The organism is Delftia sp. JD2 (assembly GCF_001682645.1).
Classification (GTDB): Bacteria; Pseudomonadota; Gammaproteobacteria; order Burkholderiales; family Burkholderiaceae_C; genus Comamonas; species Comamonas acidovorans.
The window spans coordinates 1-56189 of sequence record NZ_LFJT01000016.1 but is presented as its reverse complement, the minus strand read 5'-3'; the positions used below and the strand labels follow the sequence as shown (position 1 = coordinate 56189).

The 56189-nt window shown below is 67.2% G+C and carries 51 protein-coding genes and 2 pseudogenes (1 of these 53 running past the window's edge); 21 read left to right on the top strand and 32 right to left on the bottom strand.

Features of this window, described 5'->3' with window-relative positions:
- From pabB to ACM14_RS11090, 3 genes are all read left to right on the top strand, one after another.
- On the top strand, nucleotides 1-251 hold the end of the coding sequence (pabB, locus tag ACM14_RS11100) for an aminodeoxychorismate synthase component I (protein ID WP_065346167.1). The gene continues 919 nt to the left of window position 1, outside the view; only the last 251 of its 1170 coding nucleotides appear in the window; the start codon falls outside the window, past its left edge; its stop codon occupies nucleotides 249-251.
- Between the two features lie 14 nt (nucleotides 252-265).
- Nucleotides 266-901 carry an aminotransferase class IV gene (locus tag ACM14_RS11095; protein WP_034390773.1) on the top strand — a complete coding sequence of 212 codons (636 nt, stop codon included), beginning with the start codon at nucleotides 266-268 and terminating at the stop codon, nucleotides 899-901.
- A 138-nt stretch (nucleotides 902-1039) separates the two neighbouring features.
- Nucleotides 1040-2023 carry a tripartite tricarboxylate transporter substrate binding protein gene (locus ACM14_RS11090; RefSeq protein WP_013803913.1) on the top strand — a complete coding sequence of 328 codons (984 nt, stop codon included), beginning with the start codon at nucleotides 1040-1042 and terminating at the stop codon, nucleotides 2021-2023.
- A gap of 49 nt (nucleotides 2024-2072) precedes the next feature.
- Here the strand turns inward: ACM14_RS11090 and ACM14_RS11085 are convergent, their stop codons facing one another.
- The 10 genes from ACM14_RS11085 to ACM14_RS11040 all read right to left on the bottom strand — a co-directional run bounded on the left by ACM14_RS11085 (nucleotide 2073) and on the right by ACM14_RS11040 (nucleotide 9121).
- A complete protein-coding gene (locus tag ACM14_RS11085) occupies nucleotides 2073-2711 on the bottom strand; it encodes a tRNA-uridine aminocarboxypropyltransferase (protein WP_065346166.1) in 639 nt (212 codons plus the stop codon).
- A 15-nt stretch (nucleotides 2712-2726) separates the two neighbouring features.
- Nucleotides 2727-3086: a 5-carboxymethyl-2-hydroxymuconate Delta-isomerase gene (locus tag ACM14_RS11080; protein ID WP_012203756.1), complete on the bottom strand. Its 360-nt coding sequence runs from the start codon at nucleotides 3084-3086 to the stop codon at nucleotides 2727-2729.
- Nucleotides 3087-3117: 31 nt separating this feature from the next.
- Complete coding sequence (gene bioF, locus ACM14_RS11075) at nucleotides 3118-4335, bottom strand: 8-amino-7-oxononanoate synthase (protein ID WP_016449050.1); 1218 nt, start codon at nucleotides 4333-4335, stop codon at nucleotides 3118-3120.
- The gene (gene bioD, locus ACM14_RS11070; RefSeq protein ID WP_043790591.1) at nucleotides 4332-5033 is read right to left on the bottom strand and encodes a dethiobiotin synthase; all 702 of its coding nucleotides are present in this window, start codon (nucleotides 5031-5033) and stop codon (nucleotides 4332-4334) included. The genes bioF and bioD overlap by 4 nt, the downstream gene beginning before the upstream one ends.
- Entirely contained in the window at nucleotides 5030-6352 is a 1323-nt protein-coding gene (bioA, locus tag ACM14_RS11065) for an adenosylmethionine--8-amino-7-oxononanoate transaminase (protein WP_065346165.1), read from the bottom strand. The genes bioD and bioA overlap by 4 nt, the downstream gene beginning before the upstream one ends.
- Nucleotides 6353-6379: 27 nt before the next feature.
- The gene (panD, locus tag ACM14_RS11060; protein WP_012203760.1) at nucleotides 6380-6760 is read right to left on the bottom strand and encodes an aspartate 1-decarboxylase; all 381 of its coding nucleotides are present in this window, start codon (nucleotides 6758-6760) and stop codon (nucleotides 6380-6382) included.
- Between the two features lie 143 nt (nucleotides 6761-6903).
- Nucleotides 6904-7269 carry a 6-carboxytetrahydropterin synthase gene (locus ACM14_RS11055; RefSeq protein ID WP_012203761.1) on the bottom strand — a complete coding sequence of 122 codons (366 nt, stop codon included), beginning with the start codon at nucleotides 7267-7269 and terminating at the stop codon, nucleotides 6904-6906.
- An 8-nt stretch (nucleotides 7270-7277) separates the two neighbouring features.
- On the bottom strand, nucleotides 7278-7916 hold the full coding sequence (gene queE / locus ACM14_RS11050; RefSeq protein WP_065346164.1) for a 7-carboxy-7-deazaguanine synthase: 639 nt from the start codon (nucleotides 7914-7916) through the stop codon (nucleotides 7278-7280).
- Nucleotides 7917-7975: 59 nt separating this feature from the next.
- Complete coding sequence (locus tag ACM14_RS11045; protein WP_034390789.1) at nucleotides 7976-8869, bottom strand: ScpA family protein; 894 nt, start codon at nucleotides 8867-8869, stop codon at nucleotides 7976-7978.
- Nucleotides 8870-8917: 48 nt separating this feature from the next.
- On the bottom strand, nucleotides 8918-9121 hold the full coding sequence (locus ACM14_RS11040; protein ID WP_012203764.1) for a DUF3460 family protein: 204 nt from the start codon (nucleotides 9119-9121) through the stop codon (nucleotides 8918-8920).
- A gap of 46 nt (nucleotides 9122-9167) precedes the next feature.
- Here ACM14_RS11040 and ACM14_RS11035 point away from each other — a divergent pair, with 46 nt between their 5' ends.
- The 6 genes and pseudogenes from ACM14_RS11035 to ACM14_RS11025 all read left to right on the top strand — a co-directional run.
- Nucleotides 9168-9665, top strand: coding sequence for an outer membrane protein assembly factor BamE (locus ACM14_RS11035; RefSeq protein ID WP_065346163.1), 498 nt, complete (start codon nucleotides 9168-9170; stop codon nucleotides 9663-9665).
- Nucleotides 9666-9839: 174 nt separating this feature from the next.
- The gene (locus ACM14_RS11030) at nucleotides 9840-10490 is read left to right on the top strand and encodes a YitT family protein (RefSeq protein ID WP_063327090.1); all 651 of its coding nucleotides are present in this window, start codon (nucleotides 9840-9842) and stop codon (nucleotides 10488-10490) included.
- Between the two features lie 154 nt (nucleotides 10491-10644).
- A pseudogene (locus tag ACM14_RS32405) lies at nucleotides 10645-10787 on the top strand (IS5/IS1182 family transposase); the annotation flags it as partial.
- Nucleotides 10788-11425: 638 nt separating this feature from the next.
- Entirely contained in the window at nucleotides 11426-12907 is a 1482-nt protein-coding gene (locus ACM14_RS30580; RefSeq protein ID WP_139093409.1) for a D-glucuronyl C5-epimerase family protein, read from the top strand.
- 80 nt (nucleotides 12908-12987) lie between these two features.
- Nucleotides 12988-13968, top strand: coding sequence for an acyltransferase (locus tag ACM14_RS30575; RefSeq protein WP_084027350.1), 981 nt, complete (start codon nucleotides 12988-12990; stop codon nucleotides 13966-13968).
- A gap of 61 nt (nucleotides 13969-14029) precedes the next feature.
- Nucleotides 14030-14290 (top strand): annotated as a pseudogene (locus ACM14_RS11025) (YitT family protein); the annotation flags it as partial.
- A gap of 2 nt (nucleotides 14291-14292) precedes the next feature.
- Here ACM14_RS11025 and ACM14_RS11020 read toward each other — a convergent pair.
- From ACM14_RS11020 to ACM14_RS11005, 4 genes are all read right to left on the bottom strand, one after another.
- A complete protein-coding gene (locus tag ACM14_RS11020; protein ID WP_013803903.1) occupies nucleotides 14293-14577 on the bottom strand; it encodes a hypothetical protein in 285 nt (94 codons plus the stop codon).
- Between the two features lie 12 nt (nucleotides 14578-14589).
- Nucleotides 14590-16656: a methionine--tRNA ligase gene (gene metG, locus ACM14_RS11015; RefSeq protein ID WP_043781042.1), complete on the bottom strand. Its 2067-nt coding sequence runs from the start codon at nucleotides 16654-16656 to the stop codon at nucleotides 14590-14592.
- A 140-nt stretch (nucleotides 16657-16796) separates the two neighbouring features.
- The gene (locus ACM14_RS11010; RefSeq protein WP_013803901.1) at nucleotides 16797-18035 is read right to left on the bottom strand and encodes a patatin-like phospholipase family protein; all 1239 of its coding nucleotides are present in this window, start codon (nucleotides 18033-18035) and stop codon (nucleotides 16797-16799) included.
- A gap of 56 nt (nucleotides 18036-18091) precedes the next feature.
- On the bottom strand, nucleotides 18092-18652 hold the full coding sequence (locus tag ACM14_RS11005) for a restriction endonuclease (protein ID WP_034398227.1): 561 nt from the start codon (nucleotides 18650-18652) through the stop codon (nucleotides 18092-18094).
- 138 nt (nucleotides 18653-18790) lie between these two features.
- Between ACM14_RS11005 and apbC the strand changes: the two genes are divergently transcribed.
- Both apbC and ACM14_RS10995 read left to right on the top strand, forming a co-directional pair.
- Entirely contained in the window at nucleotides 18791-19882 is a 1092-nt protein-coding gene (gene apbC, locus ACM14_RS11000; protein WP_012203771.1) for an iron-sulfur cluster carrier protein ApbC, read from the top strand.
- Between the two features lie 19 nt (nucleotides 19883-19901).
- Entirely contained in the window at nucleotides 19902-20870 is a 969-nt protein-coding gene (locus tag ACM14_RS10995) for a LysR family transcriptional regulator (protein ID WP_065346162.1), read from the top strand.
- Here ACM14_RS10995 and ACM14_RS10990 read toward each other — a convergent pair.
- The 5 genes from ACM14_RS10990 to ACM14_RS10970 form a co-directional block, all read right to left on the bottom strand.
- The gene (locus ACM14_RS10990; protein WP_065346161.1) at nucleotides 20867-23209 is read right to left on the bottom strand and encodes a molybdopterin cofactor-binding domain-containing protein; all 2343 of its coding nucleotides are present in this window, start codon (nucleotides 23207-23209) and stop codon (nucleotides 20867-20869) included. The genes ACM14_RS10995 and ACM14_RS10990 overlap by 4 nt on opposite strands.
- Before the next feature lie 107 nt (nucleotides 23210-23316).
- Nucleotides 23317-24018 carry an N-carbamoylsarcosine amidohydrolase gene (locus ACM14_RS10985; protein ID WP_065346160.1) on the bottom strand — a complete coding sequence of 234 codons (702 nt, stop codon included), beginning with the start codon at nucleotides 24016-24018 and terminating at the stop codon, nucleotides 23317-23319.
- Nucleotides 24015-25100, bottom strand: coding sequence for a 2,5-dihydroxypyridine 5,6-dioxygenase (locus ACM14_RS10980; protein ID WP_065346159.1), 1086 nt, complete (start codon nucleotides 25098-25100; stop codon nucleotides 24015-24017). The genes ACM14_RS10985 and ACM14_RS10980 overlap by 4 nt, the downstream gene beginning before the upstream one ends.
- 50 nt (nucleotides 25101-25150) lie before the next feature.
- Entirely contained in the window at nucleotides 25151-26002 is an 852-nt protein-coding gene (locus ACM14_RS10975; RefSeq protein WP_065346158.1) for an alpha/beta fold hydrolase, read from the bottom strand.
- 11 nt (nucleotides 26003-26013) lie between these two features.
- Entirely contained in the window at nucleotides 26014-26802 is a 789-nt protein-coding gene (locus ACM14_RS10970; RefSeq protein WP_012203777.1) for an Asp/Glu racemase, read from the bottom strand.
- Nucleotides 26803-27125: 323 nt separating this feature from the next.
- Between ACM14_RS10970 and ACM14_RS10965 the strand changes: the two genes are divergently transcribed.
- From ACM14_RS10965 to ACM14_RS10950, 4 genes are all read left to right on the top strand, one after another.
- On the top strand, nucleotides 27126-28283 hold the full coding sequence (locus ACM14_RS10965; protein WP_012203778.1) for an FAD-dependent monooxygenase: 1158 nt from the start codon (nucleotides 27126-27128) through the stop codon (nucleotides 28281-28283).
- A gap of 102 nt (nucleotides 28284-28385) precedes the next feature.
- Nucleotides 28386-28943 (top strand): (2Fe-2S)-binding protein, encoded by a 558-nt coding sequence (locus ACM14_RS10960; RefSeq protein ID WP_065346157.1) that lies wholly within the window; start codon nucleotides 28386-28388, stop codon nucleotides 28941-28943.
- Entirely contained in the window at nucleotides 28940-31927 is a 2988-nt protein-coding gene (locus ACM14_RS10955) for a cytochrome c (RefSeq protein WP_065346156.1), read from the top strand. Before ACM14_RS10960 ends, ACM14_RS10955 begins: the two co-directional genes overlap by 4 nt.
- A 353-nt stretch (nucleotides 31928-32280) precedes the next feature.
- Entirely contained in the window at nucleotides 32281-33597 is a 1317-nt protein-coding gene (locus ACM14_RS10950) for an MFS transporter (RefSeq protein ID WP_013803891.1), read from the top strand.
- A gap of 92 nt (nucleotides 33598-33689) precedes the next feature.
- On the opposite strand, the gene ACM14_RS10945 is transcribed toward ACM14_RS10950, so the two are convergent.
- Nucleotides 33690-34133: a MarR family winged helix-turn-helix transcriptional regulator gene (locus ACM14_RS10945; RefSeq protein ID WP_174549389.1), complete on the bottom strand. Its 444-nt coding sequence runs from the start codon at nucleotides 34131-34133 to the stop codon at nucleotides 33690-33692.
- Between the two features lie 299 nt (nucleotides 34134-34432).
- On the opposite strand from ACM14_RS10945, the gene ACM14_RS10940 reads away from it, so the two are divergent.
- From ACM14_RS10940 to ACM14_RS10930, 3 genes are read left to right on the top strand one after another with little or no spacing between them, the layout of a single operon-like run.
- Complete coding sequence (locus ACM14_RS10940) at nucleotides 34433-36625, top strand: formate dehydrogenase subunit gamma (RefSeq protein ID WP_065346155.1); 2193 nt, start codon at nucleotides 34433-34435, stop codon at nucleotides 36623-36625.
- 12 nt (nucleotides 36626-36637) lie between these two features.
- A complete protein-coding gene (gene fdhF, locus ACM14_RS10935; RefSeq protein ID WP_065346154.1) occupies nucleotides 36638-39583 on the top strand; it encodes a formate dehydrogenase subunit alpha in 2946 nt (981 codons plus the stop codon).
- Nucleotides 39583-39825: a formate dehydrogenase subunit delta gene (locus ACM14_RS10930; protein WP_013803888.1), complete on the top strand. Its 243-nt coding sequence runs from the start codon at nucleotides 39583-39585 to the stop codon at nucleotides 39823-39825. Before fdhF ends, ACM14_RS10930 begins: the two co-directional genes overlap by 1 nt.
- Here the strand turns inward: ACM14_RS10930 and ACM14_RS10925 are convergent.
- The gene (locus tag ACM14_RS10925) at nucleotides 39822-40706 is read right to left on the bottom strand and encodes a LysR family transcriptional regulator (protein WP_065346153.1); all 885 of its coding nucleotides are present in this window, start codon (nucleotides 40704-40706) and stop codon (nucleotides 39822-39824) included. The genes ACM14_RS10930 and ACM14_RS10925 overlap by 4 nt on opposite strands.
- A 72-nt stretch (nucleotides 40707-40778) precedes the next feature.
- Here ACM14_RS10925 and ACM14_RS10920 point away from each other — a divergent pair, with 72 nt between their 5' ends.
- Nucleotides 40779-41735, top strand: coding sequence for a DMT family transporter (locus ACM14_RS10920; protein WP_043781052.1), 957 nt, complete (start codon nucleotides 40779-40781; stop codon nucleotides 41733-41735).
- 16 nt (nucleotides 41736-41751) lie between these two features.
- Here ACM14_RS10920 and ACM14_RS10915 read toward each other — a convergent pair whose 3' ends face one another.
- The 11 genes from ACM14_RS10915 to ACM14_RS10865 all read right to left on the bottom strand — a co-directional run bounded on the left by ACM14_RS10915 (nucleotide 41752) and on the right by ACM14_RS10865 (nucleotide 54609).
- Nucleotides 41752-42747, bottom strand: coding sequence for a tripartite tricarboxylate transporter substrate binding protein (locus ACM14_RS10915; RefSeq protein WP_065346152.1), 996 nt, complete (start codon nucleotides 42745-42747; stop codon nucleotides 41752-41754).
- 111 nt (nucleotides 42748-42858) lie between these two features.
- Nucleotides 42859-43773 (bottom strand): dioxygenase, encoded by a 915-nt coding sequence (locus ACM14_RS10910; protein WP_065346151.1) that lies wholly within the window; start codon nucleotides 43771-43773, stop codon nucleotides 42859-42861.
- A gap of 47 nt (nucleotides 43774-43820) precedes the next feature.
- Nucleotides 43821-44813, bottom strand: coding sequence for a tripartite tricarboxylate transporter substrate binding protein (locus ACM14_RS10905; protein WP_012203793.1), 993 nt, complete (start codon nucleotides 44811-44813; stop codon nucleotides 43821-43823).
- A gap of 42 nt (nucleotides 44814-44855) precedes the next feature.
- On the bottom strand, nucleotides 44856-45134 hold the full coding sequence (catC, locus tag ACM14_RS10900) for a muconolactone Delta-isomerase (RefSeq protein ID WP_012203794.1): 279 nt from the start codon (nucleotides 45132-45134) through the stop codon (nucleotides 44856-44858).
- 28 nt (nucleotides 45135-45162) lie between these two features.
- Complete coding sequence (locus ACM14_RS10895) at nucleotides 45163-46350, bottom strand: muconate cycloisomerase family protein (protein WP_065346150.1); 1188 nt, start codon at nucleotides 46348-46350, stop codon at nucleotides 45163-45165.
- A 184-nt stretch (nucleotides 46351-46534) separates the two neighbouring features.
- Complete coding sequence (locus ACM14_RS10890) at nucleotides 46535-48916, bottom strand: TonB-dependent siderophore receptor (RefSeq protein WP_065346149.1); 2382 nt, start codon at nucleotides 48914-48916, stop codon at nucleotides 46535-46537.
- 88 nt (nucleotides 48917-49004) lie between these two features.
- Nucleotides 49005-50081 carry a FecR domain-containing protein gene (locus tag ACM14_RS10885; protein WP_065346148.1) on the bottom strand — a complete coding sequence of 359 codons (1077 nt, stop codon included), beginning with the start codon at nucleotides 50079-50081 and terminating at the stop codon, nucleotides 49005-49007.
- Nucleotides 50078-50638 carry an RNA polymerase sigma factor gene (locus ACM14_RS10880; protein WP_013803880.1) on the bottom strand — a complete coding sequence of 187 codons (561 nt, stop codon included), beginning with the start codon at nucleotides 50636-50638 and terminating at the stop codon, nucleotides 50078-50080. The genes ACM14_RS10885 and ACM14_RS10880 overlap by 4 nt, the downstream gene beginning before the upstream one ends.
- Nucleotides 50639-50764: 126 nt before the next feature.
- On the bottom strand, nucleotides 50765-53293 hold the full coding sequence (locus tag ACM14_RS10875) for an ATP-binding protein (protein WP_065346147.1): 2529 nt from the start codon (nucleotides 53291-53293) through the stop codon (nucleotides 50765-50767).
- 24 nt (nucleotides 53294-53317) lie between these two features.
- Nucleotides 53318-54238: an ABC transporter substrate-binding protein gene (locus ACM14_RS10870; protein ID WP_084027349.1), complete on the bottom strand. Its 921-nt coding sequence runs from the start codon at nucleotides 54236-54238 to the stop codon at nucleotides 53318-53320.
- Nucleotides 54238-54609 carry a response regulator transcription factor gene (locus tag ACM14_RS10865; protein WP_012203798.1) on the bottom strand — a complete coding sequence of 124 codons (372 nt, stop codon included), beginning with the start codon at nucleotides 54607-54609 and terminating at the stop codon, nucleotides 54238-54240. The genes ACM14_RS10870 and ACM14_RS10865 overlap by 1 nt, the downstream gene beginning before the upstream one ends.
- Before the next feature lie 113 nt (nucleotides 54610-54722).
- On the opposite strand from ACM14_RS10865, the gene ACM14_RS10860 reads away from it, so the two are divergent.
- Nucleotides 54723-55361, top strand: coding sequence for a response regulator (locus tag ACM14_RS10860; RefSeq protein WP_013803877.1), 639 nt, complete (start codon nucleotides 54723-54725; stop codon nucleotides 55359-55361).
- On the top strand, nucleotides 55358-56161 hold the full coding sequence (locus ACM14_RS10855) for a response regulator (protein WP_065346146.1): 804 nt from the start codon (nucleotides 55358-55360) through the stop codon (nucleotides 56159-56161). Before ACM14_RS10860 ends, ACM14_RS10855 begins: the two co-directional genes overlap by 4 nt.
- Nucleotides 56162-56189: the final 28 nt, after the last annotated feature.

The window sequence follows — 56189 nt, the reverse complement described above, 5'->3', positions numbered from 1 at the left end:
GCCAGGCCATGCGGCTCATCCACGAACTGGAGTCGGGTCCGCGCGGCGTCTACTGCGGCGCCGTGGGCGTGGTGCGGCCCGGCATCGCCGCGGGGCGCGTGCACGCCACCTTCAATGTGCCCATACGCACGGTGGTGGCGCGTGGCACGGAACTGCGCTGCGGCATCGGCAGCGGCATCACCTCGGGCGCCGAGGCGCCTGCCGAATGGCAGGAATGGCGCCACAAGAGGGCTTTTCTGGACAAGGTGTGAAAGGGCGTGCAGCCATGGCGGATACGGACTTCGATTTCGACATTCTGGAAACCCTGGCCCTGCGGGATGGCGGTTTCATCCACCTGCAGCGCCATGTGACGCGCATGCAGGATGCGGCGCGGCATTTCGGCCGTCCCTGCACGGATGCCGTGCTGGAGCAGGCATTGCAGCAGCTGCGCCAGGCGCACGCCAGCGGCCACTGGCGCGTGCGCCTGGCGCTGGATGCCACGGGGCGGATACAGACCCAGGCGGCGCCGCTGCCGCCTTCCGCCACGCCTGTTCGGCTGGCGCTGGCCGACCGGCCCATCGCCAATGCGGTGGCGCATGGCGACTGGGTGCGCTTCAAGACCTCGCGCCGCGCGCACTACGACAGCCTGCAGCCCACCGATGCCTCGGTGTTCGACACCGTGCTCCACAACGAGGACGGCGAGATCACCGAGGGCACGCGCGGCAACATCGCCGTGCTGCTGGCGGGCCGCTGGGTGACCCCGCCGCTGTCCAGCGGCCTGCTGCCCGGCGTGGGCCGCGCGGTGGCGCTGGACGAGGGCCGCGTGGTGGAGCACCCGGTGCGGCTGGACGATCTGCCGCGCGTGCAGGGCTGGGCCTTCGTCAACAGCCTGCGCGGCTGGCTGCCGGCGGTTCTGCGCTGAATAGCAGGCTAGGGCCACGGGCGGAACTCATGGTTTTCAGGGATGGATTCCACAAGGCAATGTTAGACAATCGGTGAATATTGTTGAGCAATATCATTTTGATTGTTGGCTGATACCTGTCTCCCTTGAGATCGATCCATGCATGAATTCCGTATTTCCCGCCGCGCGCTGATCAGCGCCGCGGCTGTCCTGGCTGCGGGCCCGCTGTGCGCCCAGACCACCTATCCCAACAAGCCCATTCGCGTCGTCGTCGGCTACGCGGCAGGCGGCTCGGTCGACCTGGTGGGGCGCGTGGTGGGTGACATCCTGGCCAAGCACCTCAATGCGACCGTCGTGGTCGACAACGTGCCCGGTGCCGCCGGCGTGGTGGCCGCGCAGCGCGTGGTCGGTGCCAAGGCCGACGGCTATACCCTGCTCGCAGGCTCCAGCAACGAATTGGCGGGCACGAAGTTCGTCAACGCCGCGCAGAAGTACGATCCGGCCACGGACCTGACCGGCATCGCGCTGACCGGCGTGCTGCCCAACCTGTGGGTGGCCGGCACCAAGATGCCGGCAAGGACCATCGACGAGTTCATCGCCCTGGCCAAGGCCCATCCCGGCAAGTACAGCTACGGCAGCCCGGGCATCGGGTCCACGCCGCATTTCTCGGGCGAGCTGATCAAGAAGATTGCCGGGGTGGACATCGTCCATGTGCCCTACAAGGGATCGGCCGCGATGACCAGCGACCTGGCCGGCGGCAACCTGGATTTCGCCATCGTCTCTCCCTCGGTGGCGGCTCCGTTCATCCAGAGCGGCAAGATCAAGGCCCTGGGCGTGACCACGGCCCACCGCATCGCCATGATGAAGGACGTGCCCGCACTGGGCGAGAACGCAGCGCTCAAGGGCTACGCGCTGAGCGGCTGGTTCGGGCTGGCGGGACCCAAGGACCTGCCTGCCGATGTGGTGGCCAGCCTGCAGAAGGCCTTGAAGGCGGGCCTGGCCGATCCGGCGATGCGCGCGCGCCTGGAAGGGGCGGGCATCATTGCCCCCACGGGCGACGAAAACCTGGCCCAGATCATCCGTACCGACATGGGCAAGTACGCCGAACTGGTCAAGTTCGCCAAGATCACGCCGGAAAACTGAAGTACGGCCTGCTGCCATGAAAAAACGCCTCGCTCCCCGAGGCGTTTTTTCATTCGGGCCTGTGCAGGGCATGCAGGGCCAGCAGCCCCTCGAACGCATCGCGCAGCGGCTGCAGCGACGGGCCGGCAGGCGCCAGCCGTTGCAGCGCGCAGGCCGCTGCCTCCAGTGTGGACAGCTGGCACGGCGCATGGGCCTTGCGCAGGGCGCCGTAGCGCGAGGCGGGCAGGTCGCCCTGCAGTGCCAGGCGCGGCAGGGCCTGCAGGCCGGGGTTGAGGTAGAGCATCTTGCGGCTCTTGCGCCAGGTGGCGTCCAGCACCACCAGGCGCAGGTCCTCGGGGCATGGCGCGGGCTGCGGCCAGGGCGCTTGCCTGGCCAGGCCCAACTGTTCGCCGTGCGGCGTTTCCGGATAGAGCAGTACGGCCTGCCGCGGGGCGTCGCCCGCCTGCCAGGGCGCGTGCAGCAGTGCCTGCAACTGCGCTGGCTCGAAGGCCTCGCCCACCGCCAGGCGGCTGGCGGGCAGGCACAGGTGCAGCAGCCGGCCCGTGCCCTTGGCCTGCAGTTCTTCCTCGGGATGCTGGAGCACCAGCAGCTGCACCGCATGCGGCACCGGCTGCACCAGGGGGCACAGGCAGGTGCGCTCAGGGCGCAGGCATTGCGCGCAGCGTGCGCGGGTGCTCACGGCGGACAAGGCCCGGCGCCTGCCTTACAGGCGACCCTTGTAGTAGCTGGGCTTGTCCATGTCGGCGATTTCCACGCTGAGCTGGACCATCATGCCGGCCGGCTGGGGCGTGAGGCGGCGCAGCACTGCGGCAATGCCTTCGGACAGTTCCTTCTTGGCCGTGTCGGTACGGCCCGCCAGCAGGCGCAGCTGCACGTGGACGAAGCCGCGGTTGGCCGGTGCCGAGCCGATCTCGAACTGGCTGACCGGCAGCAGGCGGGCCTTGACGTCGGCCTCGTCCAGGATGCTGGGGTGGCCGCAGACGAAGGCGTTGAGTTCGGTCAGCAGTTGCTGGCCGGGCAGGCCGGCGAGGTTGTCGGTGTACTCGACGTAGAGATGGGGCATGGATGTCTCCGTTCCGGTGGTGAAGAGGGATTCAGGGGAGGGGTGGGGCCAGGCGCGAGACCTCGTCCAGCGCCGTCAGCAGCAACTGCACGTCGATGCGCGTGTGGGAGGCCGACAGCGCAATGCGCAGCCGCGCCGTGCCTTCGGGCACGGTGGGCGGGCGGATGGCGGGCACCCACAGGCCGCGCTCGCGCAGGCCCTCCATCACGGCCAGGGCCGTGGCGTTGGAGCCTATGACCAGAGCCTGCACGGCGGTGCGCGAGGGCAGCAGCTGCCAGCCCGTGCGCGCCAGCAGCGGCGTGAGGCCGGCGCGCAGCTCGGCAATGCGTTCGGCCAGGGACTCGCGGCGCTCGTCCTCGGCCTCGATCAGGGCCACGCTGGCCTGCAGCGCGCTGGCCAGCATGGGCGGCGCGGCGGTGGCGAAGATGTAGCTGCGCGTCTTTTGCAGCAGCCACTCGACCAGCATGTCGCTGCCCGCGACAAAGGCACCGGCCACGCCAGCGGCCTTGCCCAGCGTGGCCATGTAGAGCACGCGCGGCGAGGCGTTTGCGCCCGTCAGTCCCGCCTCGGCCAGGCTGCCCCGGCCTTGTGGGCCGAGCACGCCGAAGCCATGCGCGTCGTCGAGCAGCAGCAGCGCGTCGTACTGCTCGCACAGCGCCAGCAGGCCGCGGATGTCGGCCACGTTGCCATCCATGCTGAACACGGCATCGCTGATGACCAGCTTGCGCCGGGCCGTGCTGGCGGCCAGTTGCGCGGCCAGATCGGTCAGGTCGGCATGGGCATAGCGGTGGACCTGGGCGCGCGACAGGCGGGCGCCGTCGATCAGGCAGGCGTGGTTGAGCGCATCGGAGAACAGGGCATCGCCCGCGCCCACCAGGGCCGGCACGATGCCGGCATTGGTGGCGTAGCCCGCATAGAAGTAGAGCGCACGCGGCAGTTGCACGAAGTGCGCCAGCTGTTCCTCCAGCGCGGCGTTGGCCGTGCTGTGGCCGCTGACCAGCGGCGAGCCGCCCGAGCCCACGCCAAAGGCCTGGGCGCCCGCGCAGGCGGCGCGCACCAGGGTGGGGTGGCCGGCCAGGCCCAGGTAGTCGTTGCTGCAAAAGGCCAGCATGGGGTGGCCGTCCACCTCCATGTGGGCGCCGCTGGCGGCGCCCTGCAGCGGCGCCGTGGCGCGGCGGCGGCGGCGCAGGTGGGCCGCGTCGAGTTCGGCGATGCGCGCGGGGATGTCGTCCAGCCAGGAGCCGCTCATTGCCATTGCTCCGGCAGGGTATAGGTGGTGGCGCGCGGGTCGGGGTGCTGCTGGAAGGGGATGTCGGCCAGCAGCGGCGCCTGCAGTTGCCGGTCCAGGTGCTGGCGCAGCCAGGCCATGTTTTCCTCGGGCACCAGCATGGCGGGGTCCACGCGGCTGGCAATCCAGCCGGCCAGGCGCAGTCCGCGCGCGCGGATGGCCTCGGCCGTGAGGGCAGCGTGGTTCAGGCAGCCCAGCCGCAGGCCCACGACCATGACCACGGGCAGGTCCAGCGCGCAGGCCAGGTCGGCGCCCGAGAGCTGGTCGGACAGCGGCACGAGAAAGCCGCCCGCGCCTTCCACCACCACGGCGTCGGCCTGTTCGGCCAGGCGCCGGTAGCTGTCCACGATGTGTGCGATCTCTATGGAGCGGCCCGCGCGCTGCGCGGCGATGTGCGGCGACATGGGATCGGGCAGCAGCACGGGGTTGTCGAGTTCGGGCGGCACGGCCAGGGTGGAGGCGGCGCGCAGCGCCAGCGTGTCCTCGTTGGCCCAGCCGCCGTGGCCGTCGGGCTCGGCGCCTGCGGCCACGGCCTTCATGCCCACCACGCGGGCATGGTGGCGGGCCAGCGCATGCAGCAGCCCGCAGGAGGCCAGGGTCTTGCCCACGCCCGTGTCGGTGCCGGTGACAAAGCAGCCAATGGTGCGGTGGGCGTTCACGAATGGTTCTCCTGGGCCAGGGTGTCTTCAAGGGCGGCCAGTGCGCTGGCGGCCAGGTGCTGCACGGCCTCTTCGTCCAGCAAATAGGGCGGCATGGCGTAGAGGGTGTTGCTGATCGGGCGCAGCAGCAATCCGCGCTCCAGTGCGGCTGCGCTGTAGCGGCGCGAGAAATCGGGCAGGGAGGTCTGCACATCCCAGGCCCAGATCATTCCCTGGCGCCGTGCGTGGCGCACGCGGGCGTGCTGGTTCAAAGGGGCGAAGGCGCCGTCAAGCCTTTGCGCCAGCGCGAGGTTGGCGTTGATGGCATCGGTCTGCTCGAACAGCTCCAGCGTGGCCAGGGCGGCGCGGCAGGCCAGCGGGTTGCCGGTGTACGAGTGCGAGTGCAGAAAGCCGCGCGCCACGGAATCGTCGTAGAAGGCGGCGTAGACGGTCTCGGTGGTCAGCACGGCCGACAGGGCCAGCGTGCCGCCCGTCAGGCCCTTGGACAGGCAGATGAAGTCCGGCCGTATGCCGGCCTGCTGGTGGGCGAACATGCTGCCCGTGCGGCCGAAGCCCACGGCGATCTCGTCCACCACCAGGTGCACCTCGTAGCGGTCGCACAGGGCGCGCGCCAGGCGCAGGTATTCGGGGTCGTGCATGGCCATGCCGGCCGCGCACTGCACCAGCGGCTCGACGATGAGGGCGGCCGTGGTCTCGTGGTGCTGCTCCAGCCACTGGCGCAGGCCTTCGGCGGCGCGCCGTGCCACATCGACCGGGCTTTCGCCGCCTTGCGCGCCGCGGGCATCGGGGCTGGGCACGGTGTCGGCCAGGCGCACCAGGGGGGCATAGGCTTCGCGGAAGATGGGAATATCGGTCACGGCCAGCGCGCCCACGGTTTCGCCGTGGTAGCCGCCGGCCAGGCCGGCAAAGCGGCTCTTGGCGGGGCGGCCCAGGTTGCGCCAGTAGTGCGCGCTCATCTTGAGGGCGATCTCGGTGGCCGATGCGCCGTCGCTGCCGTAGAAGGCATGGCCCAGGCCGGTGAGCGTGGCCAGCCGTTCGGACAGCTCGACCACGGGCGCGTGCGTGAAGCCGGCCAGCATCACATGGTCCAGCCGAGCGAGCTGGTCGGTGAGCGCGGCCTGGATGTGCGGATGGCTGTGGCCGAAGAGGTTGACCCACCAGGAGCTGACGCCATCCAGGTAGCGGCGCCCTTCGGTGTCGTGGAGCCAGGGCCCCTGTGCGCGCGCGATGGCGATGGGGGGCGCGGCCTCGTGCCGCTTCATCTGGGTGCAGGGGTGCCACACAGCCGCAAGGCTGCGGGCGGCAAGCGATTGAGTCATCGCGCGATTGTCACACCGCAGCGCAGCTCACAGCTGCTGCGTGGGAACGTGGTGGCGCAGTTCGACCTGGCGGTTGGCATCGTCCACGAAGACCAGCTGCGGCTGGTGCGTGGCCACGTCGGTCTCATGCACCTGGGCGAAGGAGGCAATGATCAGCAGGTCGCCCACGGCGGCACGGCGCGCGGCCGAGCCGTTGACCGAGATCATGCCGCTGCCGCGCTGGCCCTTGATGGCATAGGTGACGAAGCGTTCGCCGTTGTCGATGTTCCAGATGTGGACCTGCTCGTTCTCGACGATGTTGGCGGCGTCCAGCAGGTCCTCGTCGATGGCGCAGGAGCCTTCATAGTGCAGCTCGCATTGCGTGGTCTTGACGCGGTGGATCTTGGATTTGAGCAGGGTGCGGAACATGTTTTGTCTCTCGAGGGGCGCTTTGCGCGGTCTTGATGGGGCCTGGGCTGGCAAAAAAAGCCACCAAGTCTATATGCGAAGGAGAAATCCCATGAAGGCCGTGAAGTTGTTCAACGGCAGCGGCGCCGCTGCGGGGCCTGGCTTCAGTTCAGGTCGAGCACGCAGCCATCGCCGATGCTGTCGCGCCATACGCGGATGCGGCTGGGAGCGGGCTGCAGGTCGGCCAGGGAATCGGCAATGAACAGGCACAGGTTTTCCAGCGTGGGCTTGCCCAGGCCGGGGATTTCGTCGAGAAAGCGGTGGTCCAGCGCGTCGCCCAGGGTCTTCAGGCGCGAGCGCAGGTAGCCCAGGTCGATCACCATGCCGTTGTCCGGATTGCGCGGGCCGGTGACGCTGACCTCGGCATAGTAGGTGTGGCCGTGGATGCGGCGGCTGCTCTCGGTCTCGATGGCGCGCTCCAGCGTGTGGGCGGCATCGAAGAAAAAGCGCTGGTGTACGGTGAACTGCATGGCAAAAATCAGCGGATGCCGGTGAGCTTGTGGGTCTGCAGGCTCAGGCGCCAGGCCGGGCGCTGCAGGCATTGCGCTATGCAGGCGGCCGTGTTGTCGGCCTGCAGGACGTTGTCCATGGGCTGCAGGAAATAGCGGTCGAAACGGGTGCCGGCCTCGATGGCCTGCAGATCGAAGCCGGGCTGCGGCCAGACCAGCTTGAGCTCCTGGCCGCTGCGCTGCACCCATTCGGCGCCCGCCTTGGGGCTGATGCACAGCCAGTCGATGCCCTCGGGCGCGGCCACCGTGCCATTGCTTTCCACGGAAATGCGAAAGCCGCGCGCATGCAGGGCCGCGATCAGGGGCTCGTCCACCTGCAGCAGGGGCTCTCCCCCGGTCAGCACCACCATGCGGTGCTGGCTGTCTCCGGCCGGCCATTGGGACAGGATGCGTTCGGCCAGTGCGTCGGCCGTGGCGAACTTGCCGCCCAGCGTGCCGTCGGTGCCCACGAAGTCTGTATCGCAGAACTGGCAGATGGCGTTGGCGCGGTCCTGCTCGCGGCCGGTCCAGAGGTTGCAGCCTGCAAAGCGGCAGAAGATGGCCGGCGTGCCGGCCTGGCCGCCCTCGCCCTGCAGGGTGTAGAAGATTTCTTTGACGCTGTAAGTCATGGTGCATGGAGGCCGGTGGAGCCGGCCTGTCGGTGTGCGCGTGCCTGTGTCCGTGCCCGCTAGACGGGCGTATAGGCCAGGCGCACGTAGATGGGCGCAAAGGCTTCGGCCTGGGTGATCTCGATCAGCGTTTCCTTGGCCAGCTCCAGCAGGGCGATGAAGGTGACGACCAGCACGGTCGAGCCTTTCTCGGGCTGGAACAGGGTCTCGAACTCGACGAAGCGCCGGCCCTGCAGGGCCTTGAGCACCTGGCTCATGTACTCGCGCACCGAGAGTTCCTCGCGCGTGATCTTGTGGCTTTGCACGAGCTTGGCGCGCTTGAGAATGTCGCGCCAGGCCGATTGCAGCTCGGCCACGTCCACATCGGGAAAGCGCGGCTGCAGGTTCTGCTCGATGTGGATCTGGGCCCGGAGGAAGTCACGCCCGTAGTGCGGCACCTGGCCCAACTGGTGGGCAGCGAGCTTGATCTGCTCGTACTCGAGCAGCCGGCGCACCAGCTCGGCGCGCGGGTCCTCGGCCTCTTCGCCGCCTTCCTGCTTCTTGGGCGGCAGCAGCATGCGCGACTTGATCTCGATGAGCATGGCCGCCATCAGCAGGTACTCGGCCGCCAGTTCGAGGTTGCGGCTGCGGATCTCGTCGACATAGCGCATGTACTGGCGCGTCACGTCCAGCATGGGAATGTCGAGGATGTTGAAGTTCTGCTTGCGGATCAGGTACAGCAACAGGTCCAGCGGCCCTTCGAAGGCTTCGAGGAAGACCTCCAGCGCATCGGGCGGGATGTACAGGTCCTGCGGCAGGGCGAACAGCGGCTCGCCGTACAGGCGCGCCAAAGCCACCTGGTCGATCACGACCGGGGTGCCGTCGCCAGGAGGGGGGGATGTGGCGGAGGCGCCCGCAGGCGCCAGCGCGGATTCAGCCTCGGCCATGCCTTGCTGCCTGGGCGAATGCCGCATGCGCAGGGTGCACGGTGGGAACAGGCTGATTTTTCATCGCATGGGCAATCAGGAGTTCGTCTGGTAGACGTAGGGCTTCTGGTCCACGCGGCCGGCGCGCAGGTCTTCCCAGACTTCGTGGTTCACGTCCTTGTCCCACAGCAGCGAGCGGCCGGCCAGCTGTTGGCTGGGCAGCTCGGGCTTTTGCTTCTTCAGGTCATTGATGAAGTTGGTGGCGTCGGAGCGATAGTCGGGGCGGCGAAAGAATGACATAGTCTGATAACCTCTTGAATCGCGTGATTTTACCGGGACACCGCCGATGAACCTAGTCTCCCGTCTTCTGGGGGTTGCCGTGGCCGTGCTGGGCATGCTCTCGCTGCCCGGCTGCGATCCCCAAAACATCAAGGAACTCGAAGAAGGCCTGTCCACCGAGGCCGACGTCCGCGCCCGCTTTGGCGAGCCCGAACGCATCTGGACCGAGCCCGACGGCTCGCGCACCTTCGAGTACAACCGCCAGCCCGCCGGCAGCCGCAACTACATGATCACCATCGGCACCGATGGCCGCATGAGCGCGCTGCGCCAGGTGCTGGCGCCGCACAACTTCGAGAAGATCCGCCCCGGCATGGACGAGGAGCAGGTGCGCCGCATGCTGGGCAAGCCCGCCAAGATCACGCCCTACCAGCTCAAGCAGGAAACCGACTGGGACTGGAACTACATCGATCCCCCCACGCGCGACATGGAGTTCACCGTGACCTTCGGCCCCGACGGCCGCGTGCTGCGCAGCGCCGGCCGCGAGAAACTGCACGGCGGCGCCTGACAGCAGGCCCTTGCAAGTTCCTGCAAGCATCCTGCGATGCGCTGTACCCTGCACGCCACAGCGCGCCGGGGCAACAATCTCTAGAATCCGGGTTTGTACCTATGACACCCCATGGGTAAGGTGAAGGCCCCGAACCGGGGCCTTTGCGACGATAGATCTGTCATCACCCCGACAATGTCCACGCCTTCTCTACCCGCTGCCGCGCCTGCTGCGCCTGTCCCGGCCACCGCTTCGCTGCGCCATGGCCTCTTCGAGGATGTCCAGGCCCTCTTCACCGGAACCCTGTTCGTGGGCATCGCCATGATGATGTTCGCCCAGGCGGGGCTTTTGACGGGAAGCACGGCGGGCCTGGCCTTCGTGCTGCACTACGCCACGGGCTGGCCGTTCGGCCTGGTCTTCTTCGCGATCAACATTCCGTTCTACTGGTTTGCCTGGACGCGCGTGGGCCGCACCTTCACGGTCAAGACCTTCATCTGCGTGGGCGCGCTGTCGCTGATCACCGAAATGGGGCCGCGCCTCATCCACATCGACTACCTGCACCCGGCCTTTGCCGCCATTGCGGGCGGCCTGCTCATGGGCTCGGGCCTGCTGTTCCTGGCGCGCCACCGCTCCAGCCTGGGCGGCGCCACCATTGCATCGCTCTACCTGCAGGACCGCTACGGCATCCGCGCCGGCAAGGTGCAGATGGCCATCGACTGCTGCGTGGTGCTGCTGGCGCTGTGGGTCGTGCCCTTCGAGCGCGTGGCCTGGTCGGTGCTGGCGGCCGTGATCATGGGCGTGTTCCTGGCCGTGAGCCACCGGCCCGGGCGCTACGCCGGGCAGTAGGTGGGGCAGGAGACCGATCACTGGAGATTGTTATCAGCTTTCGTTCGCTGTAGTCGGCAGCCCGGGTAGAGTTCGGCGATGCTCGTAAGCCCTGCGCAACCGACGAAGGCTGAAGCCATTCTGCGCACTACCATATATTGATGTCGGCTGTGTACCGCAGCGTGACAGTGCTCTGTGCGAGGTATTCAACGCATTGCGCTGGCTGGGGCAAGCAGGCACACCTTGGCATCTTCTATCCAATGACCTGCCCCCATGGGGACGGTCTACCTACAGAGCTGGTGCTGGCTCGATGCGGGTTAGTGTGAGTCCATGGCTTTTTCCATCAGCCGTGTCGCACAAGGATGATGGCTAACTCGTCGCAAGGGCACCTTTGCAGTCCCGAGAGCGGCCCACGCGCGGGCTATGACGGCCACAAGCGCCTACGTGGCGGCAAGGTCCGCATGGCTGAGGATTCTCTGAGTCATTTGCGGGATGTGCATGTTACGCCAGTCGACGAACGAGAACGGGCCCATGTGCGAACGCTGTGCAGCAAATTCCGGACGCCTCTGTGAAGTTGGCTGAATAGACCAAGACTGTACAGGTCGGCAGGCACGCCAGAGGGTCAAAACAACGGGATTGATCTGCAGATCGTGAAGCTCTCCGAACCGAAGAATGGCTTTGTGCTGCAGCCCACGCGCAGGTAGAGCGCTGCCTCGGAAATTGATTGGGGTGTACTTTCTGGTCTTTGTCGTGCTCACGCTGCGAGACTACCGTGTACTGACTTCTGCGACTGTTTTATGACGCGCTTTGGTTTTCCCATTGCCTTCTGTATTGTTAGACCTTGTGCTTCTATTTCAACTCGATGACTTTCAATGCAGGTGTTTTTCGCCGAAGGGCTTGTCACTGTTGTTAGTCTGGCGATATTTTTTAAAACGTATTGACGAATAGTGGTCTCCGTGAAATTATCGATACTGGGAAGTTGTGTGCAAAATTCTAGATATCATGAATTAATATTTTTTAATTTTGCGGAAATTAAACTTAAATTAATGGATAATTATAAGTCTATTGTGCAGATATGTTTTGCAGATTGCATTCTATTGAGAGCGATGTCATCAATGTTGAAATGTTTTTATTATGGAAAAATTTCATTATTAGTATTAATTATTTTCGGGGTGACTCATGGCACAGCATTTTCAGAAGAACTATATCTTGAGAGATTCTATGGTTCTGGCTCGCTCAAGTACGAATGGGCATTTGGTGGTGACCTTTCATGTAATCCCTTGATAAAGGCTAGCGGTATTTTATCGCCCACAAAGCCTGCAGTGAGGGGGCTTGAAGCAGTCTTTCGCGGTGAACTCGAGGTGGCTCGTGAATGTGAAAGACAATTGAATAGATTTTCCTCTGAAAAATTGGGAGGAATATTTTTTAATTTTCAACAAAATTATATGGATCGATGGCCTTTCCATATGCGAGCTCCTTGGGTGTCGGCATTGACGCAAGGTGTGGCGTTGGAGTTTTATTTGGCCATGGCAAAGAAAACTGGAGAGGCTTATTACGTCAGTAGGGCTAAAGGAATATTCGAGTCTTTTATGTTGCCGTTGGAGATTGGTGGTTTCGCGCGTGTCGTGCCTGAAGGTATTATTCTTGAGGAGTATCCTGTGGCAACGAGCATCGCCGTTCTAAATGGTGGGTTGGTGGCAGCAATTGCTTTGAAAGACTATGCCACCTGGAGTGGCGATGAGCGTGCGCTAAAGCTCTTTGAATCCGCATATATTTGGTTTGAAAAAAACATAGCGCGTTATGATATTCTGAATTCCAGTGGAAAGCATGTGCCAGCATATTCGTTAGCGCCTCATCGTCTAGATGTTTTGTTTCGATTTGTTATGGGCGATGAGATGATGGAGGTGGACTCTATTGCGGTGCAGTCAAATTCGCTGGATAGATTTTTCATTCCCGTAGGTGATGAGGGTAAAGATCATGAGTCGGAAGAAGATGCAAGCTTGATCGTTTCCCCAAAGATGAATTGGTCAAATACCAAAAGAGTTTTGAATAGAGACATACGAGAGATTATTCCAGGTTTAGGTGAATTTGATCATGCTCCGTTTCGGATTCAAGTTGCATCACCAGAAATGTTGGCTGGTTGGCGCCTCGGTGCGAGCATGGAGATTGTTTACCGCGGCCGAGGGCAAATAGATTTGCAAATAAGTGATGGAATACAGTTTCATAAAATAGGAACACTGCCTCCATCCCCTAGAGAATTTAAAATGGTTATTCTCAACATACCTGATCAGGCCATTGCTGGTCTTGCTTTTTCAAAGAATTCGACTGCGAATAATTTATATGAGGATTATTCTCGGCTATTGACGAATATACTTGCAGATATAAAAAATTCTGAAGAATTGAGAAAATATTCAACACGATGGAATTATAAAAATTGAAATTGTGATATTTCTCGATTAAATTAGTTTTTATTATTAATGGAGGCAATTTGAATAATTCGAGAAAAATAAATATCGATATGGCAAGAATTCTGGCTTGCTTGGCAGTTGTGTTATTGCACACGACTGCGCGCACGATATATTTGTATGAAACTACAGATATTGTGACTTTTTCGATTGCAAATCTTCTTAACTCTGCAACACGATGGTGTGTGCCAGTTTTTATTATGCTGAGTGGCGCATTGTTGCTTTCCAAGCCGATTGAAGGAGTTGGTGACTTCTTTGTCAAAAGAGTTCGGGTAATTGTTTTTCCTGCGATTTTCTGGACGGCTGCGTATCTTTGGTGGAGAGTTAGATATTACAATGAGTCCCCATCTTTGTTATGGATCGGGAAAGAGATATTTAACACGACGCCATATTATCATCTATATTTTCTTTATCTCATATTTGGTTTGTATGTTTTTACGCCGGCATTTGCGGTGATAGTTGCCTATTTAAATCCCAGGGTGACTATCAAGCTTTCCATTGTGGCTATTTCTCTTGCTGCACTATTGGTTGTGTCTTCAGGTATGACTTTGAATTTGGTCACGCATTTCTTGCCATATATTGGATATTTTTTGCTAGGTGGCGTATTGGTGAAAAATCCTTGGAGACTATGTTATGTGTTGCCAGGGTTTCTAATTTCTGTATTGATCACGGCTTTAATGACATTTGTAATGTTGAAAGCATATGGGCCTATGGGGAAGTGGGGTTTGTATTTTTATAATTATTTCAGTCCGACTGTTGTGATTATGAGCATTTGTGTATTTTGCTTGTTTATTGGAATTCGATGGTCATTGAAGTGGCAGCCTGTGGCCTCTTTGCTTGCTCCATTGACATTGGGGATCTACCTGCTGCATCCCATGGTTTTGGAGTGGATACGTTGGCAATGGACAGCATATTTTCCGGTTTTTCTGCAGCCGAGATTTGAAATTCCTTTGTCTTTCATGCTGACATCGTTTGTTTCCACCGTACTTGTGTTTTTTCTGCGGAAAATACCTATGGGTCGTTGGATAACATAGGCGTGGCATTGCCGTGATGATGTTCGCCTAGGGAGCGGGCTACGCCGCGGGCTGGCCGTTCGGCCTGCTCATGGGCTCGGGCCTGCTGTTCCTGGCGCGCCACCGTTCCAGCCTGGGCGGCGCCACCATTGCCTCGCTCTACCTGCAGGACCGCTACGGCATCCGCGCCGGCAAGGTGCAGATGGCCATCGACTGCTGCGTGGTGCTGCTGGCGCTGTGGGTCGTGCCCTTCGAGCGCGTGGCCTGGTCGGTGCTGGCGGCCGTGATCATGGGCGTGTTCCTGGCCGTGAGCCACCGGCCCGGGCGCTACGCCGGGCAGTAGCCTCAGGGCGTCAGAGGCTGCCCATCGGGCGTGCGGTAGCGGACCGTGATGCCGCTGTTGTCTGCGGCTGCCCCGTCATCGCTCATCGCATCGACGGCCTTGCCCACTCCCTTGCCAACGATTTTTACCGTGCCCACGGCCGCATCCGCGGCCAGCCCCACGGCCGAGGCCGTGACGCTGACCGCCGTGGCGGTCACGGCCACCACGGTGCAGCCGGACAGCAGGGCGCTGGCGCACAGGCAAAGAAAAGCCCCCAGGGCCGGGGACCGTGAGGGCTTGCGGGACATGGATGCCTTGCTTCAGTGGATGCGCATGCCGGGGGTGGCACCGGGGAAGGGCTCCAGCACGTAGATGCCGGGGTTGGCCTTCTCATCGGCGTGGCTGGCGGCCAGCACCATGCCTTCGGAGATGCCGAACTTCATCTTGCGCGGCGCCAGGTTGGCCACCATCACGGTGAGCTTGCCCTGCAGCTGCTCGGGCTGGTACATGCTGGAGATGCCGGAGAACACGTTGCGTGTCTTGCCTTCGCCCACGTCCAGCGTGAGCTGCAGCAGCTTGGTCGAGCCTTCCACGGGCTTGCATTCCACGATCTTGGCAATGCGCAGGTCCACCTTGGCAAAGTCGTCGATGCCGATGGTTTCGGCAATCTCCTCGCCGCCGGGCAGGACCTTCTCGACGACGGGCTCGGGGGCCTCGAACAGGGCCTCCAGCTGCTTGACGTCCACGCGCTGCATCAGGTGCTTGTACAGGCCGATGGCATGGCCGGCGCCCAGCAGGTTCTGTGCGTCGGCGAACTGCAGCGGCGCCACGTTCAGGAAGCCTTCCACCTGTTCGGCCACGGCCGGCAGGATGGGCTTCAGGTAGATGGTCAGCAGGCGGAAGGCCTCGATGCAGGTGGTGCACACGTCCTGCAGGCGGGCGTCCATGCCTTCCTGCTTGGCCAGCTCCCAGGGCTTGTTGGCATCCACGTATTCGTTGACGCGGTCGCACAGCTGCATGATTTCGCGCACGGCGCGGGCCGTGTCGCGGTTCTCGAAGGCCTGGACAACGGCCTCGCTCTGGCCGCGCAGCTGGGCCAGCAGGGCCTGGCCGTCTTCGCTGACCGTGCCCAGCTTGCCGTCGAAGCGCTTGGCGATGAAGCCGGCCGCGCGCGAGGCGATGTTCACGTACTTGCCGATCAGGTCGGAATTGACCCGGGCCATGAAGTCATCGGGGTTGAAGTCGATGTCTTCATTCTTGCCGTTGAGCTTGGCGCCCAGGTAGTAGCGCAGCCACTCGGGGTTCATCTGCAGGCCCAGGTACTTGAGCGGGTCCAGGCCGGTGCCGCGGCTCTTGCTCATCTTCTCGCCGTTGTTCACGGTCATGAAGCCGTGCACGCAGATCTTGGTGGGCGTCTTGCGGCCGCTGAACTTCAGCATGGCGGGCCAGAACAGCGTGTGGAAGGTGATGATGTCCTTGCCGATGAAGTGGTACTGCTCCAGCGTGGGGTCGGCCATGTAGGCCTCGTAGTCCTCGCCACGGCGGTCCAGCAGGTTCTTGAGCGAGGCCAGGTAGCCCACGGGCGCGTCCAGCCAGACGTAGAAGTACTTGCCCGGCGCATCGGGGATCTCGATGCCGAAGTAGGGCGCGTCGCGCGAGATGTCCCAGTCGCCCAGGCCTTCGCTGGTCGTGCCGTCCGGGTTGGTGCGCACGCCGAACCATTCCTTGATCTTGTTGGCTACCTCGGGCTGCACATGCTGGCCGTCCTGGGTCCACTCGGTCAGGAACTCCACGCAGCGCGGGTCCGACAGTTTGAAGAAGAAATGCTCCGAGCTCTTGAGCACGGGCTTGGCGCCGGACAGCGCCGAGTAGGGATTGATCAGGTCGGTGGGCGCGTAGACGGCGCTGCAGACCTCGCAGTTGTCGCCGTACTGGTCCTTGGCGTGACAGCGCGGGCATTCGCCCTTGATGAAGCGGTCGGGCAGGAACATGTTCTTCTCGGTGTCGAAGAACTGCTCGATGGTGCGCGTCTCGATGAAGCCGGCAGCCTTCAGGTCCCTGTAGATCTGCTGGGCCAGCACATGGTTTTCGGGCGCGTCGGTGTTGTGCCAGTTGTCGAAGGCGATGTGGAAGCCGTCCAGGTACTGCTTGCGGCCTGCGGCGATATCGGCCACGAACTGCTGGGGCGTCTTGCCGGCCTTCTCGGCCGCAATCATGATGGGCGCGCCATGGGCGTCATCGGCGCCCACGAAGTTGACCGCGTTGCCCTGCATTCGCTGCGCACGCACCCAGGTGTCGGCCTGGATGTATTCCATGATGTGGCCGATGTGGAAGTTGCCGTTGGCGTACGGCAGGGCGGTGGTGACGAAGAGTTTGCGTGCGGTCATGGATGGCGGCTTTCTCGGGGGAACCTGACATTCTAGAAGGGCTGGGCGGTTGTGGGGCGGCGATGGCTTTTCCGTGCAGGCCGACATACCAGGGAGTTGTTGCGGGCCTTCGCTGCGCTAGGCCTGTTGGCTGCAGGCCGTCAGTTGGCGACCAGCGGTCGCTGCCAGCCCAGGAACTGCTCTATGTCGCTGCGCCGCGCCAGCGCGTCGCGCCGGCCCAGGGCCATGAGTTCGCGGGTGAAGCTGCGCTCGAACAGCAGGTAGCTGGCCAGGGCGGCGCCGCGCGGGTCGCTGGCGTCCTGACGCACGCCCAGGGCGCCCAGCAGGGTGCGCATGGGCAGGGGCAACTGGCCCACGTGGCGCGCGGCGATGGCGTCTATGCGTTCGGACGGCGAGATGACCAGCAGTTGCAGGGGGCGCAGCCGGCTGCGTTCGCGGTCGGCGGGGGGGATCAGGGCCAGCGTCTGGTTGATGCGCTCGGCGCGCTCCACGTCCAGGGACAGGGCGTCCAGGAAGATGCTCGACAGCGTGTGGCCCGCGATGTGGGCCAGCGACGGGTAGCTTGCGCCTTCTGGCGGCGGCCTGGCCGGCGGCTCGGTGCGCCGGCCCGCGCCCACGACGAGGATGCGCTCGGCGCCCAGGTGGATGGCGGGCGCCAGCGGCGCGGTCTGGCGCATGGAGCCGTCGCCGAAGTATTCGGTGGCGCCGTCCAGCGGCAGCGGCGTGGCCGGAAAGATGAAAGGAATGGCCGAGGAGGCCAGCAGGTGCGCGTGCGTGATCTGGGCGGCGGCGGCCTTGCGCTGGTTGCGCACCCAGGGCTGGAGCTGGTCCTGCGCCTGGCAGAAGGTCACGTGCTCGCTGGTGGTGTAGCTGGAGGCGGACACCGCCAGCGCGCGCAGGTGGCCGTCCGCGATCAATTGCGGCAGGCGTTCCAGCGGAACCAAGCCGCGCGACAGCAGCCGGCCCAGCGGCTGGTTGTCCAGCAGCGAACGCGGGCGCATGCGGCCCCAGCGCGCCAGGGCCCAGCCCAGCGACAGCAGGGTCAGCCAGCGTGCGCCGCTGCGCAGCACGCTCAGCGAGTCGGACAGGTAGATGTCCTCGGGCCGCAGGTTGCGCCAGATGCGCGACATGCGGCGCACGGCCCGGTCGAAATGGTCGCTGCCACAGGCCAGGGCGGCCGCGTTGATGGCGCCGGCCGAGGTGCCGACCAGGATGGGAAAGGGATTGGGGCCATGCTGCTGGCCGCAGGCGCGGCGTATCTCGGCAATGGCCTCCAGCACGCCGGCCTGGTAGGCGGCGCGGGCGCCGCCGCCGCTGAGCAGCAGTCCGGTGCTGGGGGGAGGGAGGCTGGAGTCGGGTGAGGGCGCGGCATCGGGCATGCCTGGAGTGTGCCGCGCGCCGGCCGTCATCAGATCAGGGGATGACCCCGAAGGGATCAGGCCTTGGCCAGCAGGGAGCCCAGGTCCTTGCCGGAGATCAGGGCGATGCCCTGCTGCTTGGCCCAGGCGGCCGCATTCTCGGCCGGCGGCTGCAGCGACAGGTAGCAGACCGTGGCCGCATCGCGCGCCTGGCCTGCGGCCAGCAGGGCGCGCAGCGGCTCCATGCCGTGCACGCCGGCCTTCCAGCGCTTGGCGCTGGCCACGGTGGTGCGGCCTTCGCGTTCCAGCACGAAGTCGGCGCCGTCCTTGTCGGACAGGCGGGTCACGGTGTAGCCCTCGGCCTGCCAGGCGCGATCGAGCCGATCGGCGAACTCGCGCCAGCTTTGCTGGGCGGCGATCTCCAGGGCCTGCTCCACCTTGGCGGGGCTGGGCGCGCGCAGCTGGCGCCAGGCGGCAACGCAGCCTATGCCAAAGAAGGGCAGGGCGGTGATGGCGGCGAACGGCGCGATGTCCTTGGGCAGCAGCGCCGTGGACACCAGGGTCACCAGCGCGGCCAGCGCGATGCTGATCCACCAGCGCGAACGCAGCAGGATCGCGAACAGGGAGTTGTGGGCCATCTTGAATTTCACGGGGCGGATCTTTCGCGGAAAAAGGCGGTAACAGGGGCCGCAAAGGCAGCAAGGCCCGCATTGTCTCGCGTGAGCGAGGGGATGGTGCCTTGGATAGACTATCCGGCTCTAGGAGTAATCAAAGCAATGGCAGTCACAGAACAAGCGCTCTTGGCCGCGCTCTCCAGCGTGCTCGACCCCCACACCGGCAAGGACTATGTGAGCACCCGCGCCCTGCGCAACCTGCAGGTCACGGGGGCCGACGTGGCCTTCGACGTGGAGATGGGCTATCCGGCGCAAAGCCTGGTGCCGGCGCTGCGCGGCCAGTTCGTCGCGGCGGCCAAGACCGTCGAGGGCGTGGGCAATGTCTCGGTCAACATCACGTCCAAGGTCGCCGCGCATGCGGTGCAGCGCGGCGTGCAGTTGCTGCCGGGTGTCAAGAACATCATCGCCATCTCGTCCGGCAAGGGCGGCGTGGGCAAGAGCACGACCACGGCCAACCTGGCGCTGGCGCTGGCCGCCGAGGGCGCGCGCGTGGGCATCCTGGATGCCGACATCTACGGCCCCAGCCAGCCCATGATGATGGGCATCTCGGGCCGCCCCGAAAGCCCCGACGGCAAGACCATGGAGCCCATGGAAAGCCATGGCGTGCAGGTCATGTCCATCGGCTTCCTGGTCAACAACGACCAGGCCATGATCTGGCGCGGCCCCATGGCCACGCAGGCGCTGGAGCAGATGCTGCGCCAGACCAACTGGAAGGATCTGGACTACCTGCTGGTGGACATGCCGCCCGGCACCGGCGACATCCAGCTGACGCTGGCCCAGCGCGTGCCCATGACGGGCGCCGTGGTCGTCACCACGCCCCAGGACATCGCGCTGATCGACGCCAAGAAGGGCGTGAAGATGTTCGAGAAGGTGGGCGTGCCCATCCTGGGCCTGGTCGAGAACATGGCGGCCCACGTCTGCACCAACTGCGGCCATGTGGAGCACATCTTCGGCGCCGAGGGCGGCAAGCAGATGGCGGCCGAGTACGGCATCGACTACCTGGGCGCCCTGCCCCTGTCGCTGCAGATCCGCCTGCAGGCCGACAGCGGCAAGCCCACCGTGGTGGCCGAGCCCGACAGCGAGGCCGCGCAGATCTACAAGAAGGTGGCGCGCGACCTGGCCGTGAAGGTGGCGCTCAAGGCACGCGATTTCACGAGCAAGTTCCCCACCATCACGGTGAGCCAGGGAACCTGACCCTTCTGGCGCTGCCGGCATGAACCTGCTGACCTCGATGCGGTATCTGGCGGCGCTCAACGAGCACCGCCATTTCGGCCGCGCGGCGCTGGCATGCCACATCACCCAGCCGGCGCTGTCCAATGCGCTTCGCGCGCTGGAGGAGGAGTTCGGCACGGTCATCGTGCGCCGGGGCCGCTCGTTCGCGGGCTTCACGCCCGAGGGCGATCAGGTGCTGGCCACGGCCCTGGCCATGCTGCGGGCCGAGGAAGGCCTGCGCCAGGAACTGAGCGCCGCCGCCGGCGCGCTGCGCGGGCAGCTGCGCATGGCGGCCGTGCCCACGGCCATGCCCATGCTCACGCGCTTTGCGGCCCTGCTGCGCGAGCACCATCCGGGCATCACGCCCGTGGTGCTGTCCATGAGCTCGGCCGAGATCGAGAGCGGGCTCGAAGACCTGTCGCTGGACCTGGCCCTGGGCTACAGCGCGCGCATGCCGCCGCGCGGCCCGCGCCTGCAGTCCTGGCCGCAGTACGAGGAGCATTACTACCTGCTGTGCCGCGAGTGCCCCGAGTGCCGCGATGGGCAGGGCGAGGGCCGGCCCTTTGCCTTTGGCGCCGACATCGCCTGGCGCGAAGTGGCCGGCATGCCGCTGTGCCTTCTCACGCCCGACATGCACAACCGCACGGTGATCGACGAGGCCTTCGCCGCCGTGGACATGGCCGTGCAGCCCGCCATGGAAACCAACTCCGTGCTGACCCTGGTGATGGCCGTGGCGCAAGGAACGGATGGCATGACCACCGTGCTGCCCGGCGCCATGGTGGCAACGGTGCGCCACATGCCGGGCCTGGTGGCGCGGCCGCTGCGCTCGCCCGAACTGGTCACCCCCATAGGCTTCATGGCCCAGCAGGGCGTGGCGCCCACGCGCGCTCTGCAGGCCGCGCTGCAACTGCAGGACGACGCCGGTTGGCGTGCGCAGTGCCTGCGGCATGCGGGGGCGCTGAAAAACTAGGCCGGCTGGGTCCGCTGGCCTGCCAGCGCAGTCTCTGGCGTGGCGTTCGGCGCGGCATTCAGTGCGGCGCGCACCACGTCGGGCGTGAAGGGCGCGGCGTAGAAGCGACGGCCGGTGGCGTCGAACAGCGCATTGGCCAGCGCGGCCGGGCCGGGCACCGAGGCCGATTCGCCTGCGCCCATGGGGGGCTCGTCCTGGCGCGGCATCAGCACCACTTCGATGGGGGGCAGGTCGCGGAAGCCGATGATGGGGTAGCTGCCCCACTCGCGGCTGGCCACGCCTTGCGCGTTGAAGGCGACCTTCTCCATCAGGCTGCGGCTCAGGGTCTGGATGACGTTGCCGTGGATCTGGTGGCGCACGCCGTCGGGGTTGACCATCATTCCCGTGTCCTGGCCCACGACCAGGCGCCGCACGGCGATGCGGCCGCTGGCGGGGTCTACGTCGATGTCGATGACCCAGGCGGCCCAGGCCGCGCCGAAGCCGGGAAAGCGGCTGTGGATGTAGCGCGCATAGGCCACACCGCGCCCGTGCAGCAGACCATCGGCGCCGGGGCGGCCCCGGCTTCCCGGCTGGTTTTGCTGCCAGCCTGCGTGGCGGGCCGTGGCCTTGATCAGCTCGACGGCGCGCGGGTCATCGAGGTGGCGAACACGGTAGTCCACGGGGTCGGCGCCGGCCGCATGGGCCAGCTCGTCGATCATGCAATCGTGGGCAAAGGAATTGGGCAGGGCCGAGACGCCGCGCAGCCAGGACGAGCGCACGATGGGCGCCATGTCATGGCAGGTGATGCGCTGGCTGGCATAGCGGTAGGGCGGCACGGCGGTGCGGTCGCCCATCTCCAGCGTGCGCGGCTCGCCCGGGATGCGGCCGGTGAGCAGCAGGGCCAGCAGCGGCGCGTCGTTGGAGGGGTAGCGCACGGCAAAGTCGTAGGCCAGCAGTTCGCCCCGGGCATCGATGGCCGCGCTCACGTCCATGAGCTGGGCCGTGCCCTTGGGCTCCCACTGGTGTTCCTGCTCGCGCGTGAGCTGTACGCGCACGGGCGCGCCCACGGCCATGGACAGCAGGGCGGCGTCGGCGCAGACATCGTCGGCGCAGTTGCGGCCGTAGCAGCCGGCCGCCTCCAGGCGCACGATCTCGATGCGGTCCTCGCCCAGTTGCAGCAGGCGGTCCAGGTCGGTGCGCAGCATGTGGGGGTTCTGCGTGCCGGCCCAGAGCTTGAGACGGCCCTCGCTGAAATCGGCCACGGCGCAGGACGGGCCGATGGAGGCATGCATCTGGTAGGGCCAGACGTAGCTGCGGCGCAGTTCGGTGGCCGCACCCGTGCCGACGCCCGCGAAGGCATCGTCCACAGTGCCCTGGTCCACCAGCGCACGGTGTTGGGCAGGATTGGCGCGGATGGCTGCGGCCAAGTCAGACAGATCGGGTGCCGGCGGCACGGCCTGCCATTGCACGCGCAGCGCGCGCATGGCGGCAATGGCCTGTTCCTCGCGGTCGGCGACCACGCCGACGAAGTCGCCTTCGGTGACCACCTGCACGTTGCCGGGCAGGTGGGCCACGGAGTCGCGCTCCACGGCCACCAGGCAGCGGCCAATGAAATCGCCGCCGTCGCGGCCCGGGTGCGGAGGGCGGATGACGCGGCCATGGCGCATGCCGGGCACGCGCACATCATGGACAAAGCTCAGCTCGCCCGTGGCCTTGGCAGGGATGTCCACGCGCGCCGCGCCGTGGCCGACGAGTCGGTATTCGCTGGCGGGCTTGAGCTTCACTTCCTGATCGGGCGGGGCCAGCGTCAGCTGCAGTTGCTGGCCGCGCAGCAGATCGCCATAGCCGAGTTCGCGCGCATCGCTGCCATCGGCAAAGCGCACCAGGCCTTCGCGCGCCTGGAGCCGGTCCGCCGCCACGCTCCATTGCTGCGCGGCCAGTGCCAGCAGCTGCTCGCGCGCCTGGGCGGCGGCGCGGCGCAGCGGCACGGCCGAGATCTGGATGCTGGCGCTGGCAATGGTCGGGCCCTGGTTGGGCGCGGCGGCCGTGTGGCCCAGCACCATGTCCAGGCGCGCCAAAGGCACTTCGAGCTCTTCCGCCACGATCTGCGCCAGGGCCGTGCGTATGCCTGTGCCCAGGTCCACATGGCCGTTGAAGGCCAGGGCGCGCCAGCCCTGGGGCGCGGCTTCGTCGGCCAGCACGGCCACGAAGACCTCGGGCGTGGACTGCACATAGTCGGTGGCCGTGCCGGGCTGGCCGGGCGCAGGGCGCGGCGGCGCCACGGGCTGGCGCACCACGAGCAGGGTGTCGGCGCGCGTGAGCAGCTGTGCGTGCAGGGCTTGGGGCTGGGGCAGGTTCATGGGGCGGTGTTCTTCGCGGGCACGCTTTCAGGCGTGCCCTGTGCATGTTATGCACTCCGGGGCCGGCTGCGCAGGGCCGGCCCCATAGGCGCGTTGGCGCGGTGGGATCAACCTGCGGCGAGGGCGTCGGTGTCGGCGATGGCCTGGCTCAGCGGCATCACGGCCGCGTACTTCTGGGCCATGTCGAACAGGTTGGCCTCGTGCGGGCCCAGGGCGCGGTCGCCGCAGCAGTCGGCCACGACCAGCGGGCGAAAGCCCGACTGCATGGCATCGACCACGCTGGCGCGTACGCAGCCGCTGGTCACGCAGCCGGCCACCAGCAGGGTCTGCACGCCGCGCTGGGCCAGCCAGGGTGCGAGCATGGTGCCGAAGAAGGCCGAAGGCGTGCTCTTGCGCACCACGTATTCGCCAGCGGCCGGGGCCAGCTGGGGCACGATGGCGCTGTTGGGGCTGTCTTCCTTCAGAGTCAGCATGCCGGGCACCTTCAGGCAGAAGATGTTGTGGTCGGCATCGTCGTCCGAGAACACGATGCGGCTGTGCGCCACGGGCCAGCCGCGCTCGCGTGCATGGGCCAGCAGGTGCTGCGTCTGCGCGATGGCTTCGGGGATGTTGCCGCCGCCGAAGACGGCCGGGTCGGCAAAGCCGTTGACGAAGTCGATGATGAGCAGGCCGAACGGGGCCTTGAGCGGCAGCGGCGTGCCGAAGCCCTGGCGTGCATAAACCGAGATGTCAGCAGAGATGTCGCCCTGCACGCCCTCGGTGGAAACGCTTTGCGCGCCGGGGGCCTGGCCGGTGGTTGTCGTGGTCATGCGATGTCCTTTCCTTGCTTGGACCTTTTGGCGGCGCGCGCCAGTCCTTCCTCGTCCTGCACCACGCCGTTGATGACCGTGGGCTTGCCGTCCAGCGTCACCGAGCAGTGGCGCATGGGAATGTCGATGTGGCAGGCCGTGGTGCGGCTGCCCCCGGCCTCGTTGTTGGGGCCCATGGACCACAGGAAGTTGCCCTCGAAGGCGCGGGCGTCCATGCCGATGTGGGTTTCCTTGTTGTAGTGGGCCAGCATGGACCAGTGGGCGCGCGGCTGCAGCCCCCAGCCGATGTGGGAGACGGCGTAGGCCTCGGGGTCCTCGTAGGAGGCCATGTACTCCTTGAGGATGTCGGCCTGCAGGCCGCCGCTGATGCGCGTGACGTAGCCCTTTTCGATGACGAGTTCGATGGGCTCGGTCACGTAGTCCTTCATGGGCAGCAGGATGTCGCCCCGGTCCAGCACCACGCGGCCGTTGCTCTCGCCCTCGTCGGGCCAGGTCAGCACGAAGCCGCTGGGCCAGTGGTCCCAGCGGCCGGGCTGGTCCACGAAGCCGTATTCGCAGATGGCCGGGAAGCTGCCCAGGCGGCAGCGCAGGTCGGTGCCCGCGGCCGAGGTGATGTGCATCTGTCCGGCCGCCTCGATCAGCTTGGATGCGGCCTGCACGCGCGCGCGGTCGCCCTCGGTGGGCACCAGGCGGCACAGCACCTCGGGCGGCTCGACGGCCAGCAGGATCTTGGTGCCGGTCTGCAGGATCTCGTGCTGCTCGGGCGAGAACAGCAGCGTCATCAGGTCCAGCACCAGGTCGCTGGCCTTGAGCGCGGCGATGGCGGCGGGGTTGCCGGTCAGCGGCGTCGTGCCCAGGTAGGCCAGCGAGTCGCGGCTCAGTGATTTTTCGGCGTTGACGGGCGGCAGGTCCAGGCGGTTGACGCGCGCCCCCATTTCGCTGGAGGCGGCGATGGCGCAGCGCAGCGTCTGCGGGTGCGTGTCGGCGCCCGTGAGCACGGTGACGGTCTGGCCGGCTTCGAGCCGGGACAGCGTGAGCACCTGCTTCCAGGCGTGGATCAGATCGATATCGCTGACGGACATGGTCGGCTCCTTGGTGTCGCGATGGATGGGAGTGGGCTGCGGTTGGACATTCAGTCCACCCGCGCGCCGAGGAAATCGCCCAGGGCCGAATAGAAGCCGGCCTCGTTGTCCCAGGGAATCATGTGGCCGGCATTGGGCACGCGCACATGCTCGGTCTGGGGTGCCAGGCCTTGCCACTCGGCCACGTCCTCGCTGCGCACCACGTCGCCGCGCTCGGCCGTGACCAGCAGCAGCGGGTGCTGGATGCGGGGCAGGTCGGCATGGATGTCGTCACGGCCGAAGTCCTCGAAGCTCTGCACGATGGCCGGCTCGTGGCAGGTGTGCAGCCACTGGGCGCGCAGCTGGCGCTGCTCTTCGGTCCAGGTGGGGCAGAAGGCGCGCATGGCCTCGGCATCCATGCCCAGCGTGGCCTGGCGGATGGAGTCCACATACCAGGGCAGGGCGGCCGGGTAGGCGCGGCGGCCGGGGCCGGAGACCGGCGGATCGACGATGACCAGGCGCGTGAGCCCCACCGGCTGGCTGCGCGCGGCGCGCACGGCGATGCGCCCGCCCATGGAGTGGCCGACCAGCGCCCAGCGCTGCAGGCCCAGGGCCTGGGCGAAGGCGGCCACGTCGGCGGCCTGGGCATCGAGGCTGTAGTCCAGGCCCGGGCCGGAGGACGACAGGCCGCGCCCGCGCACATCGAGCACATAGGTGTCGAACTGGCGGCCCAGGTGCTCGGCCACGAAGCCCCAGGTCACGGCCGGGCTGGTGATGCCGGGGATCAGGATGACGGCGTCGCGCTGCGCGCGTTCGCCCTCGGCGCCGCCGTAGCGCAGGTAGTGCTGGCGGATGCCGTTGGCGTGGACGTTGCCGCCGTAGCGGAATGTGCTGGGGGTGGGGGAGCTGGAGTGGCTGGTCATGCGTGTGTTCCTCAGGCCTTGGCTGCGCTGGTGCCGGTGTCGTAGGGATAGGCGCCCGACAGCAGCGCACCCGCGCCCGGCACCACGGGGTCCAGCCCCAGTTCCTTGAGGATGGCATAGGTGGTGGCGATGGAGGCGGTCAGCACGGGCTTGCCGGTCTGGGCCTCGACCTGGGCCACGGCCGGCAGCGAGGGCATCTGCACGCAGGCCGACAGCACGATCACATCGGCGTCGGCGTAGTTCATGCCGGCCACGATGCCGGGCAGCTTGGCGGGGTCGTGGCGGCCCACGTCCAGGTTGTCGGGGATCTCCAGCGCGCGCCAGTCCACGATCTCGAAGCCTTCGGCGGCCACGTAGTCCATGACCAGCTGGGTCAGCGGAATCATGTAGGGCGCCACCAGGGCGATCTTCTTGGCGCCCATGACCTTGAGCGCTTCCACCAGCGCGCCGGCGCTGGTGATCACCGGGGCGGTGGCGCCATTGCTGGCCGTGCGCTCGGTCAGGCGCTGCTGCGAGACGCGGTGGTAGCCCTTGCCCATGGCCATGATGGCCACCAGGCAGGCATAGCCCAGCACGTCCACGCGCGCGTCGCTCAGCTCCAGCGCGCAGCGGTCGCTTTCGGCGTCCATGGCGGCCAGTTCCTCCTTCTGGACCTTCTTCATGCGCATGCGGCTGGAGTGGAAGGTGAAGCGGTCCTGTGGGCGCAGCGTGGAGTGGGCCTGCAGCATGGCCGGCACTTCGGTCTCCATGGTGGTGTTGGAGCTGGGGACGATCTGGCCGATGCGGAACGTTTTGGTCATGGACTTGCCTTTGCGAAGTTTCGAGGGTTTCTGATCAGAATCAACTGAGTGTGTACGCTTTATTCTTGCAAAAGACGTGCCGCCTTGCAAATGAGAATTTTCTCGGGGTTTGTACTGATTTGGTGCAGAAATTGCACCAAAAATGGCGAACTTCAATTTATTCTGCCGCCCTATGGTGCATGCGTCGATTTGAAAAATTCAAGCGCATACACCTGAATTAAGTGTTTTGTTGCCTGGCACGCTTCCTGCTCTACACCCTGCAAGGACGCGCCGAAGCAACGGTTGCCCCGTCTGGCTTTCAACATTCCTGCAAGGAGAAAACTGTGTCTCAATCCCCTCGAATCGCCGTTGTCGGCGCCGGTCTCGGCGGGGCTGCAGCTGCCAAGCTGCTGCTCCAGGAAGGCTTCAATGTCCGCGTCTATGAGCAGGCGCCCAGCTTCTCGCGCCTGGGAGCCGGCATCCACGTCGGGCCCAATGTGATGAAGATCCTGCGCCGCATCGGCATCGAGGACGCGCTCAACGAGCAGGGCTCGCATCCCGACTACTGGTACAGCCGCCATTGGCAGACGGGCGATGTGCTGGCCCAGATCCCGCTGGGCGACTACGCCGTCAAGGAATACGGCGCCAGCTACCTGACCGTGCACCGTGGCGACTTCCATGCGCTGCTGGTCGAGGCCCTGCCCGACAGCGTGATGGCCTACGGCAAGTTCCTGACCAAGGTGGAGGACCGCGGCAACGTGGTCGTCATGCACTTTGCCGACGGCACGACCGAGGAGGCGGACATCGTCATCGGCGCCGATGGCGTGAACTCCCGCATCCGCGAGGAACTGCTGGGCCCGGAGCTGCCCAAGTACGCGGGCTACCTGGCCCACCGCGCCGTGTTCCCCACGCCCGAAGTCAAAGCCGGCATGCTGCCCTTCGACGCCTGCGTGAAGTGGTGGAGCGATGACCGCCACATGATGACCTACTTCGTCACCGGCAAGGCCGACGAGCTGTACTACGTGACCGGCGTGCCCGTCGAGAAGTGGGACCTCAATGATCGCTGGCTGGAAAGCAGCAAGGAAGAGATGCGCGAGGCCTTCTCGGGCTGGCATCCCACCGTGCAGGCACTGATCGACGCCACCGTGGAAGTGACCAAGTGGTCGCTGCTCGAGCGTGATCCGCTGCCGCTGTGGAGCCGTGGCCGCCTGGTGCTGCTGGGCGATGCCTGCCACCCCATGAAGCCCCACATGGCCCAGGGTGCGGCCATGGCCATCGAGGACGGCGCCATGCTGGCGCGCTGCCTCAAGGAAGTCGGCGCGCACAACCATGAGCTGGCCTTCGCCCTGTACGAAGCCAACCGTGCCGAGCGCGCCAGCAAGGTGCAGCGCATCTCGCACGACAACACCTGGCTGCGCACCAACGAAGATCCGTCCTGGTGCTTCGGCTACGACGTGTTCAACGTGCCCCTGGTCGAGCCCAAGGTCAAGGCAGCGGCCTGATACTCGCTGCCTTGCCGGACGAGGGGAGGGAATCCCCCCCTCCTGTCCGGCCGCAGAACGCCGACATCCTGAACCGCAGCCAAGTTGCAAGAGCCTCGTCCCATGGGAACCCCAGTCCATCCAAGCAGTACACCCAGCCCCATCCGCCTGCAGGTCAATGCACGCGCATGCGAGGTGCCGGCAGCGCCCGGGACGGCGCTGCTGCATGTGCTGCGCAATGACCTGGAGCTGAACGGGCCCAAGTACGGCTGCGGCCTGGGCGAATGCGGCGCCTGCACGGTGCTGATCGATGGCGTGGCCGCGCGTTCCTGCGTGATCCCCGTGCGGGCGGCCGTGGGCCGCGAGGTCACCACGCTGGAAGGCCTGGGCTCGCGCCAGTGCCCCGGCCCCACGCAGCAGGCCTTCATCGACTGCCAGGCGGCCCAGTGCGGCTACTGCCTCAACGGCATGATCATGACTGTGGAGGCCCTGCTGCGCCGGAACCCCAATCCCACCGAGCAAGAGCTGCGCAACGAGCTGCACCACAACCTGTGCCGCTGCGGCACGCATGTGGAAATCATGCAGGCCGCCCTGCGCGCCGTGCAGCTGCGTGCGCAACGCGCCGCGCTGCAGGCGCCCTCCGGTTTTCCATCTTCCAGCGCGGGCGAGGTCCAGTCATGAGCCAGGCTGGTCACACCCCCGCCCTGCCTTCCGACCTGCTGCACGGCCTGGCGCTGCGCCCGCCCGTCGCGGCCTGGGACGGTCTGCGCTACCGGGGCAGCGTGCCCCTGCATGCACGGCTGCAGGACGCCCAGGCCATGGCCGGCGTGGTGGCTGCGGTGCAGCGCGGGCATTTTCTGGGCGTGGTGGCCGTGGCGCCTGTCCATGCCCGGCAGGCCGCTGCCGGCCTGGCCCCTGCCTGGGACGACCGGCAGGAAGCCAGGGCCGCCAGCGCGCCCCGTGCTGCCGACAGAGCCGACAAGGCCGACAAGGCTGACAAGGCCGACCTTCCCGATGCCGGCCGCTATGTCTGGCGCATGGCGGCGCCCGTGTCTTGCGAGGGTGCCGCACGCGCAGCCGTGTGGTGCCTGGACGGCCATGCCAGCGTCTGGCTGCCGCCCTGCGACGCCGACGTGCGGCAGATGATCGGCCGTGAACTGGCCGCATTGCTGCAATGCCCCGAGTCCGCGCTGCGGCTGTTCAGCCTGCCGGCCACGGCGGCCGGCACCCCGCATGTGCTGGATCTCATGGACGCTGCGGCCGATGCGGCCCTGCTGTCCCAGGCCGTGGGCCGGCCTGTCAGCGTGGCCTGCGAGGCCTGGACTGCTGCGGGCAGCGCAGACAGCCGGGAGCTGGTGCTGCGCATGGATGCGCGGCCTTCGCAAGGGCTTGAAGCCGACACGGTGGTGCAGCCTCAGCCGGGCAATGCATCGCCGCAGCCAGACCTGCTGCTGTCCGACACGCCCTGGGCCGTGCGCCCCAGCATGGCGCGCCTGTTGAGCCAGCCCGAGCTGGCGCGCGCCGCGGCCCTGGCCACCGTGCTCGATGCCGGCGAAGTGCATGAACGCCGGCAGGCCGCCAGCCTGCGGCATGCCGGCGTCGATGATCTGAATGCCGCCCAGGTCTTTGCCCGCGAAAGCCACTGGCATGAGCAGGCGCTGGACCAGGGCCGTGATCCGCTGCAATGGCGACTGCAGCACCTGCCCGAAGGCCCGGTGCGCGATCTGGCCCGGCAGGTGGCCGAGCGTGCGCAGGCATCGCAGCAGGCACCGTCCCACCAAGGTGCCGACGGCCGCCTGCTGGGCCGGGGCTTTGCCACCGCCCAGCTGCAGACCCTGGATGCGCAGGGCGCCGATCTCCATGCCTGGAGCGCCTGGGTGGCCGAGGTGGCCGTGCACCCGCAAACGGGGCAGATCGAAGTGACCCGCGTCGTGGCCGGCCATGACAGCCGCAGCCTGCAAGCGGCGCAGGCCGCCAGCACGCGGCCCGAGATCGTCCAGCAGGACCCGCAACTGCTGGCCGACGCGCGCCGGCTGCTGGGCGCGGCCCCCGCTTTTGACGACTGGGCAGGGTCCACAGCTTCCGCTGCTTCTTTCGATGTGATCGCCAAGCCCGGCTCCGACCTGGCGCAGCATGCGCCCGGCGATGTCGCGGTCATCCGCCAGGGCGATCTGGCGCTGGATGGCGTGGCCACGCTGCCCGCCGCCGCCGCCATTGCCAACGCCATTCACCATGCGACAGGCGTGCGCCTGCGCGAAGTGCCCTTTCAGCCAGAGCAACTGCGCCTGGCCCTGGCGGGCGAGGGTGCCGGCAAGCCCGGTGCAGCGCGGCCCGGCCGTGGCTGGGGCTGGCTGGCCGCAGGTGCCGCAGGCCTTGCCGGCATGGCGGCCATGGCCTGGCCACTGAAGCCAGCCCTGCCGCTGACCGACGGGCCCGACGTTTCCCTGTACTCGCCGCAGGCCCTGGAGCGCGGCCGCCTGGTGGCGGCTGCGGGCGACTGCGTGGTCTGCCACACGGCCCCGGGCGGCGCGGCCAATGCCGGCGGCTTCGGGCTGGAGACGCCGTTCGGCACCATCTACTCCACCAACATCACGCCCGACAACGAAACCGGCATCGGCCGCTGGTCCTACGCGGCCTTCGAGCGCGCCATGCGCCACGGCATCCACCAGGATGGGCGCCAGCTGTATCCGGCCTTCCCGTACACGGCCTTCGCCAAGCTCAGCGATGGCGACCTGCAGGCCCTCTACGGCTACCTGATGTCCCAGCCCGCCGTGAGGGCCAAGGCGCCCGAGACGCAGCTGGCCTTCCCCTACAACCTGCGCCCGGCCATGGCGGGCTGGAACCTGCTGTTCCACGACGCCACGCCCTTCAAGGCCGACCCCGCGCGCAGCGCCGAATGGAACCGCGGCGCCTACCTGGTCGAAGGCGCGGGCCACTGCGCGGCCTGCCACTCGCCGCGCAATGCGCTGGGTGCGGAAAAGACCGGCATCCACTACCTGGGCGGCGGCGAGGCCGAAGGCTGGACGGCGCCCGCGCTCAATCAACTGGCCGGCGGCAAGCTGCCCTGGAGCCGCGAAGAGCTGTACCAGTACCTGCGCACCGGCTTCTCGGCCCGCCACGGCGTGGCGGCCGGCCCCATGGCGCCCGTCATCCACGGCCTGGCCCAGTTGCCCGAAGCCGATGTGCGCGCCATGGCCACCTATCTGATGGAACTGCCGGGCCAGGCCCCTCAGGCCGCCCAGGCCGCCGCCCCGGCCATGCCGGCACCGGCCGCCGTGCAGGCGGCGGCGCCTGCGGCTCCACCTGCCAGGGCGCTGGACCGCCACGCCAATGGCGAACGCATCTACCAGAACGCCTGCGCCGTCTGCCATGAGGCGGGCAGCGGTCCCACATTGTTCGGCGTCAAGCCGCAGCTGGCCCTGAACACCAACCTGCATGCGGCCAGCCCCGACAACCTGGTCCAGGTGATCCTGAACGGCATACAGGCGCCGGCCGACGATGCGCTGGGCTACATGCCCGGCTTCGGGGACAGCCTGGACGACAGGCAGATCGCGGACCTGCTCGGATATTTGCGCGAACGATTTGCACCGGAGGAAAAAGCTTGGCCAGACGACACGAAGACGATTAACCGGCTGCGCATGCAGGCACAGGCGCATGCGCACTGAGGGCGGCAATGGGCAGCAATGGGCGGCGGCAGGGGCGATGCCGCGGATATGGACACCTTGCCCTGGAATCTCTCCAGGGTCTGGGTCCTGACATCTGATGCTGGGGACGGGTGATGGGCAACAACGGACGGCGCTGTCGATGTGCAGCCTGTCCGCAATGCGCCCATCGCCCGGATGCAGAGACCGACATCCGGAAATTTTTCATCGGGCTATGGAGATGGCGCCGAGGGAGCGGTTCGCTCCGGATGTGTGAAGGGTGGAAGGCACGGCAGGAGACGGCAACACAAGCTGAACGGCCTTGCCTGGGAAAAGACAGATTCAACAATTGCGATGGCTAGAAAAGGAGTCCCTGCATGTCATCTACATACATTTCGGTGGAAAAAGGCATCCAGACAGCGGGTGTCGGCAAGTTCCAATATCGGCTGTTCGTCATCTTCGGGCTGGTCTGGCTGGCCGATGCCATGCAGGTGCTGTCCATCGGCTTCAGCGCGCCGTCCATTGCCAAGACCTTCGGCAAGACCGTGCCCGAGGCGCTGCAGACCGGCACCTTCTTCTTCATCGGCATGCTGATCGGCGCCTTCGTCTTCGGCCGCCTGGCCGACCGCATCGGGCGCCGCCCGGTGCTGATGATGGCCGTGGTGATCGATGCCTTTGCGGGCGTGGCCTCGGCCTTTGCGCCCGAGTTCGCCTGGCTGCTGGTGCTGCGCTTCATCACCGGCATCGGCGTGGGCGGCACGCTGCCCGTGGACTACACCATGATGGCCGAGTTCCTGCCCAGCGACCGCCGCGGCCGCTGGCTGGTGCTGCTGGAATCGTTCTGGGCCGTGGGCACCATCTTCCTGGCCATCCTGGCGCTGGTGGCCGTGTCCTGGGGTGACGATGCCTGGCGCGTGATCTTCTTCGTGACCGGACTGCCGGCGCTGATCGGCGTGGTGCTGCGCTTCTACATCCCCGAGTCGCCCATGTTCCTCAACCGCAACGGCAAGTCCGAAGAGGCGCGCAAGGTGCTGCAGCGGGTGGCCAAGGTCAACGGCACCACCGCGGACATCCCCGCCCTGCAGCCTGAAAAGCAGGAGCGCAAATCCATCCTCGCGCTGTTCAACGGCGACCTGCGCCGCCGCAGCCTCTCGCTGTTCCTGGCCTGGGCGCTGATCTCCATCGCCTACTACGGTGTCTTCGTCTACCTGCCTGTCAAGCTCAGCAGCGAGGGCTTCGCCTTCATGCGCGGCCAAGTCTTCCTGGTGGTGCTGGCCCTGGTGCAACTGCCCGGCTTTGCGCTGTCGGCCTATGGCGTGGAGCGCTGGGGCCGCAAGCCCACGCTGATCGGTTTTTTGCTGCTCAGCGCCGTCGGCTGCATGTTCTACAGCCTGGGCTCGTCGCCCTTCGTGGTCATCGGCTCCACCCTGCTGATGAGCTTCTCGCTGCTGGGCACCTGGGGCGCGCTGTATGCCTTCACCCCCGAGGTCTACCCCACCGACCTGCGCGCCAGCGGCATGGGCATGGCCGGCGCCGTGGCGCGCTTCGGCGGCCTGTTCGCCCCGGCCATCATTGCGCCCATCATGGCCACCCACTTCACCCTGGCGCTGGCCGTGCTGTCCGCCATGCTGGTGGGCGGTGCCCTGTCGATCTGGGCCGTGGATGTGGAATCGCGCAACCGGGCGCTGGATTGATGACGGCCTGAGCTGACTGAAAGGTCGGCTCAGCAAAAAGGCCAGAAGGATTTTTCCTTCTGGCCTTTGTTTTTTTGGGAGGCTGCAACGGCTCAGTCGGCCTCGCCACCTTCCAGCATCTTCTTGAGCAAAAAATCCAGCGCCAGGCGCTCGGCCGGATTGAGCCTGCCGTAGGTGCTTTCGGTGATCTGCTTGGCGAAGGGCTCCATGTCGCGCACCAGGTCCTGGCCGGCCTCGGTGAGGTTGATGACGACCTTGCGGCGGTCGATGCGGTCATGGTCCACCTGCACCAGTTCGCGCTGCTTGAGCCGGTCCACCACGCCGCGGATGGTGGCCTGGTCGATCACGGTGGCCTTGACGATGTCGGCCAGCGAGCTGCCGCTGTTGTCGCGCACGGAGCACAGCACCACGAATTGCGCAGCCGTGAGCTGCGAGTCGGGAATGTATTGCTGGAAGAGTGCAGTGTGGCGCTGATAGACACGCCGCAGCAGGTGGCCGATCTGGTCTGAAAAATGATAGCCATCCTGTGGCGTCATGGCTGATGGCTGGTGGTTCATGGTGCGCGTGAGCTTATCAAAATTCACACCAAATACCGTGTGATTTGCGACAAGCCGGGCGCATTTGCCAAGTGGCGCAAACCCGCGTTGGCTGCGGCATCCGCAAGACCTGGGGCAGCAGGCGCAGCACTGCCCGGCGGCTCATTTGCCGATTGAATGGCGCAATCATCCGTTTGAATTTGACGGCTTGCCCGGCAGGCCTTGAAATGGCATGAGAGACAAAGCGCCAGCGGACCGGACCGCGCCGCTCCCCACAACGAAAGCCAGCAGGGATACCCATGCCAGCCACACAAGGGAAGATCATTCCCATTGCCGTCCTCAATGCCGCTGCTGCCGGCAGCGCACTCGGCGCCCATGAGCGCGAGGCCGTCGAGCACGCCATTGCCGTCCATGCGCGGCGCCCCGGCCCCCTGATCGAGTTGCTGCACGCCGTGCAGGACATGCTGGGCCATATCCCCGAAGCCGCCGTGCCGCGCATCGCCGATGCGCTGAACCTCTCGCGTGCCGAGGTGCATGGCGTCATCTCCTACTACCCCCATTTCCGCAGCACGCCAGCGGGCCGCCATGTGCTGCAGGTCTGCCGCGCCGAGGCCTGCCAGTCGCGCGGTGCGGACGCGCTGCTGGCCCACGCAGGCCAGGCGCTGGGCTGCGGATCGAGTGGGCACGGGCATGGGCATGGAACCAGTGCCGATGGCGCCGTCACGCTGGAGCCGGTCTACTGCCTGGGCCTGTGCGCGTCATCGCCTGCCGTGATGCTCGATGGCCAGCCCCATGCGCATGTCTCGGCCAACGGCCTGGATGCACTCATCGCGCAATGCCGCCAGCCGGAGCAGGCCGGCGAGCCGGTGGCCCAGCCTGCGCATGCAGGGGCAGGGGCAGGGGCAGGGGAAGGGGCAGGCCCCGGCGTGCGCGTCTATGTGCCCCGCGATGCCGCCGCGCTGGCCGTGGGCGCTGACGCCGTGGCCGGCGCCCTGCAGCGCGAGTGCGAGGCGCGCGGCCTTCAGGTGCAGATCGTGCGCAACGGCTCGCGCGGCCTGCTGTGGCTGGAGACCCTGGTGGAAGTCGAGACGCCCGAAGGCCGCGTGGCCTACGGCCCGGTCACGGCCGATGCGGTGCCGGGCCTGATCGATGCCGGAATGCTGCAGGGCGGCAGCCATGCGCTGTGCCATGGACTGACCGAGGCCATTGCCTACCTGGCGCGCCAGGAGCGCCTGACCTTTGCGCGCGTGGGCGTCATCGATCCGCTGAACCTGGCCGACTATGCGGCCCATGGCGGTTGGCAGGGGCTGGAGCGCGCGGCGCGCATGGAGCCCGCGGCCATCGTGCAGGAGGTGCTGGATTCGGGCCTGCGCGGCCGTGGCGGTGCGGCGTTTCCGGCCGGCATCAAGTGGAAGACCGTGGCCGCCGCAGCGGGGCCGCAAAAGTACATTGCCTGCAACGCCGACGAGGGCGACTCGGGCACCTTCGCCGACCGGCTGCTGATGGAGGGCGATCCCTACACGCTGATCGAAGGCATGGCCATCGCGGGCCTGGCCGTGGGCGCCACGCAGGGCCTGGTCTATGTGCGCAGCGAGTATCCGCATGCCATCGCCACGCTGCGCGAAGCCATTGCGCGCGCCGAGGCCGCAGGCTGGCTGGGCCGCGACGTGGCCGGCAGCGGACGGGCCTTCCACATGGAGGTGCGCAAGGGCGCGGGCAGCTATGTCTGCGGCGAGGAAACGGCCATGCTGGAGAGCATCGAGGGCCGGCGCGGCATCGTGCGCGCCAAGCCGCCGCTGCCGGCCATCGAGGGGCTGTGGAGCCGGCCCACGGTGATCAACAACGTGATCACGCTGGCCACGGTGCCGCTGATCCTGGCGCGCGGCGCGGCTTTCTACCAGGGCTTCGGCATGGGCCGCTCGCGAGGCACGCTGCCGTTCCAGCTGGCCGGCAACATTGCGCGCGGAGGGCTGGTGGAAAAGGCCTTCGGCCTGAGCCTGCGCGAACTGATGGAAGACTTCGGCGGCGGCACGACCACCGGCCGCGCCATCAAGGCCGTGCAGGTGGGCGGCCCGCTGGGCAGCTATGTGGCGCCGGCCGACTGGGATGCGCCACTGGACTACGAGGCCTATGCCGCCAAGGGCAACGTGGTGGGGCACGGCGGCATCGTCGTGCACGACGACACTGCCGACATGGCGCAGCTGGCGCGCTACGCCATGGAGTTCTGCGCCATCGAGTCCTGCGGCAAGTGCACGCCCTGCCGCATCGGCTCCACGCGCGGCGTGGAGGTCATCGACCGCATCGTGCGCGCCGGCACCGACCCTGCCGCCCACGCCGGCCAAGTGGCCCTGCTGGAAAGCCTGTGCGACACCATGCAGCATGGCTCCATGTGCGCCATGGGCGGGATGACGCCGTATCCCGTGCGCTCGGCGCTGAACCACTACCCCCAGGACTTCGGCATCGAGTCCACCACGGCCGCAGCGGCTGCCTGAACGGAGAACACCATGCTCGACCATTTGAAGCAAGCCGACTGGGGCACGCCCGCCAGCCCGTCCGAACGCCTGATCACCCTGGAAATCGACGGCCGCGAGGTCTGCGTTCCCGAGGGCACCTCGCTGATGCGCGCTGCCATGGAAGGCGGCGTCAGCGTGCCCAAGCTGTGCGCCACCGACAGCCTGGAGCCCTTCGGCTCCTGCCGCCTGTGCCTGGTGCAGATCGAGGGACGCAAGGGCTTTCCGGCCTCGTGCACCACGCCGGCCGAGCCCGGCATGAAGGTGCGCACGCAAAGCCCGCAACTGCAGGAGCTGCGCCGCGGCGTGATGGAGCTGTACATCTCCGACCATCCGCTGGACTGCCTGACCTGCAGCGCCAACGGCGACTGCGAACTGCAGGACATGGCCGGCACGGTGGGCCTGCGCGAGGTGCGCTACGGCTTCGACGGCGCCAACCATTTCAAGGGCCAGGCGCGCGCCGAGGTCGATGTCTCCAACCCGTACTTCAGCTACGACCCCAGCAAGTGCATCGTCTGCAACCGCTGCGTGCGTGCCTGCGAGGAGACGCAGGGCACGTTTGCGCTGACCATCTCGGGCCGGGGGTTCGAATCGCGCGTCACGGCGGGGCAGGGCGGCAGCTTCATGGACAGCGACTGCGTCAGCTGCGGCGCCTGCGTGCAGGCCTGCCCCACGGCCACGCTGCAGGAAAAGACCGTGACCGAGCTGGGCCAGGCCGGGCACAGCGCCATCACCACCTGCGCCTACTGCGGCGTGGGCTGCGGCTTCAAGGCCGAGATGAAGGGCGAGCAGGTCGTGCGCATGGTGCCCTGGAAGGACGGCCAGGCCAACGAGGGCCATGCCTGCGTCAAGGGCCGCTTTGCCTGGGGCTATGCCACGCACAAGGACCGCATCACCCGGCCCATGGTCCGCGCGAAGATCACCGACCCCTGGCGCGAAGTGAGCTGGGAAGAGGCCATTGCCCACACGGCCAGCGAGTTCCGCCGCATCCAGGCGAAGCACGGCAAGGACTCGATTGGCGGCATCACCTCCTCGCGCTGCACCAACGAAGAGGCCTACCTGGTGCAAAAGCTGGTGCGCACGGCCTTCGGCAACAACAACGTCGATACCTGCGCGCGCGTGTGCCATTCGCCCACGGGCTATGGCCTGGGCCAGACCTATGGCACCTCGGCCGGCACGCAGACCTTCAAGTCCATCGAGCACACGGACGTGGTCATGGTCATCGGCGCCAATCCCACGGCCGCGCACCCGGTGTTCGGCTCGCGCATGAAAAAGCGCCTGCGCGGCGACGGCCGGCGGGCGGGCGCCAAGCTCATCGTCATCGACCCGCGCGAGATCGAGCTCGTCAAGTCGCCCCACATCCGCGCCGACTACCACCTGCAACTGCGGCCCGGCACCAACGTGGCCATGATCACCTCGCTGGCCCATGTCATCGTCACCGAAGGCTGGCTGGCCGAGGACTACATCGCCGAGCGCTGCGATGCCAAGTCCTTCGCGCAGTGGAAGGAATTCGTGGCCCGGCCCGAGAACTCGCCCGAGGCCATGGCCGAGGTCACCGGGGTCGCTCCCGAACTCGTGCGCGGCGCCGCGCGCCTGTATGCGCTGGGTGCCGAGGACCACGCGGCGGGCACTCCCGTCAACGCGGCCATCTACTACGGCCTGGGCGTGACCGAGCATGCGCAGGGCTCGACCATGGTCATGGGCATTGCCAACCTGGCCATGGCCACGGGCAACGTGGGCCGCGAAGGCGTGGGCGTGAACCCGCTGCGTGGCCAGAACAATGTGCAGGGCTCCTGCGACATGGGTTCCTTCCCGCATGAGCTGCCCGGCTACCGCCACATCTCGGACAGCACGGTGCGCGCCGAGTTCGAGGGCGCCTGGGGCGTGGCGCTCAGCCCCGAGCCCGGCCTGCGCATTCCCAACATGTTCGAGGCGGCCCTGGCCGGCAGCTTCATGGGCCTGTACTGCGAGGGCGAGGACATCGTGCAGTCCGACCCCAACACCCAGCATGTGACGGCCGCGCTCTCGGCCATGGAATGCGTGGTGGTGCAGGACATCTTCCTCAACGAAACCGCCAAGTACGCCCATGTCTTCCTGCCAGGCGCTTCCTTCCTCGAAAAGGATGGCACCTTCACCAATGCCGAGCGCCGCATCTCGCGCGTGCGCAAGGTCATGGCGCCGCTGGCCGGCTATGCCGATTGGGAGGTCACCCAGCTGCTGGCCAATGCGCTGGGCTATGCCATGCACTACACGCACCCGAGCGAAATCATGGCCGAGATCGCCGCGCTCACGCCCAGCTTTGCAGGCGTGAACTACGACAAGATCGACCGGCTGGGCAGCGTGCAATGGCCCTGCAATGACAGCACCGAAGAGGCCGGCACTTCCATCATGCACAGGGACCGCTTCGTGCGCGGCAAGGGCCGCTTCATCATCACCCAGTACGTGGCCACCGACGAGAAGGTCACCCAGCGCTTTCCGCTGCTGCTGACCACGGGCCGCATCCTGTCGCAATACAACGTGGGTGCCCAGACCCGGCGCACGCACAACAGCCACTGGCACAGCGAGGACCGGCTGGAAATCCATCCGCATGACGCCGAGGACCGCGGCATACGCGACGGAGACTGGGTCGGCATCGCCAGCCGCGCGGGCGAGACCGTGCTGCGCGCCACCGTCACCGAGCGCATACAGCCCGGCGTGGTCTACACCACCTTCCACTTCCCCGAATCGGGCGCCAACGTCATCACCACCGACAGCTCCGACTGGGCCACCAACTGCCCCGAATACAAGGTCACGGCCGTGCAGGTGCTGCCCGTCCCCCAGCACGCCCAGCCGTCCGACTGGCAGCGCGGCTTTGCGCGCATGCACGAAGAGCAGATCGGCCTGTTGCATGCCGCGCAGGCCGCGCAGGCAGGCAGCATGGCCGTTGCGGGAGGCAAGTGATGGACAGCGCGAACCTGGTCCGCATGGCCAACCGCATCGGCGAGTTCTTCGAGGCCATGCCCGAGCGCGACGAGGCCCTGCAGGGCATTGCCGAACACATCCGCAAATTCTGGGAGCCCCGCATGCGCGCCGAACTGGCCCGCGTGCTGGCCAGTCCCGACGAGGCGCAGGCGCTCAAGCCCATCGTGCGCGAGGCGCTGGTGCTGCATCCGCTGACCTTGCCGTCGGCGGCGCAGGCTTAGCCAAACCGCTTCTTCTTCGCCATCTCCCGCGCCAGCTCCACAAAGCCGGCAGCGGCCGGCGACAGGCGCTCCATGCTGCGCACGGCCAGGCCGGTGACGCGGCGCTGGCGGGGCGCGAGGCTGCGGTAGACCATGCCTTCGGGCGCCTGCTCGGGCACGGCCAGGCGTGCGGCAATCGCAATGGCGTGGCCCTGGGCCACGAAGCCCTGCATGGAGGACATCTGCTCGAAGTGGTAGATGGCCGCAGGCTGGGCGCCGGCCTCGGCCAGGAAGCGGTCGATGTGCGCGCCCGACCCGGCCGAGGTGCGCACAAAGGCCTCGCCCTGCAGATCGGCTGCGCGGATGCTGCGCTGGGCCGCCAGCCGGTGCGATGCGGGCAGCAGCGCCACCAGTTCGTCTTCCACCAGGGGCACGGTCTCGAAGCGCTCGTCGGGCAGCACGACGAAGCCGATCTCCACGCGCCGCTCCAGCAGCCACTTGACCACGGTGTCGTCGTTTTGCTCGTCGATCTGCACCAGCACGGCGGGCTGGCGGCGGCGGTATTCGGTGATCAGCGGGGGCAGCAGACGCAGCGAAGAGGTGGCGCCGAACGAGGCCACGCGCAGCGTGCCGCGCGCCATGCCGCATTCGGCATCGGCCTCCTGCCGCAAGGCCTCCTTTTGCTGGAGGATGTCGTTGGCGCGCTGCAGCAGCCGCGTGCCTGCGTCGGTCAGCGGGGAGTGAGGGCCTTCGCGCCGCACCAACTGCACCTGCAGCTCGCCTTCCAGCGCGCGCAGGGCATGGCTGACGGCACTCTGGGTAATGCCCAGCAGCGCGGCCGCGCGCGAGAAACTGCCGGCGCGGGCCAGCGCCGCGAACACTTCGAGCTGGGTGAAGGTCATGGGATCACGGTGTCCAGGTCATGAGCATTCGCTCATTTGTCTATGAATCGATATGAGCACATAGTACGCGCCATGAATTTTCAACGCTTCTTCGGTCCTCACCTGCGGCTTGTCGGCATGGCCCTGCTGTGGGGCGCTTCCTGGCCTGCAGGCCGCGTGGTGGCACAGAACATGCCGCCGCTGGCAGCCGCCAGCCTGCGCTTCCTGCTGGCCGCCGCCGTGCTGCTGCCCTGGCTGTACTGGGCCGGTGGCATGGCCGGTCTCAGGCACTGGAGCGCCAAACGCTGGCTGGGCATGGCGGCCGCTGGCGCCACGGGCGTGTTCGGCTATGCGGCCTTTTTCCTCATGGGGCTGCAGCATGTGCCGGCCGGCAAGGCGGCCCTGGTGATCACGCTCAACCCGGTGCTCACGCTGGCGCTGGCGGTCTGGCTGTTCGGCGAGCGGCTCAACCGCACCATTGCCCTGGGCATGGCGCTGGCGGCCTGTGGCGCCGTGGTGGTGATCTCGCATGGCCAGCCGCTGGCGCTGCTGCAGGGATCGGTGGGCGCCGGCGAGCTGCTGATCCTGGGCTGCGTGGTGTGCTGGGTGACCTACACCCTGATCGGCCGCTGGCTGCTCACGGGTGTCGATGCGCTGTCGGCCACGGCCGTGACCTCGACCATGGGCGCGGCCATGCTGCTGGTGGCCAGCCTGGTGGTGGAAGGGCCGGCCGGCCTGCAGGCTGCCGTGCTTGGCAACGCAACCGCCTGGGGCGCGCTGGCCTTCCTGGCCTTCGGCGCCACGGCGCTTGCCTATGCCTGGTACTTCGACGGCGTCAAGGCGTTGGGCGCGGGCGCGGCCTCGGGCTACATCACCCTGGTGCCCGTGATCGGCGTGGCGCTGTCGGCGCTGTGGCTGGGCGAGAGCATCGATGCCAGCATCGTGCTGGGCGGCGGCATGGCCGTGGCCGGCACGGCGCTGATGAACTGGGGGCGCAGGCCTGCGGCTGCGGTGCACGTGGTTGCCAAGCGCACCGCAGTCCAGAGCTGAACGGACTCCGTCCGGTTCAATCCAGCGAGGCGCCCGAGGTGCGCACGCGCTCGCCCTGCACCTGGTAGTCGCGCGCCAGGAAGTCGCGGTATTCGGCGGGGCTGGAGGCCACGGCCACGTAGGAGAACGCGTCCACCTGGGTCTTGCGGAATTCGGGCTCCAGCAGCACGCGGCGCACATCGGCGGCGATCTTCTCCACCAGGGGCGCCGGCGTTCCAGCCGGTGCCAGCAGGCCGATGTTGAAGACAGCCTGGATGTCGCGCACGCCGGCTTCCTTGAAGGTGGGCACATCCGGCAGGGCGATGCTGCGTGTCTCCGAGGACACTGCCAGGGCCTTGAGCTTGCCCGACTTGATGTGCTGCTCGATCACCGACACGCCCAGCACCGCTGCGTCGATCTGGCCGGCGATGACTTCGGGGATCAGCGGTGCGGCGCCCTTGTAGGGCACGTGCACCATCTCCAGCCCTTCCTGCTTGGCGAACATGGCCAGCGGCAGGTGCACGATGCCGCCCGCGCCCGATGAGCCATAGGTCAGCGGTTTGGTCTTGCCTGCCTGGCGTGCCTGAGCGATGAACTCCTGCAGCGTGCCGGCCTTGGAGCTTTGGGGCACGAAGAAGACCATGGGCACGCTGATCAGGCGGGAGATGGGGGCGAAGTCCTTTTGCGGGTTGTAGGGCAGCTTCCTGTACAGGTGCGGGTTCATGGTCAGCGACGCTTCGGTCGCGGCGAACAGCGTGTAGCCGTCGGGTGCGCTCTTGGCCACGTACTCGGCCCCGATGATCTCGTTGGCGCCTGTGCGGTTGAGGATGACCACGGGTTGCGACCAGACCTTGTTCAGGCGCGTGGCCAGCGCGCGTGCCAGGTTGTCCACGGGGCCGCCGGCCGCGTAGGGCACGACGATGTTCACCGGCTTGGAAGGAAAGGCTGCCGGAGCCTGGGCGCGTCCCAGGGCGGGCACGAGGGCCACGGTGGCGGTCAGCAGGGTTGCGGCGATGCGATGCAGGCTGGACATGGTGTGGGAAGCGGGTACGGTGAAGCAGGCCGCATTCCAAGGGGCGGCCTGCTGTGGAACGGACGAATCGGAAAAATGGCAGGCCGGAAGGCCCCGGAAGGTGGAGGCGCCTCAGGCGCGCACACGCTCCATGCGTGTCAGCGGCAAGGACTCGCCTTCGCTGACTGCGGGCTGCAGCACGAAGTCGAAGCGCGTGCGTACGAAAGGCGCGTTCACGCCCAGCGACTCATAGCCGGCCGGCGCCACGCCGCGCTCCAGCTCGACGATCAGGCCGTCGCGCGTGGCGAAGGCGAAGTCGTCGTCCAGGTAGGTATCGCCCGGCAGGTTGACCTGGGTGGTCAGCGTGCGCATGCCGGGTGCAACCACGAGAAAGTGGATGTGGGCGGGACGATGGCCGTGGCGTCCCAGCGCGTCGAACAGTTCCGAGGTGGGGCTGTTCGGCGGTATGGAGTAGCCGGGCGGCACATAGCTGCGAAAGCGGTAGCGGCCCTGGTCGTCGGTTTCTATGCGGCGGCGCAGCTCGTAGGGCTTCATGCCCGGGAAGAAGTGCGAGTAGCCGCCCTGGACGTTGGCATGCCAGACATCGATGAGCGCATGCGGCAAAGGCCGGCCGTCAAGATCCAGCACCCGTCCTTCCATCACGAAGACCTCGCCCTGGGGCTCGCCTTCGTCCAGGCGCACTTCGGCTTGCGACAGCGGTGCACCGGCCACGAACAGCGGGCCTTCGATGGCGCGCGGCGTGCCGCCCGCACGGCCGGCACGCGCATCGGCCTCGTCGCTGCGGATGTCCAGCAGCCGGTCGAAGCCCAGGCCTGCCGTGATCAGGCCCAGCTGGCCGCTGCTCCCAAGGCGGCCCAGCCAGTCCACGGCGGCCCAGAACTCGTCGGGCGTGACATCCATCTCGTCGATGGTGTGGAACAGATCGCTGACGATGCGCTGGGTCAGCGCCCGCACGCGGTCGCTGCCAGGGGCGATCTGCTTGCTGTTGACCAGATTCAGCAGCTGGTCCTGGGACAGTTCGGACATGTTTGTCTCCTCGTGGTTTTATGGGATGTCCTGGAAAAGAGAAGCGCTCAGTCCATGCTGATGTTGCGCTCCGTGATCACCTTGGTCCAGCGCACGGACTCGGCCTGCAGGTGCTTGGCCGCCTCCTCGGGCGTGGAGCCCACGACTTCGGCGCCGATGGCCTTGAAGCGTTCGAGCACGTCGGGCTGCTTCATCTCGGCCACGAAGACCTGGTTGAGTTTCTTGACGATGGCCGGCGGCGTGCTGGCGGGCATGAACACAGCGAACCAGGGTGAGACCTCGTAGCCCTTGATGCCGGCCTCTTCCATGGTGGGCACGTCGGGCATGCTGGACGAGCGCTTGGCCGTGGTCACGGCCAGGGCGCGCAGCTTGCCCGACTGGATGTGCGGGCGCGCCGAGGTGATGGAGTCGAACATGTAGTTGACCTGTCCGCCCAGCAGGTCGGAGACGGCCGGGCCCGATCCCTTGTAGGGGATGTGCAGGATGTCCACGCCGGCCAGCGAGTTGAACACTTCGCCTGCCAGGTGGATGGAGGTGCCGTTGCCGGCCGAGGCATAGGTCAGCTTGCCGGGCGAGGCCTTGGCGGCGGCCACCACGTCGGCCACGCTCTTGACGTTGGGCTGGGTGGAGTTGGTGACCAGGATGTTGGGCACCACGGCCAGCACGCCCACGGGGGCGAAGTCCTTGATCGGGTCGTAGCTGAGCTTGCGGTACAGCGGCTTGTTGGTGGCCATGCCGATGGAGGTGATCATCAGCGTGTAGCCGTCGCCGGGCTGCTTGGCCACGAAGTCGGCGCCGATGTTGCCGCCGGCGCCGGGACGGTTCTCGATCACGAAGGGCTGGCCCAGCGTGCGGCCGGCCTTCTCGCCCAGGGTGCGCGCGATGGCGTCCATGGCGCCGCCCGGCGGGAAGGGCACGATCCAGCGGATGGGCTTGCTGGGCCAGTTGGCCTCGGGGGCCTGAGCGTGGGCGGCGGGCATCACGGCGGACAGGCACAGGCCTGCGGCTGCGGCGGTCAGAAAACGGCGTTTCACATTCACTTCAGTTGTCTCCGAAAAATTTGGTCTTGGTCTGGGCTGTGCTCAGGCGATGGCCGAGGGGTGCCGGGCCAGCGGCGTGACCTGGATGTCCATGTAGGGGAACAGCGGCAGGCCCTGCAGCAGCTCGTGCAGCTCGTCGTTGGAGGCCACGTCGAACACGCTGTAGTTGGCGTACTCGCCGACCACGCGCCAGATGTGGGGCCAGCGGCCGTCGTGCTGCAGCTGCTGGGAATAGGCCTTCTCGCGGGCCTTGATCTCGGCTGCCACGTCGGCGGGCAGGTCGTGGGGAATCTTCACGTCCATGCGGACCAGATAAAGCATGTTTGTCTCCAGGAGGAATGAAAGGAATTCAGGTCGCAGCCCCGGTCCGGGCCTGCCCCATGTCGAAGTGCTGCGGCTGGCTGCCGGCCAGCGCGCGGTCGAAGCGGTCCAGCTGCTGCAGGTCGATCTCCAAGCCCAGGCCGGGCCCGTCGGGCAGTTGCAGCTCGAAGTCGCTGATGGCCATGCGCTCGGTGACGATGTCGTCCACCAGCAGCTGGGGGCCGAACAGCTCGCAGTTGTAGTGCTGCCCGCCCAGCGTGGCAAAGACATGGGCCGAGGCGGCCGAGCCGATCGAGGTCTCCAGCATGGTGCCGCCGTACCAGCCGATGTCGGCCGCCTGGGCAATGGCCGCCACCTTGCGCGTGCGCAGCAGGCCGCCGTGCTTGGCCACCTTGAGCGAGAACACATGGCTGGCCTGCTCGCGCGCCAGGCGCATGGCGTCGTAGGGCGTGCACACGCTCTCGTCGGCCATGACCAGGGCGCCCTGCAGCGTGGCCGTCAGCTCGCGCAGCGCGGGCACGTTCCAGCCGGCCACGGGCTGCTCGATCAGGGTCACGCCGGCATCGATCAATTGCGGCAGAAAGCGCCGCGCCGTGGCGCCGTCCCAGGCCTGGTTGACGTCCACGGTCAGCGTGGCGCGGCCCTGCAGGCCGCGTGCGATCTCGCTCACATGGGCCACGTCGGCCTCAGGCGTGCGCGCGCCTATCTTCATCTTGAAGATGCGGTGGCGTTTTTGTTCCAGGCGCAGATGGGCCTCGGCCAGGTCGCGCTCGATGTCGCCGCTGGCCAGCGTCCAGGCCAGGGGCAGGCTGTCGCGCTGCTTGCCGCCCAGCAATTGCCACAGCGGCAACTGCAGGCTGCGGGCCACGGCGTCCAGCAGCGCGATCTCGACGGCGCTCTTGGCAAAGGCATTGCCCTTGCAGGCCAGGTCCATGCGCGAGAGGCAGGCCTCGAAGCGCGCGCCGTCCTGGCCGATCAGGCTGGGCGCCAGGTGGTTGGTGATGGCGTGGTGGATGCTCTCGGGCGATTCCTCGTTCCACGACGGGCCGCCGATGGTGGCGGCCTCGCCAAAGCCCGTGGCGCCATTGCGCAGCCACAGCTGCACGATCACCGGGCTTTGCCGGCTGATGGAGCCGAACGACAGCTTGTGCGGACGGATGGTGGGAATGTCGAGGATCCGCGCCTCGATGCGCTCGATCAGGAAACGGTCTTGCATGGCAGTGGCGTGTGTCTTGGCTGGCGGCGGCTGCCGGCGATGGACACAAGCGTAAATCCATGCATTGTGTGGATCTATTGAATTATTTGTGAGAAATCATTCGATGGTATCGATGTGTTGAATGCCTGCGCGGCAGGCAGGGGGCGCGGCAGCCTTGTGCTGCGCACGCCCTCTGGCGACGGGATCAGAAACTGCTGCGCAGCGTGACCATGATGCTGCGCGGCAGGCCGTAGTAGTTGCTGCGCGTGGCCGTGCCCACGCGCTCCCAGTAGACGCGGTCGAAGAGGTTGTCGATGTTCACGGCCAGCTTGACCTTGGGGGTGAGCGGGTAGGCGGCATAGACGGACCAGACGCCGTAGCCACCCGCGCGCCAGCGCACGGTGCCCAGGGTGTCGTAGAACTCGCTGACGGCGCGCACGCCCGCGCCCAGCTCCAGCCCCTGGGCCACGGGGCCGGCCACGCGGTAGCGCGCCCACAGGTTCACGCTGTGGCGCGGCGACATGGTGCTGAAGTCGGTGCCCGTCTGCGTGACGGTGCCCTGCAGGTATTTGGAGCGCATGTAGGCGTAGCTGGCCGCCACGTCCCAGCGCGGCGACAGCGAGCCGACCACTTCGGCCTCGAAGCCTTCGGAGCGCACCTTGCCTGCGGGGATGACGAAGGCGGCATCGCCAGGGTCGGCCAGCGCGCGGTTGGTGTCCTGCATGCGGTACACGGCGGCGGTGGCGCTCAGGCGGCCGTCCAGCAGGCTGCCCTTGATGCCGGCCTCCACCTGCCGGCCCTCGCGCGGGGCGATCTGGCCGCCGCCGGCCAGGCGCCCGCTTTGCGGCTGGAAGATGCGCGACTGGCTGGCGTAGAGCGTCCAGCTGTCGTTCAGATCGAAGAGCACGGCGCCGAAGGGCGTGAACTGGCCGTCGACCTCGTAGCCCGAGCGCGTGTTCTGCAGCCGGTCCGAGGTTTCTGTCTTCCACCAGCTCTTGCGCGCGCCCGCCACCAGGGTGAGGGCCTGCGTGGGCTTGATGCGCAACTGGCCGTAGACGCCGCGCAGGCTGGTGCGCGTGATGTCGTCGGCAAAGGGCTTGAAGCTGGGCTCGGGAATGGAGGAGGGGTCGTAGTGGAACAGGTCGGCCGGCGTGTTCATGGCGCCGCGCAGCATGCGCAGGTGCATGTTGGAGCTGCGGTAGTCCGCGCCCGCGATGAAATGGTGCGTCTGCCCGGCCCATTGCCAGGGCGTGCTGTAGTAGATGTCGGCCGTGGTGTCGGCGTAGTCGCGGTCCACGGTCTGGGCCTGGGTGAAGCGGCTGATGCCGGTGTCCGAGACGGCCGAGTAGCCGTTGATGTACTTGTCGCGCTGCTGGCGCAGCACACGGCGGGCGGCCACCTTGAACAGGCCGCCGCCGTCGAGCCGCGTCTCCGACTCGATGAAGCCGGCCAGCGATTCGGGCGCGGCGCGGCCCCAGTCGGCGGCAATGGCCACGTCGCGCGGAATGGGGGCCAGCCTGCCGTCGGCGTGGGCGGGCAGGCCGGTGTCGTAGTTGCCCCGGCCGCGCTGCCAGGTGGCGCCCACCGAGACCGTGCTCTGGGAAGTGACGTCCAGCTCCACCGTGCCGTACAGGGCCTGCTTGTGGCCGTCCATGGCCATCACGGGGCTGCCGAAGTTCTCGTGCAGCGCCACCACCCGGCCACGCAGGCGGCCATCTTCGGACAGCGGGCCGGTGACATCCACCTCGGCCCGCTTGCGGCCCCGCGAGCCCAGGCCGATGGCGCCCTGGCCCTGGTAGTCCGGCAGGGCGCGCTTGCGCACCAGGTTGAGCATGACGCTGGGCTCGCCCGCGCCCGAGAACAGCCCGGCCGGCCCGCGCAGGGCCTCGACCCGGTCGAACAGGGCCAGGTCCAGCGTTTCCTGGGTGGCCGGGTTGCCGCTGACGGTGAGTCCGTCCAACTGGTAGGTGGAGGACTGGTAGCCGCGCGAGAGGATGTCGCTGCGCCCGCCCGTGCTGCTTTGCCGGCGCACGACGATGCCGGGCACCACCTTGGCGGCTTCGGTGAGCTCCACGAAGTTCTGGTCATCGAGCTGCGCGCGCGAGATCACGGACACGGACTGCGGCGTCTCCCGCGCCGTCAGCTCGATCTTGGTGGCCGCGCTGGCATAGGGCGCCCGGTAGCTGCCCGTGCCTTCCGTGCGGCCGTCGCGCAGGGCCGTGGCCGTCACCCGCACTTCGTCCAGCGCGGTCTGCGGGCGCGCCGGGGCGGGGCGCAGCAGCCAGCCGCCCTGGGGTTGGGCAGAGGCTTGCAGCCCGCTGCCGGCCAGCAGGCGCTGCAGTGCCTCGGCCGGCTCCAGGCGGCCCTGGACGGCGGGCGCGGTCTTGCCTGCCAGCAGGGCGCTGTCGGCCGCGATGCTGGTGCCGGTGGCGCGCGCCAGGGCCTTGATGGCGTCGGACAGCGGCTGGGCCGGCAGGTCGATGTCGGCAGGCGCGGCCAGGGCTGGCGTGCAGGCCAGTGCCGCCGCGCAGGCGAGCAGGGACAGGCAGGCGCGTGCCGGGCGGGAGGAAAGAGGGCGGGCGGGCATGGCGGGAACGTTCTCCTGGAAATCGGTTGTGCTCGCCTGTATGACGGAGCAGCCCGCCGGATCCCTGATGTGTGTTGGCCGTTTTTTTTCAGTTTTTCCGGATTTTTTCCGGCGCCGTGCTGCGCGGGGCCAGCCAGGTGGCGCCGTCGCGCTCCTGCACGCGCACGGCGGCGATGCGCGGCAGCGCGTCCAGGAAACTCTCCACATCGGCGCGCTGCACGGCGGCCGTGATGCGCGGCCCGCCCGTGCCGTCGGCTACGGCCGCACGCACGGGCTGGCGGCGCCAGCGCGACAGCGTGGCGGCGATCTCGCCCAGCCCGGCGCTGTCGAAGACGATGAGGCCGCGTTCGATGGACGAGAAGCTGTCGCGCGCATCGCGCTGCACGCGACGGGGGAGGGGGCTGGCGTGTGCGCCATCGGCACCGGGTGCGGCACCGGGGGCGGCACCGGCGCTTTCGTCCGGCAGTTCCCCCACTTCGCCAGCCTGCAGCAGCAGGGACGGTTCTCCTTCAGCACCTTTCACCGCCAAACGCACCGTGCCATGCTCCACGCTCACCCGCACCAGGCCCGGCAGGCGGTTGACGGTGAAGCGCGTGCCCAGCACGGTGATGCGCGCCTGGCCTGCGTCGATGGTGAAGTGGCGGTCTGCATCCCTGGCCACGTCGAACAGGGCCTCGCCCCGCTCCAGCACCACGGCGCGCTGGCGGCGCGTGTAGCGCGTGGCGATGCGGCTGGCCGGTCCCAGGGTCAGCACGCTGGCGTCGGGCAGGTTCAGCACGATGCGTTCGCCAATCGCACTGTCGCGGGCCAGGGCGAACACGGTGGTGTCCTGCCATTCAAGCCAGCCGCGCCATGCCAGCAGGCCCGCCGTGCCCAGGCCGGCAACGCCCAGCACGCCGCGGGTGATGGCTGCGCGGCGCGTGTTGCTGCGTGTGTTGCGGCGCTGGCGTGCGGCGGTGTTCACGGCCGTGGCCAGGGCCTCGGTGCGGGGCGTGGAGTCGAAGTCCTGCCACAGCGCCTCGAAGGCGGCGTATTCGGCGGCGTGGCGCGGGTCGGCGTCCATCCAGGTGCGCCAGGCGGCGGCGTCGGCGGCGCCGGGCTGCGCTCCCGCATCCCGGTGCATGCGTATGAACCAGCGCGCGGCCTCTTCGCGCGGCGTGGTCATGGCGCGAGCAGCTCGCGCGCGGCGCGCAGGTCCAGCAGGGCACGCATCAGGTGGCGCTCCACCATGTTCAGACTGATGCCCAGCGTGGCGGCAATCCTGGGCTGGGAATGGCCTTCCACCTTGCACAGCCAGAACACCTCGCGGCAGCGCGGGGGAAGCCCTTCGATGACCCGCTGCGCAGCGGCCAGGCGCTGCTGCAGATCGGCCAGCACCTCGGCGGAAGGCGCGGTGAATGCTTCCTGCACGGCGATGGCGTCCGCGCGCCTGCCGGGGGCCGTGGAGTCCGGCTCGCCTGCCAGGTCGGGCAGGGGCACGAAGCGGCGTTCATGCGCCATCTGGTCCGCGAGCACGGTACGCGCCACCACGCGCAGATAGGCGTGCGGCTGGGCGATGCCTTCATGCCTGCCGCTGAGGGCGTAGCGCACGAAGGCGTCATGCAGCACATCCTGCGCACGGTGGATGCAGCGCGTGCTGCGCCAGATGGCGGGCAGCAGGCTGCCGTAGGCCCAGCGCAGGTCCAGGCCCAGCCAGGCTGCGGGAGTCGGATGGCGTGTCATACGAACGGGAATGGAGGCCGGGCGTGCCGACCGGCAGGTTCAGGGAGCAAGGTTGCGGCATTCTAAATGAGACTTTTTCTCATTTGTTGCCGAATGCCCACGCGCTCTCAGCCCTGTCTGGCTCCGCTACAGCAACTCCGCCGGCCGCGTCTCCGATGCGCCGGTGCGGCAGGGCAGGGTGATGCGAAACAGCGACCCGCCTTCGGAGCGGTTGCTGGCGGCGATGGTGCCGTCCATGGCGTCGATGATCTTGCGGCAGATGGCCAGGCCCAGGCCGGTACCGCCCGAGCCGTTGCGGGTTTTGCTGGACTGCACGAAGGGCTGGAAGATCTTGTCCAGCTCCTGCGGCGGAATGCCCGGCCCCTGGTCGGAGACGGCGATGCAGATATCGCCCTGTTCATCGATGCGGCCCTGCACATCGATGCGCCCGCCAATGGGCGAGAACTTGATGGCATTGGCCAGCACATTGCGCACCACCTGCTGGAAGCGCACGGGGTCGGCCTTGGCGATCAGCGGCGTGTCGTCGAGCTCCAGCCGCAGGTCGATCAGCTTTTGCTGCTGCTGCGGCTCCAGCTCGCGCACCACGGGCCGGATCAGGCTCCTGAGGTCGGTGCGCTCGACGTGGATGGTGCCCACGGCGCTTTCCAGCTTGGCCACGTCCAGCAGGTCGTTGACCAGGGCCAGCATGCGTATGCCCGCCTCATGGATGTCGTTGAACATGTCGGCCATGGCGGGATTGCCGCGCGAGCGCAGGCCGCCGAGCTCGGCAAAGCCCATGATGGACTGCAGCGGGGTGCGCAGCTCGTGGCTCATGTTGGCCACGAATTCCGATTTCACGCGGAAGGCCTCTTCGGCCGCGTCGCGGGCTTCGCGGGTGGCATGCTCGGCTGCGCGGAATTCGCTCACGTCCACAAAAATGCTGAGCACGCCGGTGATCTGGCCCTGGGCATTCTTGACGGCTGCCTTGGAGATCTGCACATCGCGGTAGCTGCCGTCCACATGGGGTAGCCGGGCCTCCACCATCATGCGCTGGCCCGAGCGCATCACGACCTGGTTGCTGCGCATCTGCAGCAGGGCATCGTCGCGCGCGTGCAGGCCCTTGATCTCGTGGCCGAGCACGGCGTAGCGGCCCCGGCCGAAGAAGTCCTCCCAGGCCTTGTTGACCAGGGCCACGCGCTGGTCCGCGTCGGTGACCAGCATGGGCAGGGGCGTGGTCTCGAACAGCAGATGCTGGAAGGCCAGCTGGGTCTGCAGCTCCTGCTGGGCCTTCCAGCGGGCGGTCACGTCCACGGCGCTGCCGGCAAAGCCCACCAGCTGGCCGTCGCGCAGCAGGGGAACCACGGCGATGTCGCAGAGCATCTCCCGGTTGCCCGGCAGGCGGAACATGGCCTGGCAGTTGCGCGGTGCCAGCCGGGCCAGGGGATCGAGCAGGGCCTGGATCTGCGCCAGGTACGAGCCGTCCACGATGTTCTCCAGCGGCTGGCCCACGGCCTCGGCGCTGGGCTGGCCGGTCAGCTGCTCCCAGCGCGCGTTCACGAAGGTCAGCAGTCCCTGGCTGTCGGTGCGAAAGATCAGCTCCTGCACGCTGCGCATGAGCACGGCCATCTCATGCTCGCTGCGCGCCAGGCGCGCCTGTGCCTGCTCCATGGCCTGCAGTGCCGACTTCTGGACCCTGCGGGTCTTGAGCACCGACCAGCTCAGTCCCAGCACCAGGGCCAGCAGGGCCACGCCGGCCACGAAGAAGGCAAAGGCGTTGTCCCGCCAGCGCGCCACCATGGCCGCGTAGGGCTCCTCCACCACCAGCAGCAGCGGCCAGTTGCGCACGGTGCGGAACGACACGATCTGGTGGCGACCCAGCATGCCCGCGCCGATGTAGGAGCCGAATTCGCTGTGCGGCAGCCATTCCTGGAACAGCGGCGTCTGCAGCGCGGCGGCTGCCTGCACGCCCGTGCCCTCATTGGTGCTGGCCAGGGGGCGGCCGTCATAGGTCAGCAGCACGGCCTCGTAGCTGAGGGTCTCCAGCGTGGACTGGTAGAAGTTGGCCACGGCGTCGGGATTGATCAGGGCCACCAGCACGGCGGGCATGCCGTTGTCCTGGTGGAAGGTCAGCAACTGCGGCAGAAAGGACACGCCGCGCGGCGTCGGATGTGCCCGTGGCGCCAGCGACGACAGGCTGCGGCCGGGCACCAGCCGGCCCAGCTGGGGCTTGCCGGGGATGAGGACGGCCGCCTTGTCGTGCAGCAGATCCTGCGTGTTGATCTGCTGGCCGGCCTCCCCGGCCTGGGTGCTGGCCAGGATGAGGCCCTTGTCGTCGATCAGCGCCATGCTGCGCAGGTAGGGCAACTGGGCGATCAGCAGGGCCATGGCGGCCTCGCGCGTGCCGCGCCCACTGCCCGCGGCCACGATGGCCGGGTTGTGCGCCAGGCTGGCCAGGGCCATTTCGGTGTTCTCGAAGGTCTTGGCCGTCTGGTCCTCCAGCACGCGGGCCAGCAGCGAGGCCTGGGACTTGCTCTGGTCCGCATCGGCATGCAGCTGGCTCCAGACGAAGAGCACCAGTCCGGCGAGCACGCACAGTGCAAAGGTCAGCACCAGCGCCTTGATGTGGGCACTGCGCCGGGCTCCGAGAAAATGATGCGCGGCAGCTCGTTCAGACATGATGAAGGTGCTCCATCGGAAGTTTCAGGGCGCGACGATGGCGGTCAGGCCGTTGTGGCGCGCGGCCCTGGCCAGGCGGCCGTCGCGCTTGATGTCCGAGACGAACTGGTTCAGGCGCGCCAGCCACTGGGCGTCGGCAGGGCTGGCCGCATAGCCGTAGGGCAGCACATGGAAGGGCTGGGGCGGCGCGATCAGCTGCACCCAGTCCGAGCTGTCCAGCAGCTTGCGGCTGTACGGGTAGTCGGTCATGAACACGTCCACGCGCCCGGCCATGAGTTCCTTTTCGCGGGTTTGCGGCGGCTCCACCAGCACCAGGTGCGCATGCCTGAGCGACTCGCGCATGACCGGCTCCATGAAGGTGCCGCGCTGCACGGCCACCTGCACGCCGGGCTGGTCGATGTCGGCCCAGCTGCGCACGGCGGGGTTGCTCTTGGTGGTGATGCCGTAGATATCGCTGCTCAGGTAGGGCTGGGTGAAGCGCAGCTGCTGCTGGCGCTGCGGCAGGATGCCGACGGCGAACATGGCCACGTCGCAGCGCGACTCCAGCAGGTCGGGCACCAGCCGCGAGAAGGACGAGTCCACATGCTGCAGCCGCGCGCCCAGGTCCTTGGCCAGCTCTGCCGAGAGCTCCGCGTCGATGCCCGTGAGCCTGCCCGTGCGTGCGTCACGGTAGGTGATGCCGTAGTAGTCGGGCCAGATGCAGACCTTCAGCGTGTGGCTGCTGGCCACGCGGTCCAGCACCTCGCCGGCCCGTGCTGCGCCAGGCCCCATGGCCAGCACCGCCACCCAGGCCGGAACCAGTGCCAGCAGCAGCGCCTGCACAACGGGCAGCACAGCGGGCAGCACAACGGCCTGCACGGCGGCCCGCACCAGCGCGGACAGGCGCGCGGCGTTCCCGGACGGTATCTGCCATCGGCCCGCGGCGGCCTGCGTGTGCATCGTCATCAGTCGCTCCTGTAAAGACTGGCCAGGGTCTCCAGCAGCCGGTTCGGGCTGAAGGGCTTGAGCAGGTATTCGTCGGCACCGGCATTGAAGCCCGCCTCGCGGTCCTGCGCACTGCCCCGGGCCGTCAGCAGGATCACCCGCGTGTGCCGCAGGTCGTAGGAGGTCTTGATGCGGCAGCACACCTCCAGGCCGTCCAGCGTGCCCGGCATCATCATGTCCAGCAGCACCACGTCGGGCTGGCTGCGCTGGGCCAGGGCCCAGGCTTCGTCACCGGTCGGCGCCTCCATGACTTCGTATGCGCTGGACTCCAGCGTCATGCGCAACAGCTTGCGGATGTCGGCTTGGTCTTCGGCGATCAGTATCTTCTTCATGGCGGGCCTTTCGCAACGCAGTTGAAGGGTTCTGCGTTGGATTCAATCATAAATATCAAATTCATCAAATTTGTATTGAATTTTTTAATCGTATTTGATGCAAAATTGCTGCCATGTCCGAGAACAGCACCCCACCAGGCCAAATTCCGCACTACACGACCGCTGAGGTGGCCAAGCTGCTGGGCATGGCGGTGCGGTCGGTTCAGCTCATGGTCGATCGCGGCGATCTGGAGGCCTGGAAGACCCCCGGGGGGCACCGGCGCATCACGCGCGCCTCCGTGGAACGCTGGCGCGGCAGGCAGGGCGATGCGGCCGCCACGTCCGGGGCGCCAGCGGCGGCCCCGGCGCCCGCTCCCGCGCAGGCCGGCACGGGCCCGCGCGTGCTGCTGATCGAGGACTCCGTGCACTTTCAGAACCTGGTGCGCCTGCTGGTGCAGCGCCACTTTCCCGACGTGCAGCTGCACGTGGCGCACGACGGGATCACCGGCATGGCGCTGTACGGGCAGATCCAGCCCGACGTGCTGCTGGTGGACATCCTGCTGCCCGACATCGACGGCGCCGCCCTCATCACCACCTTGCGCACGCATGAGCAGTTCGCGCGCTGCAAGCTGCTGGTGGTCACCTCGCTGGATGCGGCAGAGCGCGAGGCCTACGCCTTTGCGCTGGGCGGCGCGCGCGTGATCCACAAACCCCAGCTCGTGCAGGAGCTGCCCGAGGCGCTGGGCGAACTGCTGGGCAGGCAGGCAGCGTGAATCCGGCCCATCCTGCGGTCCTGCTGGTGGAGGACGATGCCTCGATTGCGCGATTCGTCACGCTGGCGCTGGAGGGCATGCCCCTCAACCTGGTGTCCTGCGCGAGTGCGGAGCAGGCGCAGAGCCTGCTGCAGAGCCAGCCCTTTGCCCTGCTGATCACCGACCTGATGCTGCCCGGCGCCTCCGGGGTCGAGCTCATCGAATGGCTGCGCAGCTCTCCGCAGGCAGGCTGCAGCGCCGTGGTCTTCAGCGCCGGCGTGCGGGCCGACGTGGCGCTGCGGCTGGAGCAACTGCAGGTCTGGGGCGTGCTGCGCAAGCCCGTGTCGGTGGCGCAACTGGTGGACTGCGTGGAATCGGTGCTGGCGGCGCAACCGGCCGGCTCGCCCGCGCCAGCCAGCGTGCAGGCTGCCGGTGCGGATGTGCCGGTGGATATGCAGGTGGATATGCCTGCGGATATGCCGGCGGATGGCGGCCCGGCCGCCGTCTCCAGCTACTTCGGCGGCGATGCCGCCCTGTTCCACAGCTACCGCGCCAGCTGTCTTGCGCAGTTGCCCGACGATGTGGCGCTGGGCGAAAACCTGCTTGCCGCGCGTGATGCCGCGGCGCTGCGCCGGCTGGCGCACAACCTCAAAAGCGTGCTGCGCCTGCTGGGGCACGAGCAGGCCAGCGGCCTGGCGCAGACGCTGGAGCAGGCCTGCCTGGCCAGCGACTGGGCGGGCGCCACCGATGCCTGGCGGCAACTGGGCGCGGCCCTGCTGGGAATGCTGGACGGCGCGGGCCAGCGGCCCCGGCGCGGCTGACACCGCGCCCGCCATTGCGCCATCCCGC

Bases quoted from the DNA above. Each gene is read 5' to 3' on its own strand.
- ACM14_RS10860 (WP_013803877.1), top strand. From the start codon at position 54,723: ATGTCCGAGAACAGCACCCCACCAGGCCAAATTCCGCACTACACGACC.
- ACM14_RS11055 (WP_012203761.1), bottom strand. From the start codon at position 7,269: ATGCAGTTCACCGTACACCAGCGCTTTTTCTTCGATGCCGCCCACACG.
- ACM14_RS11010 (WP_013803901.1), bottom strand. From the start codon at position 18,035: ATGCCCGATGCCGCGCCCTCACCCGACTCCAGCCTCCCTCCCCCCAGC.
- ACM14_RS10960 (WP_065346157.1), top strand. From the start codon at position 28,386: ATGGGAACCCCAGTCCATCCAAGCAGTACACCCAGCCCCATCCGCCTG.
- apbC (WP_012203771.1), top strand. From the start codon at position 18,791: ATGGCAGTCACAGAACAAGCGCTCTTGGCCGCGCTCTCCAGCGTGCTC.
- ACM14_RS11095 (WP_034390773.1), top strand. From the start codon at position 266: ATGGCGGATACGGACTTCGATTTCGACATTCTGGAAACCCTGGCCCTG.
- ACM14_RS10895 (WP_065346150.1), bottom strand. From the start codon at position 46,350: ATGCAAGACCGTTTCCTGATCGAGCGCATCGAGGCGCGGATCCTCGAC.
- fdhF (WP_065346154.1), top strand. From the start codon at position 36,638: ATGCTCGACCATTTGAAGCAAGCCGACTGGGGCACGCCCGCCAGCCCG.
- ACM14_RS10885 (WP_065346148.1), bottom strand. From the start codon at position 50,081: ATGACCACGCCGCGCGAAGAGGCCGCGCGCTGGTTCATACGCATGCAC.
- queE (WP_065346164.1), bottom strand. From the start codon at position 7,916: ATGACTTACAGCGTCAAAGAAATCTTCTACACCCTGCAGGGCGAGGGC.
- ACM14_RS10870 (WP_084027349.1), bottom strand. From the start codon at position 54,238: ATGACGATGCACACGCAGGCCGCCGCGGGCCGATGGCAGATACCGTCC.
- ACM14_RS10865 (WP_012203798.1), bottom strand. From the start codon at position 54,609: ATGAAGAAGATACTGATCGCCGAAGACCAAGCCGACATCCGCAAGCTG.
- ACM14_RS10910 (WP_065346151.1), bottom strand. From the start codon at position 43,773: ATGTCCGAACTGTCCCAGGACCAGCTGCTGAATCTGGTCAACAGCAAG.
- ACM14_RS10950 (WP_013803891.1), top strand. From the start codon at position 32,281: ATGTCATCTACATACATTTCGGTGGAAAAAGGCATCCAGACAGCGGGT.
- ACM14_RS10930 (WP_013803888.1), top strand. From the start codon at position 39,583: ATGGACAGCGCGAACCTGGTCCGCATGGCCAACCGCATCGGCGAGTTC.
- panD (WP_012203760.1), bottom strand. From the start codon at position 6,760: ATGTTCCGCACCCTGCTCAAATCCAAGATCCACCGCGTCAAGACCACG.
- ACM14_RS10985 (WP_065346160.1), bottom strand. From the start codon at position 24,018: ATGACCACGACAACCACCGGCCAGGCCCCCGGCGCGCAAAGCGTTTCC.
- ACM14_RS11020 (WP_013803903.1), bottom strand. From the start codon at position 14,577: ATGTCCCGCAAGCCCTCACGGTCCCCGGCCCTGGGGGCTTTTCTTTGC.
- ACM14_RS11040 (WP_012203764.1), bottom strand. From the start codon at position 9,121: ATGTCATTCTTTCGCCGCCCCGACTATCGCTCCGACGCCACCAACTTC.
- ACM14_RS10955 (WP_065346156.1), top strand. From the start codon at position 28,940: ATGAGCCAGGCTGGTCACACCCCCGCCCTGCCTTCCGACCTGCTGCAC.
- ACM14_RS10915 (WP_065346152.1), bottom strand. From the start codon at position 42,747: ATGTCCAGCCTGCATCGCATCGCCGCAACCCTGCTGACCGCCACCGTG.
- ACM14_RS11090 (WP_013803913.1), top strand. From the start codon at position 1,040: ATGCATGAATTCCGTATTTCCCGCCGCGCGCTGATCAGCGCCGCGGCT.
- ACM14_RS10995 (WP_065346162.1), top strand. From the start codon at position 19,902: ATGAACCTGCTGACCTCGATGCGGTATCTGGCGGCGCTCAACGAGCAC.
- ACM14_RS30575 (WP_084027350.1), top strand. From the start codon at position 12,988: ATGGCAAGAATTCTGGCTTGCTTGGCAGTTGTGTTATTGCACACGACT.
- ACM14_RS11005 (WP_034398227.1), bottom strand. From the start codon at position 18,652: ATGGCCCACAACTCCCTGTTCGCGATCCTGCTGCGTTCGCGCTGGTGG.
- ACM14_RS10975 (WP_065346158.1), bottom strand. From the start codon at position 26,002: ATGACCAGCCACTCCAGCTCCCCCACCCCCAGCACATTCCGCTACGGC.
- ACM14_RS10970 (WP_012203777.1), bottom strand. From the start codon at position 26,802: ATGACCAAAACGTTCCGCATCGGCCAGATCGTCCCCAGCTCCAACACC.
- bioF (WP_016449050.1), bottom strand. From the start codon at position 4,335: ATGAGCGGCTCCTGGCTGGACGACATCCCCGCGCGCATCGCCGAACTC.
- ACM14_RS10990 (WP_065346161.1), bottom strand. From the start codon at position 23,209: ATGAACCTGCCCCAGCCCCAAGCCCTGCACGCACAGCTGCTCACGCGC.
- ACM14_RS10945 (WP_174549389.1), bottom strand. From the start codon at position 34,133: ATGACGCCACAGGATGGCTATCATTTTTCAGACCAGATCGGCCACCTG.
- catC (WP_012203794.1), bottom strand. From the start codon at position 45,134: ATGCTTTATCTGGTCCGCATGGACGTGAAGATTCCCCACGACCTGCCC.
- ACM14_RS10940 (WP_065346155.1), top strand. From the start codon at position 34,433: ATGCCAGCCACACAAGGGAAGATCATTCCCATTGCCGTCCTCAATGCC.
- ACM14_RS10920 (WP_043781052.1), top strand. From the start codon at position 40,779: ATGAATTTTCAACGCTTCTTCGGTCCTCACCTGCGGCTTGTCGGCATG.
- ACM14_RS10925 (WP_065346153.1), bottom strand. From the start codon at position 40,706: ATGACCTTCACCCAGCTCGAAGTGTTCGCGGCGCTGGCCCGCGCCGGC.
- ACM14_RS11030 (WP_063327090.1), top strand. From the start codon at position 9,840: ATGTCCACGCCTTCTCTACCCGCTGCCGCGCCTGCTGCGCCTGTCCCG.
- ACM14_RS10980 (WP_065346159.1), bottom strand. From the start codon at position 25,100: ATGTCCGTCAGCGATATCGATCTGATCCACGCCTGGAAGCAGGTGCTC.
- ACM14_RS10880 (WP_013803880.1), bottom strand. From the start codon at position 50,638: ATGACACGCCATCCGACTCCCGCAGCCTGGCTGGGCCTGGACCTGCGC.
- bioA (WP_065346165.1), bottom strand. From the start codon at position 6,352: ATGACTCAATCGCTTGCCGCCCGCAGCCTTGCGGCTGTGTGGCACCCC.
- ACM14_RS10875 (WP_065346147.1), bottom strand. From the start codon at position 53,293: ATGTCTGAACGAGCTGCCGCGCATCATTTTCTCGGAGCCCGGCGCAGT.
- ACM14_RS11035 (WP_065346163.1), top strand. From the start codon at position 9,168: ATGAACCTAGTCTCCCGTCTTCTGGGGGTTGCCGTGGCCGTGCTGGGC.
- ACM14_RS11080 (WP_012203756.1), bottom strand. From the start codon at position 3,086: ATGCCCCATCTCTACGTCGAGTACACCGACAACCTCGCCGGCCTGCCC.
- ACM14_RS10890 (WP_065346149.1), bottom strand. From the start codon at position 48,916: ATGCCCGCCCGCCCTCTTTCCTCCCGCCCGGCACGCGCCTGCCTGTCC.
- ACM14_RS11045 (WP_034390789.1), bottom strand. From the start codon at position 8,869: ATGCGGCATTCGCCCAGGCAGCAAGGCATGGCCGAGGCTGAATCCGCG.
- metG (WP_043781042.1), bottom strand. From the start codon at position 16,656: ATGACCGCACGCAAACTCTTCGTCACCACCGCCCTGCCGTACGCCAAC.